The organism is Microbulbifer halophilus, assembly GCF_026183675.1.
Lineage (GTDB): Bacteria > Pseudomonadota > Gammaproteobacteria > Pseudomonadales > Cellvibrionaceae > Microbulbifer > Microbulbifer halophilus.
In genome coordinates, this window is record NZ_JAPIVK010000009.1 from 1 (window position 1) to 41886 (window position 41886).

Consider the following 41886-nt stretch of genomic DNA (forward strand, 5'->3'; position numbering starts at 1 on the left):
GCTGGCCTCTCTCTTACCAATTGCACTTATTATCCGAAACCGCGAGGGTTCTTCTTGATCTTTTCGACAAACGCCCACAATGGCTCTCCACCGCCACCACCACTTATGTCTTCAGCGCGGACGGTATACTTCCATATCCCGTCTGACCGGCCCGATATTGTAACGGAAGTAGCAGTGGCCTCTGGGGTTATTGTTCTTTGATAGACACCATTCTTATACTCTTTCACCTCCGGACCGAAGTAACCACTATCCCAAGAAACGGTAAATGTGCCATCAGGGTCATAGGAGGGAGATAACACGCTGGCATATGCAGCATTAGCAATCGGCAACAATGCCATCACGGCAACAACAAAGAATTTCCTAAACCGCATCACCCGCCTCGACGAATCTTCTTATAATTGGAGTAGAAAAGCTGCCTCCTCTGGCCCTTAAAAATTGCGGTCAAACAGAAAGTAAGAGAAGAGCAGAATCCATCCGGAAGTAAATTTCGCACCAGAGTTTAACTGCACTTAAACATTGACGAAAAGCTCAACGTCATTACATGCAATTACAGCCATCCCTAAACTGCATGAACTGCCGTATAGGTCAGATTGACGCATTGCGTAGAATGCAGACAACAGGCTACAAAAGGAAAGATCGAGCATTATTTGCCCGGAAATATACATTTCGGGCTAAGGCCTGCTCTACGAGCTGCACACCAGAGACCGAGCAACATTCAACATCCGGTTGGCAAACCCCCACTCGTTATCAAACCAGATCAACACCTTCACCAGATTGCCGCCGGCCACACGGGTCTGGCTGGCATCCACAATGCCGGAGCGGGGATCGTGGTTGAAATCGCAGGAGGCGAGGGGTTCCTCGGTATAGCCAAGCACACCGGAAAACTCGCTTTCGGCGGCAGATTTCAGCAGGGCGTTGACCTCGGCCTGGGTAACGGGTTTGTGTAGCTGCACGGACAGGTCAATGGCGGAAACATTGACGGTGGGCACGCGCATGGCCTGGGCTTCGAAGCGGCCGGCCAGGCTGGGGAGTATGCGTTCGATACCGCGGGCGAGGCCGGTGTCGACCGGGATGATCGAAGTCATCGCCGAGCGGGTTTTTCTGAGATCCGTGTGGTGGTAGGCATCGCTTACCGGCTGGTCGTTCATCGCCGAATGGATGGTGGTGATGACGCCGGCATCGATACCGAAGGTTTTGTCCAGCGCAGAGATGACCGGCACACTGCAGTTGGTGGTGCAGGAGGCGGCGGAGACGATGGTCTCACTGCCGGTGAGAGTTCTGTCGTTAACGCCGTAGACGATGGTGGCATCCACATCGCGGTTGGCGGGTTGGGAGAAGAGTACTTTTTTGGCGCCGGCTTTTAGGTGCAACTCGGCGCGTTCGCGCTCGGTGAAGCTGCCGGTGCATTCGAGCACTATGTCGACGTTTTCCTTGCGCCAGTTGAGGTCTTCGAGGTTTTCGTGGTGGGTGATGGTTATGGGGTCGTTGTTAACCACGAGGGTGTCCGAGCTGCCCTCTCCCCCGGCCCCTCTCCCAGAGGGAGAGGGGAGTGTGCCGGAGGGAGAGGGGGGCGGCGTAGATACTTCACCGGTAAATCTACCGTGGACGGAGTCGTACTTGGTCAGGTGGGCGATGGTGGCGCAGTCGGCCAGTTCGTTGATCGCGACTATCTGCAATTGATCGCGGGCGCCGCCTTCGTAGAGGGCGCGGAGGACGGAGCGGCCGATGCGGCCGTAGCCGTTGATGGCGAGGCGGACAGTCATCGGTTGGTAGCCAACTTCGGCATAGGAATTAAACTCCGGGGACACTGGATCCCGGCCTGCGCCGGGATGACGACATTGCAGTCGTCATGCCGGCACAAAGCCTGTACCAGACTTGATTCGGTATCGGCATCCAGAGTGGCTGGATGTTATTTCAGCAGCTTTTCTACAGTCTCTGCCACATTGTCGGCGGTGAAGCCGAAGTACTTCATCAGCTCGCCGCCGGGGGCGGATTCGCCGAAGGTGTTCATGCCGACGATATCGCCGTCGAAGCCGACGAACTTGTACCAGTAGTCCCTGTGGCCGGCCTCGACCGCGACGCGGGTGCGCACGCTCGACGGCAGCACGGACTCGCGGTAGGACTCGTCCTGCTCCATAAAGGCTTCGGCACAGGGCATGGAAACCACGCGGATCTTTTTGTCGGCCAGCTGTTCCTTCGCCGCCATGGCCAGTTCCACTTCGGAACCGGTGGCGATGATGATGGCTTCCGGGGCACCCTCGCAGTCCGCCAGTACATAGCCGCCCTTTTCGATCTGTGCCAGTTGGGCTTGGTCGCGTTTCTGCGGCGCCAGGCCCTGGCGACTGAAGACCAGTGCGCTGGGGCCGTCGCCGCGGCTGACGGCCATTTTCCAGCTCACTGCGGATTCGGTGGTGTCGCAGGGCCGCCAGGTATGCAGGTTGGGCGTGGCGCGCAGGGCGGTGAGCTGCTCCACCGCCTGGTGGGTGGGGCCGTCTTCGCCCAGGCCGATGGAGTCGTGGGTGTAGACAAAGATCACCCGCTGCTTCATCAGCGAGGCCATGCGCACGGCATTGCGGGCGTACTCCATGAACATCAGGAAGGTCGCGCCGTAGGGCACGAAGCCGCCGTGCAGGGCAATGCCGTTCATGATGGCGCTCATGCCGAACTCCCGCACGCCGTAGTAGACGTAGTTGCCCGAGGCATCGTCGGCAGTCACGGTTTTCGAGTCGGACCAGATGGTGAGGTTGGAGCCGGCCAGGTCGGCGGAGCCGCCGAGGAATTCCGGCAGCAGCGGGCCTAGGGCGTTGAGGGTGTTCTGGCTGGCCTTGCGCGAGGCTAGCTTCTCGGCTTTATCCTGGCACTCCCGGATGTACTCGTCGGCTTTCACCGGGAAGTCCGCCGGCAGCTCGCCGCTGACACGGCGCTCGAACTCGTCCGCCAGTTCCGGGAAGGCCTCGCGATAGTCGGCGAAGATATCCTTCCACTCGTCTTCCTGGGCCTCGCCCTTGCCGCGCGCATCCCAGCCTGCGTAGATATCCTCGGGGATCTCGAAGGGCGCGTGGGGCCAGTTGATGGTTTCGCGCACCAGCGCGACTTCTTCCTCGCCCAGCGCCGCGCCGTGGCACTCTTCGCGGCCCTGCTTGTTGGGGGAACCGAAACCGATCACGGTCTTGCAGCAGATGATGGTGGGTTTATCGGTCTCCGCGCGGGCTTCTTCGATGGCTTTCTTGACCGCCGCGGAATCGTGGCCGTCTACATTGGGGACCACATGCCAGCCGTAGGATTCGAAGCGCTTGGGGGTATCGTCGGTAAACCAGCCCCGCACCTCGCCGTCGATGGAGATGCCGTTGTCGTCGTAGAAGGCGATCAGCTTGCCCAGGCCCAGGGTGCCGGCCAGGGAGCAGGCTTCGTGAGAGACGCCCTCCATCAGGCAGCCGTCGCCCATGAAGGTGTAGGTGTGGTGATCCACCAGCTCGTAGCCGGGGCGGTTGAACTGGGCCGCCAGAACTTTTTCCGCCAGCGCCATACCCACGGCGTTGGTGAGCCCCTGGCCCAGCGGTCCGGTGGTGGTCTCGACGCCCGGCGCGTAGCCGTACTCCGGGTGGCCCGGGGTTTTGGAGTGGAGCTGGCGGAAGCTCTTCAGCTCCTCCATCGGCAGTTCGTAACCGGACAGGTGCAGCAGCGAGTAGAGCAGCATGGAACCGTGGCCGTTGGACAGCACGAAGCGGTCGCGGTCGGCCCAGTCCGGGTTGGCCGGGTTGTGCTTGAGATAGTCGTTCCACAGGACTTCGGCGATATCCGCCATGCCCATGGGGGCGCCGGGGTGGCCGCTCTTGGCTTTCTGCACGGCATCCATGGACAGGGCGCGAACGGCATTGGCCAGTTCGGTGCGGGAAGGGTTGCTGGAACTCATAGGGCTCGGCTCTCTGGTCGGTTCGTGCGGCACCGGGCACTGGCCCGGGCCGCGGCGGCTAAAAAGGAGGCGTATTCTCCCGCAATCCGCCGCGGGGCGCAAAGGCGACGGGCCGTTGCGGCGAATTTCGGGCCAATAATGGTATCGCTACCATTCAGCACATCAAGACAGCAACCTGCATCAAGATTTCTTTATGCACCTATATCAAAAAACTTTGATACAGAGGGCAGCCAGTGCTAAACTCGCCGCCATGCTTCAATCCCAGCCCGCTCCGGATACCGCCGACAACGCAGACGGCGACGCCATCGCGCAACTGGCCGCGCGCCTGAAGGCGGCCGGCGATCCGCTGCGACTGGAGATATTGCGCCTGCTGAGCCAGGACTCCTACAGCGTGTTGGAGCTGTGCCGCATCTTCGATCTGCGCCAGCCGGCCCTGTCCCATCACCTGAAAGTGCTGGCGCAGGCGGGACTGGTCAACAAGCGCCGCGAGGGCAACAACCTCTTCTACCGGCGCAGCAGCCACGACGACCGCCTGCAGCCACTGTTCGCCAGCCTGGACTGGCTGCCGCTGGCCCCCGAGCGCGCGGCAAAGGTGGAGCAGGTGGCCCGGGAACGCGCCGAGGCCTCGCGACGCTTCTTCGCCGACTACGGCAACCGCTTCCGCGAACAGCAGGAGCTGATCGCCGGCTACGAGGTCTACGGCCCACAGGTGGCGCAACTGCTCAAAGCCGGCGGCGCGGCGCTGGAGGTGGGCCCCGGCGAGGGCGAGTTTCTCGCCGAACTGGCCGGGTGCTTCCGGCAGGTCACCGCGCTGGACCTGTCCGCAACCATGCTGGCGCGGGCCCGGCAGTTTGCCGGCGAGCGGAAGCTGGGGAATATCGAATTCGTCTGCGGCGATACCCGCGAGGCGGCCGCGCGACCGGACAGCGCCGACAGCATCGTGGTGAATATGGTGCTGCACCACACCCCGGAGCCGGCACAGATATTCCGCGACCTGCAGGCGGCGCTGAAAAGCGGCGGCCAGCTGCTGGTGGCAGAACTGCAGGACCACAAACAGGACTGGGCCCGCGAGGCCTGCGGCGATCTGTGGCTGGGCTTTGCGCCGGAACAGCTCGCCGGCTGGGCGCAGGACGCGGGCCTGCAGAACGGGCGCAGTGTCTACAGTGCGCTGCGCAATGGATTCCAGATCCAGATACGGGAATTCCTGAAACCCTGACCGGCCCCTGCAGGCTCCTACAGAGCAGAATTTTTTATTTTTGCCACAGGCAAAAACAAGGAGACTCTCACATGAGTGAATACAGACTGTTTACCTCGGAGTCCGTGTCCGAAGGTCATCCGGACAAAATCGCCGACCAGATTTCCGATGCAGTTCTGGACGCGCTGCTGGCGCGGGACAAGCAGGCACGCGTGGCCTGCGAGACGCTGGTGAAAACCGGTATCGCCGTGATTGCCGGCGAGATCTCCACCAGCGCCTGGGTGGACCTGGAAGACCTGGTGCGCGAGGTGATCCTGGATATCGGCTATACGTCTTCGGATGTCGGCTACGACGGCGATACTTGCGGCGTGATCAACGTGATCGGCAAGCAGTCCGTGGATATCGCCCAGGGGGTCGACCGCAGCAAGCCGGAAGACCAGGGCGCCGGCGACCAGGGCCTGATGTTCGGCTACGCCACCGACGAGACCCCCACCTTCATGCCGGCCCCCGTCTACTACGCCCACCGCCTGGTGGAGCGCCAGGCGGAAGCGCGCAAGTCCGGCCTGCTGCCGTGGCTGCGCCCGGACGCCAAGAGCCAGATTACCTTCCGCTACGACGACGACGGCCGCCCCTGCGCCATCGACGCGGTGGTACTGTCCACCCAGCACAACCCGGACGTCAGCCAGGAAGACCTGCGCGAGGCGGTGCTGGAACTGATCGTGCACCATGTACTGCCGGAAGAGTGGCTGCACGAGGACACCCAGTACCATATCAACCCCACCGGCAAGTTCGTGATCGGCGGTCCGGTCGGCGACTGCGGCCTCACCGGGCGCAAGATCATCGTCGACACCTACGGCGGCTCCGCGCGCCACGGCGGCGGCGCCTTCTCCGGCAAGGACCCCTCCAAGGTGGATCGCTCCGCCGCCTACGCCGGCCGCTACGTAGCAAAAAACATCGTCGCCGCCGGCCTCGCCAAGCGCTGCGAAATCCAGGTTTCCTACGCCATCGGCGTGGCCGAACCGACTTCGGTCTCCATCAATACTTTCGGTACTGGCAAGGTGAGCGAAGACAAACTGATCGAACTGGTGCGCGAGCACTTCGACCTGCGCCCCCACGCCATCTCCAGGGCGCTGGACCTGCTGCACCCGATGTACCAGCTCACCGCCGCCTACGGCCACTTCGGTCGCGAGCCGTTCGAACACAGCTACGAGTGGGTCGACGGTAACGGCGAAACGCATACAGAGACCTTTACCGCGTTTCCGTGGGAAAAAACCGACAAGGCGGAAATCCTGCGTTCGCACGCCGGAATTTAATCGCCGAACCCGAAAAATTGTGCAGTAGGGTGCGCCGTGCGCACCGATAGAAGCAACGGTGCGCACGGCGCACCCTACCGAGAATAGAGGTAAGGACATGAACCAGATGAGCACCGAATTCAAAGACTTCAAAGTCGCCGACATCGCACTGGCCGACTGGGGCCGCCGCGAGATCGAGATCGCCGAGGGCGAGATGCCGGCGCTGATGACCCTGCGGGAAAAGTACCGGGCCGAGCAGCCGCTGGCCGGCGCGCGCATCATGGGCTGTATCCACATGACCATCCAGACCGCAGTGCTGATCGAGACACTGGTGGCGCTGGGCGCGGAAGTGCGCTGGTCCTCGTGCAATATTTTCTCCACCCAGGATCACGCCGCCGCGGCCATCGCCGCCAGCGGTATTCCGGTGTTCGCCTGGAAGGGGGAAACCGAGGAAGAATACGAGTGGTGCCTGGAGCGCACCGTGGGCGCGGACGTGGCCGGCTGGCAGCCGAACCTGATCCTCGACGACGGCGGCGACCTGACCGAACTGCTGCACCGCAAATACCCGGAAATCCTCGACAACTGCCACGGCATCAGTGAGGAGACCACTACCGGCGTACACCGCCTGCAGGACATGCTGCGCGAGGGCACGCTGAAAGTGCCGGCCATCAACGTCAACGACGCCGTCACCAAGAGCAAGAACGACAACAAGTACGGCTGTCGCCACAGCCTCAACGACGCCATCAAGCGCGGCACCGACCACCTGCTGTCCGGCAAGAAGGCGCTGGTAATCGGCTACGGCGACGTGGGGAAGGGCTCCGCCGCTTCCCTGCGCCAGGAAGGCATGATCGTGAAAGTCTCCGAGGTGGACCCCATCTGCGCCATGCAGGCCTGCATGGATGGCTTCGAGCTGGTGTCTCCTTATAGAGACGGCGTCAATACCGGCACCGACGAAGGTGTGAATAAAGAACTGCTGGCGAATACCGACCTGATCGTCACCACCACCGGGAACACCACCGTCTGCGACGCGCCCATGCTGAAGGCGCTGAAGAGCGGCGCCGTGGTGTGCAATATCGGCCACTTCGACAACGAGATCGACACCGCCTTTATGCGCGAAAACTGGCAGTGGCAGGAAGTGAAACCGCAGGTGCACAAGATCGTGCGCAACGCGGCCGACAACGATCACCTGCTGCTGCTGTCCGAGGGCCGCCTGGTCAACCTGGGCAACGCCACCGGCCACCCCAGCCGCATCATGGACGGCTCTTTCGCCAACCAGGTGCTGGCCCAGATCCACCTGTTCAATGAAAAATTTGCCGAGCTGCCAGCGGACCAGAAGGTGCCGGCACTGTACGTGAAAGTGCTGCCGAAACACCTGGACGAGGAAGTGGCCCGCTATATGGTGCAGGGCTTCGGCGGCGTGATTACGCGCATGACCGAAGACCAGGCCGGCTATATCGGCGTTTCCGTGGACGGGCCCTACAAGCCGGAAAGTTACAAGTATTAATCAACCTCGGCGCTGGATGGCGGTACCGAATCATGTCCGGCACGGGCGCTGCGCCGGCATGGCGCATTCGACTATCGTCATCCCGGACTTGATCCGGGATCCAGATCACCGAGGGGCTGGAAGTGAGTACAATGACCGACACCCCCAGAATCAGCTTTGAATTCTTCCCGCCCAAAACCCCCGAGGGCCGGGAAAAACTGTACAAGACCCGCGAAACGCTGCAGGCGTTCGAGCCGGAGTTTTTCTCCGTCACCTATGGCGCCGGCGGCACTACCCGCGACACCACCGCCAATATCGTCACCGATATGCGCGGCGACGGTATCTCCATCGCACCGCACCTGTCGTTCGGCGGCGATAACGAGGACACGGTTCTCGAATTGCTGAATCGCTATAAAGAGGCCGGGGTAAACCGTATCGTCGCCCTGCGCGGCGATATGCCATCGGGCATGGGCGCCGTGGCGCAATTGGTGTACGCCAACGAACTGGTGGCCTTTATCCGCCGCCACACAGACGACCAGTTCCACCTGGAAGTGGCCGCCTATCCGGAAATCCACCCGGAGTCCGAAAGCTACGACGACGATATCTTCTACCTGAAGGGCAAGTTCGAGGCCGGCGCCGACAGCGCGCTGACCCAGTACTTCTACAACCCGGATGCGTATTTCTATTTTATCGACCAGTGCCAGAAGGCCGACATCGATGCGCCCATCGTGCCGGGCATTATGCCGATCACCAATTTCGCCAACCTGGCGCGCTTCTCGCGCAACTGCGGCGCGGAGATCCCGCGCTGGCTGCGCCAGCGGATGGAAAGCTTCCGCGATCCGGAAGATATCAAGAAACTGGGGCTGGAAGTGGTCACCGACCTTTGCAAAACCCTGCTCGAGGGCGGTGCGCCGGGGCTGCATTTCTACACCATGAACCAGGTGAGCCCTACCGCGGATATTCTGCGGGCGCTGGATATTCCGGAGGCTTGATTCTCCCCCTTTTCAACCCGCCCCGTGAAAATACGTAGATTGGAGTGAACTCCGCGAAGTCCAACACACTGTGTCGGACTTCGTCTCATTCACCCCGATCTACAGTTGGAGCTGGTCGAGGCGCTTTTGCAGGAATTTCTTTTCCGGTCCCTGCTGCGCCAGCTCCATCGCCCGTCGGTAGGCGGCCTCCGCCTCTCCATACCTTTCCATACGCCGCAACAGATCCGCGCGGGCCGCGTGGGCCAGGTGGTAGTCGCCGAGTTCGCCGTTCTCCAGAATGGCTTCCACCAGCTCCAGCCCCGCGGCGGGCCCATCGCGCATGGCCACCGCCACGGCGCGGTTCAACTCAATCACCGGCGACGGCGCCAGGCGCCGCAACACGCCGTAGAGGCCGACAATTTCCGTCCAGTCGGTTTCCGCGGCGCTGGGTGCCTCGGCGTGAATGGCGGCGATGGCCGCCTGCAGGGCGTAGGGACCGAAACCGCGGGAACGCAGGGCGCTTTCCACCAGCTCCACGCCCTCGGCGATCATCTGCCGGTCCCACAGGGTCCGGTCCTGGTCTTCCAGCAATACCAGGTCGCCGGTGTCGTCGGTGCGGGCCCGACGGCGGGATTCGTTCAGCAGCATCAGGGCCAGCAATCCCTGCACTTCGGGGTTCGGCAGCAGTTGATTGAGCAGCCGCCCCAGGCGGATGGCCTCGCGGCTCAGGTCGGCGCGCACCAGGGTTTCGCCACTGGAAGCGGAGTAACCTTCGTTGAACACCAGGTAGATGACGGGGAGCACGCCGTCGAGGCGTTCGGGCAGGTCGCGCCGGCCGGGGACCTGGTAGGGAATACCGGCGCTGCGGATCTTCTTTTTGGCCCGCACGATGCGCTGGGCCAGGGTGGCACTGCTGCTGAGAAAGGCGCTGGCGATTTCCTCGGTGGTGAGGCCGCAGACTTCCCGCAGTGTCAGCGCCACCCGTGCGTCCATCGACAGGGAGGGGTGGCAGCAGGTAAAAACCAGGCGCAAATGGTCGTCGCCGACGCGGTCGTCGGCCCAGTCGGCGGGGTCGCCACCCCCCTCGTCCAGCTCGCGGGCTATTTCGTCGACGGCGGATTCGTGGCGCCTGCGCCGGCGTATCACGTCGATGGCCTTGAAGCGGCCAGTGGAAACCAGCCAGGCGCGCGGGCTGTCCGGTATGCCTTCTTCCGGCCACTGTTTCAGTGCGGCGGCGAAAGCCTCGTGCAACGCTTCCTCCGCCAGCTCGAAATCCCCGATCAACCGGATCAATGTCGCCAGTACGCGGCGGGATTCATCCCGGTAGGTTTCCTCCAGCCGCCGCTGTACGGTTTCACTGTTCAGCACCGCCATTCTTCGCTCTCGCTGACGAAAAGGTGACCTCAATTCAAACACCGATTGGCAAAAGAATACAGGGAAAGACGGCGCTAACCCGGGTTTATCCGGCGATCACTTGTCGCAGTTGACCATCCACGGAATACCGAAGCGATCACTGAACACGGCGAAGCGTTTCGCCCAGAAGGTTTCCTCCATCGGCATCCTCACGGTGCCGCCCTCCGACAGCGCCTCGTAGATGCGCTCCGCCTCTTCCGGGGTATCGACGCCGATGGTGATATTGATCCCCTGGGGAATATCGTAGTTTTGCGGCGAGGCGTCGGAGGCCATGATGATCTGCTCGCCGACTTTAAGCTGCGCGTGCATGATCTTGTCCTTGAGGCCGGGGGAACAGTCGACATCGTCTGGCGCCTCGGCAAAAGTAGACATGAAAACAATCTCGCCACCCAGTACTTCGGCATAGAATTCGAAAGCCTCTTTGCACTGGCCATCGAAATTGAGATAGGGGCTGATGTGCATGGTTGTTGTTTCCTGTTTCGTGGATGTTCCAAATTGTCCCCTCTCCCCGGGGAGAGGGGAGCAACACAAGGGTTACACCTGAAGTTCGCGCACGGGTCGCACTTCCACACTGCCCACACGCGCGGCGGGGATGTCGGCGGCGATCTCCAGTGCCTCGTCCAGGTTGTGGGCATCCACCAGATAGAAACCGGCCAGTTGCTCCTTGGTCTCGGCAAAGGGACCGTCGGTGATCGTCATCTCGCCGCCGCGCATGCGCACGGTGGTGGCCGTATCCACCGGCTGCAGCGCTTCCGCCGCCAGCATGCGGCCGCTGCCGGCCACGGACTCCGCATAGGCCTGACACTCGCTGTCCCCGGGGCTGTCCGGCTGCGAGTGCAGCCTGTCCTCGTCACTGTACACCAGGCAGAGGTATTTCATGGTCGTATCTCCATTGACAGGTTTGGCGCCGGGGACCACCTTCGCGTCCAGGCGGCGCAGAATGGCCACCTCTCCGTCGCGCAACAGTTCACCGGCAAGCCACTGTATCGCCCGGTTCAGATCGCGCGAGACAACCCCATCACAGCTTGCAGTGCAGGCGGTACGGGCGGATGGTTATCGATCGATGGTAGCGGATAAACCAGGCAGAGGTATCTCAACGGACCCCCGATTCAGCCGTGCGTCACCGGGTAGTCGCGCGGGGAGGAGGAAAATCTACAGCCAGTAAAAATCAAATACCAGAAAACAGTGATCAGGCATCAGTTTTGGCTATCAAGCTTAAGAAGAGGATTGACTCCCCATTCCACCTTTCTGATATTCAATTCTTGTTTTTTGGTATTTGTCTGCTGTATCTCGAAATTGAGTACACGGATGACCAGCCGGCGGTTCTGCTTCTGGCCAGCGGGGGTACCGTTGTCCGCGATGGGTCGGGTGTCGCCGAATCCCTCGGCGGTGATGCGCTGGGCGTCGATGCCGCGCTCGATCAGGAAGCGGCGTACCCAGTCCGCGCGCCACTGGGATAGCTTCAGGTTTTTTTCCGCCTCGCCGGCGTTGTCGGTATGGCCCTCGATGGCGACACGCAGGCCCGGGAAATCCCGCATGATGACCAGTAGCGCCTCGATCTCGGCGAGCGTGTCCATGCGCGGTGCAAAACCGCCCGGCTTGAACTTTACCTGCAGGACAAACTCGCCATTGTTCTCGTGCGGCTTGCCGCGCAGGTAGCGCACCATTTCGTCGGCGAAGGGAGCGGCACTGCGCGCGATCTTCTCGTCCTCGCCGGTCACTATTTCGGTGAGCGGATCCAGGGTGTATTTCTTGTGTGGATCGTGGCAGCCCCCCAGGGCAAGGGCACCGGCGAACAGCAGGCCGATGGCCAGGGGCAGACAGGAAGAGCGGCACAGGCTCTCCATACGCGGTACTCCCGGTTAAGCTGGCGTCGGACTCATTGTAGTGTCCGCGCTACCATCCCCAAATCGAGTTGGCGGGAACGCCGGGATCCACCTCAGAGATAATTCAACACCGCCATCGGGTCGTTGACCACCCACGCGCCCGCCTCTTCCAGTTGCGGAACACGCACCGGGTGATTGCTGTAGCCCACTACCGGCATACCCGCCGCCACCGCTGCCGTGACGCCGGCGATGGAATCCTCCACTACCAGGCAGTGCTGGGGCTCCACCCCCATGGACTGTGCGGCGTGCAGGAACAGGTCCGGATGGGGCTTGCCGCGGGAGACGTCGTCGGCGCTGTAGATACGGCCATCGAAGTATTCGAACAGGCCGGTCCTGTTCAGGGTCAATTGCATTTTTTCGTGGGAACCGGACGAGGCCACGCAGCTGCGCAGGTTGACCTGCAGCAGGTGATCGAGCAGCTCCTCGATACCGGTGATCGGCTGCAGTTCGCTGTGGAAGGCCTCGCGGATGCGGCGCTCGGTATTGCCGAAATAGGCATCCGGCAGCGGGCCGCCGTAGCGGGTCTCGATTTCCAGCAGGCAATCCCTGGCCGGGCGGCCACTGAACTGTTCGTCCAGTTCCTCGGCGGTGGTCTCCATACCGAGTTTGTTCATCTCTTCGGCCAGGATGCGACAGACGATGCTCTCGCTATCCACCAGCACGCCGTCGCAATCGAAAATCACCAGTTCAGTGGCAAACATGGACAGAAATTCCCTAACTCGCCGAAAGCAGTAGCAGGCCTAGCAGCACACCGACGGCGCCGCTGGCCCGCAGGAAATTTTCGTTACCGTGGACAATCTTCAACGCCAGTGCCTTGCTGCGCTCGAAGCCGATAAACAGCGTATAGGCCCCCACCAGCACCAGCAGCACTCCCAGGGCATTGAAGAGGATATTCCAGGCGCGGGTATCGGCAATCAACAACAGGATAAGGCCGATGATGATGCGGCCCCAAGCGGAAACCGCGTAGCCGGTTTCGTTCAGGCGCTCGGTGATATCGCGCGCGAGCTGGGGCTTGACGATGACGGCGATGGATATGGCCAGGATGGTCAGGGCCAGTAGCCAGAGGATGAGTTTTACCATTTTTCCTTCTCCCTGAAGTGGTTTAGGAGTGGGGGCCTCGAACGGCGCCCTCTCCCCCGGCCCCTCTCCCAATGGGAGAGGGGAGCTCTATAAGCAGAACTGGAACGAATCCTGGCTCTGAATTCTTTTCCGCCACGTACTGTTCCCTCAGAAATCTCCCCACTGATATTGCAGCACTGAAATAGCCGCCACCGGCGCCGTCTCGGTGCGCAGTACCCTGGGCCCCAGGCGCAGCGGCAGATAGTCCCGCTCGAGCGCCGCGTCGATTTCCGCTTCCGACAGGCCGCCCTCCGGGCCCACCAGCAGCAACGCCCTGTCCGGACGGCCGCGTTCGGCTTCCAGCCGGTGCAACTGCCTCTCGGTGCGGTGGTGCAGTACCAGCTTCAGTGTCTCGTCATCCCGGTCATCGAGAAACTTCGCCAGTTTCCGCGGCTCGGCGATTTCCGGCACCCGGTTGCGGGCGCACTGTTCGCAGGCGCTGATTGCCACCTGGCGCCAGTGGCCGAGTTTTTTCTGCAGCCGCTCGCCGCTCAGTTTTACCTCGCAGCGGGAAGTCCACAAGGGCTGTATGCGCTCTGCACCCAGTTCGGTGGCCTTCTGTATCACCCAGTCGAAGCGGTCGCCGCGGGAGATGCCGATGGCCAGGGTGAGCGCCAGCGGCGATTCACGGTTTTCCGGGAAAAACGCCAGTGCACGGGCGCGGGCGCGCTTGCCGGTCTCCACCAACTCCGCACTGTACTCTCCACCGCGGCCGTCGAACAGGACCAGCGGGCGGCCGGCGGACAGGCGCAGCACCTTGACCAGGTGGCGGGAGGCGGATTCGTCCAGTTGTACTTCGCTGCCTTCACACAGGGGGTCGGGGGAGTAGATACGCGGGATGCGCATGGGCGGAATTTCCTCGGGGATCGCGTACAAAAAAGCCGACGTCGAGTCGGCTTTGGCTCGTGAATATTTTAGGCAGGCTGCGTGTGGGGACGCAACGGGGGTGGGGGGCTGATCGGGCGCCCTCTCCCCCGGCCCCTCTCCCAATGGGAGAGGGGAGCTCGCCGTCAGGCTTTTTCCAGGGCAACCGGCAACTCTTCGTCTCCCTTGCGGCCTTTCATCTTCATCCGCAGAATTTCGATCACCTTGTACAGGTTGGGTACCAGGATCAGGGTCACGAAGGTGGCGCAGAGGACGCCGAAGGCCAGGCTCACCACCATCGGGATCAGGAACTGCGCCTGGATGGAACGCTCGAACATGATCGGCACCAGGCCCACGAAAGTGGTGATGGAGGTGAGGATGATCGGGCGGAAGCGGTCGCGACCCGCCTGTACCACCGCGTCCATCACCGCCATGCCCTCGGCGCGCAACTGGTTGATGCGGTCCATCAGTACCAGGTTGTCGTTCACTACCACGCCCGCGGCGGCCAGGAAGCCCAGCATGGACATGATGCTGATCTCGTAGCCCAGCAGCAGGTGACCGAGAATGGCGCCGAAGAAACCGAAGGGCACCGCGGTCATGATCAGCAGCGGTTGCGAGTAGGAGCGGAAAGCGATCGCCAGCAATCCGTAGATCGCAAACAGCGACAGCGCGAAGAAGGCGATGATGGCACTGTTGAACTCCTGCTCTTCCTGCATTTCACCGGCTGTCTTGAGGGTGAAGCCCGGGAACTGCTTCTCCCACTCCGGCACATATTCCTTCCGCAGTTGCTGCAGGATCTCGTGCGCCGAGGAGGTGCCCGGGGTCAGTTCTGCGGTGACCTGCGCCGTGCGCTCGCGGTCGTGGCGGCGGATGGTGGTGTAGCCGGGCACATAGACAGCATCGGCCACCGCACTGAACGGGATCTCGCCCTCGTTGGTGCGGATGCGAATGCGGTCCATCTGTTCTTCGCTGGCCCGCTCGGTTTCCGGATAGCGCACCATCACGCGCACATCCTCGCGGCCGCGGGGAATGCGCTGTACTTCCTCACCGTAGAACCCCTGGCGCACCTGTTTGGCCACACCCGCCAGGTCGATGCCCAGGTTGGTGGCGTGGGGCTTGAGCTGGATCTCGATATCCTGGCGCGCGCTGACCAGGTTGTCGCGCACATCGTAGACACCGGCGTAATTGTCCAATGCATCCTTGACCGCGTCGGCGGCCATGCGCAGCTCGTCCATATCCCCGGAGGCGGTGCTCAGGTTCAGGGACATTCCAGAGCCACCGTCGTTGATGGTGTGGTGGATGCGCATTTCCTCGACACTGGCCGGCAGCTCGCCGATCAGTTCGCGCCAGCGCAACGCCAGTTCCTCGGAGGTGACATCGCGCTCCTCGCCGTCGGTGAGCTGCATCAATACAGTGACACTGCCCCGCCACAGGAACACCATGGTGTTCTCGAAGAAAGGCCTACCGCCATTTTTCTCCAGCAGTTCCGGATCCTCGGCGAGTTTTTCTCCGGCGGTCTCGAATTTCTCCATCACCCGACGGGTTTCCCCGAAGGATTCCCCCGGCGCCATGGTGGTGTCCAGCTCCAGCATGTCTGACGGCACCTTGGGCGAAAAGGCGGAACCGATATAACCACCGCCGAAAATCGCGAAGGACAACAGCAGCGACATCAGGAAGATCATCACCGTCGTGCGACTGTTGGACAGGGATTTCTTCAGCAACGGCATATAGTATTTGTCGCCGGCTTTTTTCATGGCGCCGGCGAATTTGCCGCGCACCGTCTGCAGCTTGAGCCCCAATCCCGAGGTGGCGGTTTTCTCCGGCTTCATCTTCACCAGGTGCGCCGGCAGGATCAGCAGTGACTCGATCAGCGAGAAGACCAGGCACAGCAATACCACCACCGGCAGCGGCAGCATCATCTGCGAGGTGTTACCGGGCAGAAACAGCATGGGCAGGAAGAACACCATGGTGGAAACCACGGCGAAGAGTACCGGCGAGGATACCTGCTTGACGCCGGTCTCGGCTGCCTCCAGGCCGGTGAGGCCCCGATCGTGGGCAGCGTGCACCGCCTCGCCGACGATGATCGCATCGTCCACCACGATCCCCAGGATCAACAGGAAGGCGAACAGCGACAGCATGTTCAGTGTCACGCCGGTGACCGGCAGCAACCAGAAGGCGCCCATGAAAGCGGTGGCGATACCGATGGTCACCCAGATCGCCAGCGCCGGGCGCAGAAACAGCATCAGCAGCACGAACACCAGCACCAGGCCACCCAGGGCGTTGCCGGCCAGCAGTTCCATACGGCCTTCGTAGGATTTGGAGAAATCGAACCAGATTTCAAACTCCATCCCCGGCGGCAGCTGCTCGCGCGTCTCGGCCATGAATTCCTTGATATGGTCGGCGGTGGCCACCACGTCCAGCGGCTGGCCCTGCATCACCCGCAGGTTCATCGCCGGCTTGCCGTTGAAGCGGATTACCGAGCCCTCTTCCTCGAAACCGTCGTCGATATCGGCCACGTCGCCGAGCAGCAACTGGGTGCCGTCGGCGCGGCTGACCAGCGGGATACGGGCAAAATCGTCGCCAGTATAGGCCTGGCCGCGGGTCTGCACCTGGATATCGCCGCGGTCCGAGCGCACCAGGCCAGCGGGCAGGTCGATGGAGGAGCGGCGCACTGCGTCGGCGACATCGTCGAAGGTCAGGTTGTAGCGGCGCAGATCCACTTCCGAGACCTCGATCGAGACCTCGTCAGCGCGGTCGCCCCAGACATCCACTCGGCGCACGCCGGGCTGCAGTACCAGCTCATCGCGCAGTTTCAGCGCCGTGTCCTTCAACTGGTGCGGGCCCACCGGACCGCCGATGGCGATCATCATCATCTGCGGCGCCCACTCCTCCAGCTGGATCACTGGGCGCTCGATGCTCTCGGGGAAGGTGTTGATGGAGTCCACCTGCACCTTGACGTCGTTCAGCAGGCGCAGCTCGTCGTAGCCGTCCACCGATTCGATCCGGACCGAGCTGTGACTGCGGCGGGAGAAGGAATTCACCTCCTTGATGCCTTTCACCTCGGAGATGGCCTGCTCCACCCGCAGGGTGACCTGCTGCTCCACCTCCCTGGGGCCGGCACCGGGATAGCTGATTTCCACCCGCACGATACCCGGGTTGATGGCCGGAAACACCTCGCGGCCGATATGGGAAATACCGAAAATGCCGCCGACAAGGATCATGATCATCAGCAGGTTGGCGGCCTTGCTGTTGCGTACGAACCATCCGATAACGCCGTGCATGATCAGCCCTCTCCCTGCGCGGCGGCAGCGGAACCGGCATCGGTATCCGCAACCGGCCGGATGTCGTCAGCAGCCGCTTCGGTGTCGGGGGCCGATTGCGAATCCGGCTGGCTGTCGTCGCCAATCTGCAGTCCCCTGGGTTTCTCGTTCAGTGGATTGGGTGTCAGCACCATGCCCTCGCGGGAGTAGCCCAGGCTGGAAACCACCACCTGCTCGCCGCGGGCGATATCGCCGCGCACCCAGACGTCCTCTTCCACAGTCTGCAGCAGCTCCACCTCCTTGAAGTGCAGCTTGTTCTCCGCGTCCAGCACCAGCAGGTGATCGCCCTCGTGCAGGGCCTTGCGCGGCAGGATCGAGATCCCCTCCAGGGTCTTGCCGGCGATATCCACCTCCACGAACAGGCCATTGATCAGCGGCGCATCGCCGGCGTAGGGGTCCTTCACCTGGGCCACGGCGTAGACGAAGCGGCTGTTGGGATCGATGGCAGACTCGGTGCGCACCAGCCGGCCGCGCCACTGGCGCTGCTGGCCAGCCATCTGCGCGCGCAGGCGCACCGCCGGGCCGTTCTCGATCGCCTTGCCCAGCGGCAGCTCCAGTAGGGACAACTGATGATCCGTCAGTGGCAGGCGCACCTCGGCGATACCGGTACTGTGGACCGTGGCCAGGACTGTGCCGGGCGACACGTATTGACCCAGGTCGACAGAAGTCTCCACCACGCGGCCGGCGAAGGGCGCCGTCACGCGGGTGCGCTCCAGATCCAGCCTGGCCTGGTTGCGATCGGCGCGGGCCGCGGCCACCGTGGCCTCGGCGGCGGACAATTGCGGCTTGCGCAGGAAGAGGGCATTGGCCTCGTCGCTGCCCAAGTCGCGCCACTCGCGCTTGGCCTGTTTGGCGCGGCCCTGTTCCTGGGCGAGGGTGGAGCGGGCCTCGGCCAGCTGCGATTCGGCGCGGGTCAGCTGGTGGCGGTAGTCCGCCGCTTCTATCTGTACCAGCGCCTCGCCGTCATCGAAGAAACCGCCGGCCACGAAGGCATCGCTGACCTCCTGGATGCTGCCGCCGACCCGGGCCACCAGCTCGATCTCATGGCGCGCGCGCACCGAGCCCTGGCTGGGTACCAGCAGCGTTTGGCTGCCGGGATCCGCGTAGACCACATCGGCCACCGGCGGCACCGCCTTCTCGGCGACTTTTTCCTCAGGTTTTGGCTGAAAAGCCAACACTGCGCCTATAATCGCGACCCCAACGACAATAACGGCCACAAAAAGCTTATTTTTATTGGAAAATTTCACAAATGCCCTCGACCCGAACGGGAGAAAAATTGATCAAAATTTGGCTAGTAGCGCATTCTACTGGAGTTCGACAACGAGGGAAGCCTTTTCGGATGCAGGCCGTCGCAACTGAATGCAAGGCTGTCGCAAACCTTTCTCAGCGCGCCCGGCTCGCGCATAATGCGCCACCGAATTTGCCTTGCGGGAGCGCGTCCCGGGAACGCGGAGCTTTGCCCCTGGAACGCTGATGGCTCCAGCTCCGCGACGGGCCGCAGGCCCGCCCATCACGCTCCTGCGGATGAAAGACAGACCAAGCCCTGCAATACGGATGTAAAAACAAGATGTTGGATATCAACGTTCGAATCGCCGAAGAACTGAATGTAGGCTCACAGCAGGTAACCGCCGCAGTGGCCCTGCTGGACGAAGGTGCCACGGTGCCGTTTATCTCCCGCTACCGGAAAGAGGTAACCGGCGGCCTGGACGACACCCAGCTGCGCACCCTGGAAGACCGGCTGCGCTACCTGCGGGAGATGGAAGAGCGCCGCGCGACCATCCTCAAAAGCATCGACGAACAGGGCAAGCTGACCCCGGAACTGGCGCAGCAGATCAATGCCGCCGACACCAAGAACCGCCTGGAAGACCTCTACCTGCCCTACAAGCCCAAGCGCCGCACCAAGGGCCAGATCGCCATCGAGGCGGGCCTGGAGCCGCTGGCGGATGCGCTCTTCAACGACCCCACCCTGAACCCGGAAGAGCAGGCGCAGCCGTATATCAGCAGCGACAACGAAGACGCTTCCCTGCACGTCAAGGACACCAAGGCCGCGCTGGACGGGGCCAAGTTCATCCTCATGGAGCGCTTCGCCGAGGACGCCGAGCTGCTGGGCAAGCTGCGGGAATTCCTCATGCGCGACGGCCAGGTGAAATCCAGGCTGCTGGACGGCAAGGAACAGGAAGGCGCCAAGTTCCGCGACTACTTCGACTACGCCGAGGACTGGTCGAAAGTCCCCAGCCACCGCGCGCTGGCCATCTTCCGCGGCCGCAACGAGGGGATCCTCGCCATCAACCTGGGGCTCGAGGGCGACGAGGAACGCGCACCCAGCCAGGCCCACCCGTGCGAGCTGATGATCGCCAAGCACGTGGAGATTTCCGATCAGGGCCGCCCGGCGGACAAGTGGCTGAATGAAGTGGTGCGCTGGACCTGGCGTATCAAGCTGCTGACCAGCCTGGAAACCGACCTGCTGGGCGGGCTGCGCGAAAAAGCGGAGGAGGAGGCCATCAAGGTCTTCTCCCGCAACCTGAAGGACCTGCTGCTGGCGGCACCCGCCGGCCAGAAGGCCACCATCGGCCTGGACCCGGGCCTGCGCACCGGCGTCAAGGTAGCGGTGGTGGACGCCACCGGAAAGATGCTGGACCACACCGCCATCTTCCCCACCCCGCCGCAGAACCGCACGCGCGAATCCGCCGCGGTGATCGCCGCCCTGTGCGAAAAATACGATGTGGGCCTGATCGCCATCGGCAACGGCACCGCCAGCCGCGAGACCGACAAATTCGTCGGCGACACCATCAAGCAGTACAAGCTGTCCGCGCAGAAGGTAATGGTGAACGAGGCCGGCGCCTCGGTTTACTCGGCGTCCGAATCCGCTGCACGCGAATTCCCGGACCTGGACGTGACCATCCGCGGCGCCATCTCCATCGCCCGCCGACTGCAGGATCCGCTGGCGGAGCTGGTGAAGATCGAGCCCAAGTCCATCGGCGTGGGCCAGTACCAGCACGACGTATCCCAGACGCAACTGGCGCGCTCCCTGGACGCGGTGGTGGAGGACTGCGTCAACGGCGTCGGCGCCGAGCTGAATTCCGCCTCCGCGCCACTGCTGTCCCGCGTATCCGGCCTCAGTGCGTCCATCGCCAACAATATCGTCAGCTACCGCGACCAGAACGGCGCCTTCAGGGACCGCAAGCAATTGAAGGAAGTCTCGCGCCTGGGCCCCAAGGCCTTTGAACAGGCAGCCGGTTTCCTGCGCATCAACAACGGCGAAAACCCGCTGGACCGATCCGGCGTGCACCCGGAAGCCTATGTGGTGGTCAAGCGTATCGCGGAGAAGAACGGCCGCGAGATCAACAGCCTGATCGGCGACTCCGGCTTCCTGCGCAAGCTGAATCCGGCGGACTACACCGACGACAAGTTCGGCCTGCCCACGGTCACCGATATCATCGCCGAACTGGAAAAACCCGGTCGCGACCCGCGCCCGGAATTCCGCACCGCCCGATTCGAAGAGGGCGTAGAAGAAATCAAGGACCTGCGCCCGGCCATGGTGCTGGAAGGTACGGTCACCAACGTCACCAACTTCGGCGCCTTCGTGGATATCGGCGTACACCAGGACGGGCTGGTGCATATCTCCGCGCTGTCGGAGAAGTTCGTCAAGGATCCGCACGAGGTGGTCAAGGCCGGCGAGATCGTCAAGGTGAAGGTGATGGAAGTGGACGTGGCGCGCAAGCGTATCGGCCTGTCCATGCGCATGAGTGACGAACCCGGCGAACAGGGCAGCGGCGGCGTGAAAAAAGGCGGCCAGCAGGAGGGCAAGCGGGCCCAGCGCCACAACAACAAAAACCGCCAGCAGCAGGGCGGCGGACGCGGCAGCATGGGGGATATTCTGGCGGCGGCGATGAAAGGCAAGAAATAGTCTCGGACCGCGCGGTTGGAGTGGGCCCCGAGCCCTGTTCGTCGGCCTTCGCGGAGCTCACTCCAACCACGCCAGGATTGAAGCGGGCTCCGCGAACGCCGACAAAACAGGGGCTCCGGTTAGCACTGCGTAAGATGGGAAAAACGCAACGTACCCATCGATCGGGGTTGATGGGCACGTCGCTGCGCTCCTTTGCCCATCCTACGGAGAGAGTCCTCCTGCAAGCAGATTCCTACTCCATACGATAATTGTCCGGGATATAGCGGTAGTGGCCGCTTATCTCGTAGTTGAACAGCATATCCTCCAACTGCGGACCGGCACCGATATTGTGTACGACCAACGGATTCCCCGTTTCGGCGGAATGCCGGTCCGTGACTATACCGATATGCGGCAGGTTTCCCGGCAACATCCAGCTCACGATATCCCCCGGCCTGTAATCCTCGCCGCGTGCGGTAACCGCCAGCTCGGTTCCGTGGCGGGCGAAGAACGTCTGCAGGTTGGGGGCCCGGCGGTGGTCGATATTGCGGTCCGGAGCGGAAAGTCCCCAGATACGCTTCGACGGGTATGCGCCGAAGTTATCCGCCATATCCTCGTGTACCAGCACTTGCAGATCGGAGCCTATGGCCCGGTAGGAGCGGATAATCACATCGGTGCAGACACCCGTGTCTTCGGGAACATCGCCATTCGGGTAGGGGATGGCGACATAGGCGCCGTCATAGCGCACCTGCTGGCCTGTCCGGTAAAGCGCGGCATCAACCAGATCTTTGGTGAAAGTGTCGACGCCTCCGGCGTGTGCGGGCGGCTTTGCCAGTAGCAGGACCATAGCGATGATCCATACCAGAGATGCGGTGCAAATAGTGGGTGATATCATGGTGTCCAGCCGCGGCGGAAGAGGATAATCGGTTACTTATCCACCCTACACCAAGTCGCGAGAAAATCTATCGCTGCCCTTACGGACAGGGCAACCGGCGCGATCACCCCCTAGCCTGGATGCAGGTGCGCAGCGCCGGAATCCGGGTTTTGTGGTTTCGCCGCCCCGCCCGGATTCCGCTGCGCTCCATCCGGGCTAGGTGTTTTCCAGCGATGCGACCAGGCGCGCATCCTCCAGCGCCGCGGTGCGGTGTTTTGCCAGTTCCCGGTAATCCGGGTCCGTCACCATTTCCACAAATTTCTCGACCGACGGGTAGCGCACCAGCAGTATCTCGTCCCACTGCTCGTCCGGCGGGGCGATGACGCTGGCTTTGGCATTGCCATGCCAAACCAGCTTCGCCCCCACACCCTGCAGGTGCGCGACGGCTTTTTCGCCGTAGCGCCGGTAGGCCTCGCGGCCGCTGCAGGCTGGCTCGCCATTTTTGTAATCGGCCTGTTCGCGGAAGCGGAGCAGGTTCAGCATGACCACCGGCTGGCCCTGCGGCAACTCTTCCTGCAGCTCGGCAAACCGGTCGGGATTCGGGTCAATGGTTTTCACTCTGTTTTCTCCATCTGAATGGCCTGCAGCGCGCGGCGGATGGCCTCCGGAATCGGCACCGAGCGATTGGTCGCCCGCTCGACAAAGACGTGGGTAAAACTGCCGCACGCACAGGCGGACTCCTCGCCGCGCCGGAAAATACCCACCTGGTAGGTGACCGAGGAATTGCCCAGCCTGGCCACACGCAGCCCCGCCTCGATCTCCTGCGGATAGGCAACCGGTGCGCGGTAATCGCAACTGGAATTCACCACAAAACCCACTATCGGCGCACTGTGGATATCCAGGCCACCCTCCTCGATCAGGTAGCGGTTTACCGCGCTGTCGAAATACGAATAGTAGGTGACGTTGTTCACATGGCCGTAGATATCGTTGTCCATCCAGCGAGTGGTGATGGGATAGAAGACCCGGTAGTCGCTGCGCGCGATGGCGGTATTTTCTGACATGCGGTTTCTCTGCTCCGGTTAAAACGCGGCTGTGTATATCGCCGCGGCATCGGCTTCGGAAACCGGGCGCGGGTTGTTGACCAGCAGGCGCTGCTGCTCCATGGCGTCGGCGGCGAGCCGCTCGATAAAATTCTCCGGCACACCGCAATCCCGCAACCGATTCGGCAGGCGCACCGCTTCGATCAGCCCGTCGATCCAGGTAATCAGGTTTTCCACCACCTCGACATTGGCGCCCGGCACGAAATCGTCGCCCATGATGATCGGCGCCAGCTCCGCGTACAGCTCGGGGCAGGCCGGCGCGTTGAAGCGCAGTACGTGGGGCAACACCAGCGAATTGCTGAGGCCGTGGGGGATATGGAAATGCCCACCGAGGGGATAGGCCAGTGCGTGCACCGCCGCCACCGGCGCGTTGGCGAAGGCCTGGCCGGCCAGCAGTGCGCCCAGCAGCATATTGCCGCGGGCCTCGAGATTGTCGCCATGGTGCACGGCGGTGACGATATTGCGCGCCAGCAGTTGCAGCCCCTCTCGGGCCAGCATATCCGACAGCGGGTTTTTCTTTATCGCCGAGGTATAGGCCTCGATCGCGTGCACCATGGCATCCACGCCGGTGGCGGCGGTGACATGGGGCGGCAGGCCCAGGGTCAGCTTTGCGTCCAGCAGTGCGATATCCGGCTGCAGTACCGGCGACACCACGCCGGCCTTGGTGGTCTCGCCGGTGGTGACGATGGAAATGGGGGTAACCTCCGAGCCGGTACCGGCGGTGGTGGGCACCTGCACCAGCGGCAGTCGCGGCCCGCGGGCATTGCCGACACCGTAGAGCTGATCCAGGGACTGGTCGCAGTGCGGGTGCGCCAGCACCGCCACCAGCTTGGCCACATCCATGGAGCTGCCGCCGCCGAAGCCGATCACCAGCTCGGCCCCGGTCTCCCGCGCCGTGGCCACCGCCTTCAGCACAGTAGCGTCCGACGGGTCCGCCTCCACACCGTCGAAGAGCCCGATTTCCACGCCGGCGCTGCCGAAGCCGGACACCACCTCGTCCAGCAGCCCGGCATCCACAATGCCGGCGTCTGTCACCAGTACCACCGAGCGGGCCTCCCGCTCGGCGCAGATTTCACCCAGACGCGCCGCGGCGCCGGGTTCGTTGAGAATGGTATTGGTGGTGGAAAAGCTGAAGCTGCGCACGGTGTATTCCCCTTTTCGGTCGACCGCCAATGAATATCACTGCGGCCGGCGCGGGGCCATTACGTCCGAGTTCGGGTGCGTCGGGCCGGGGGGAAGCCCCACAATGCCCGACGGGCGACCCGCTGCGTCAAGAGAGGCGACTCAGTCCCCCGGGGGGTGTATGGTTGGTGACCAGGAGCCTTTGCGGCTCCGCCACAGGAACGATCATGACTGACACCCCCCTCGCCGGGAAACCCGGAAATACACCACAGGATCCACTCACCGACACGCCCCGCACAGACACCGCTGCCAGTTTCTCCCGCGGACCGGCGGCAACCGGCGACCGACTGACACTCGGAGTCCCCGCCACCTCGCGCAAACCCAGCGAACGCCGCCTGCCGATCCACCCGCGGCACCTGCAGCGCATCCCACCGGAGCTGAGGCAGAATATGCTGCTGGAGCGGGGCTACGGCATCCCTTTCGGCGTTTCCGATGCGCGCCTGGAGGCCCTGGTGGGAAGGGTGACGAGCCGCGGGCAACTGATCGCCGATTCCGATGTGGTCCTGCTTCCCAAACCACAGCTGCAAGACCTTGTGGAACTGCGGGATGGGCAGACCCTGTGGGGCTGGCCACACTGTGTCCAGGACAGCGACATCACCCAGCTCGCCATCGACAAGCAGCTGACACTGATCGCTTTCGAAGCGATGAACCACTGGGCCACGGACGGAGGGTTTGGCCTGCACGCCTTCCACAAAAACAACGAGCTGGCCGGCTATTGTTCCGTTCTCCACGCCCTGGCGTTGACCGGTTCAACCGGTGATTACGGCCCGCGGCTGAGCGCCGTGGTGATCGGCTTCGGCGCCACCGCCCGCGGAGCAGTGACCGCCCTCAACGCCCTGGGTATTCACGATGTCCAGGTGCTGACCAATCGAAAAGTGGCCGCGGTAGGGGCCCCCATCCACTCGGTGCGCATCGCCCAGTTCGATCACGATGACGAGGCGCCCTTTCTCAGCCAGGTCATTACCGAGCGCGGACCGGTGCCACTGGCCCCCTTTCTGGCCGACAGCGACATCGTGGTCAATTGCACACTTCAGGACCCGAACAACCCGCTGATGTACCTGAACAGCGAGGATCTCGCCATCTTCCGGCCGGGCAGCCTGATAGTCGATGTCTCCTGTGATCGGGGCATGGGTTTCAGTTGGGCGCGCCCCACAACCTTTACCGAGCCGATGTTCACTGTGGGCGAGCATATCGACTACTACGCCGTGGACCACAGCCCCTCTTACCTGTGGAACGCATCCACCTGGGAGATCAGCGAGGCGCTGCTGCCGTTCCTCGAGACCATCCTCTCGGGGAAATCCGCCTGGGATGAAAACGAGACCCTCTCCCGCGCTATCGAAATCCGCAACGGCCGCATCCGCAACCCGGCGATACTGAAGTTCCAGCGGCGAACAGCAAACTATCCGCACGCCCGGGCGCCGGGGGATGCCCGTTACACCGAGTCTCTGTAAAGGGCGGCGCGGAGCCGCTGCATTATCGACACAGGCGCGTAATCAGGCGTGAAACGGCGTCTGGCGTCCCGGCAGTCTGCAACTCCGGGCGCTCACCGAAAATTTCCGACGATTTGTGCCCGGAAAGCCAGATCGTATGCAGCAGGAGATAAATCATTGCCAGCGACAGAAACTCCAGGAATACCGTGCCGATGGTGACCCGGTCAATATACTCCACAGGCAGCAGAACATAGGGCAAAATCGAACCGCCAATGACCACCGGAATCACATATCGCAATCTCGCGGCTGCAAAAATATCGCTCATAGTTCCCCCCGATTCCCCACTGCGCGGCAGCCTCTTCGCGTAGGGTGCGCCGTGCGCACCGGCCCCTCTCCCTAACCCTCTCCCGGTGGGAGAGGGGACTGCGCGCGGCGACGGTTATTCCGATCCCGTTTTCTCCACTTCCGCCCGGGCCATCCGGTGTCCCCTGTCGGCCGCTCGGGAAAACAGTGTCGCGGCGATGGACGGGTCGCGCTCCACGCCCTCGCCGCTGCGAAAGAGCCTGCCCAATTGGTAGAGGCATTCAGGCACTTCCACCTTCGCACACATCATGTACCAGAGCGCCGTCATGGTCGGGTCGGAATCCGGCAGGCGCTGCTGGCGATGCAGTTTTGCCATGCCCATCTGGGCGCCGGGCATCATTGCACTGTGCATGTAGTGCCGCTCGGCTTCGGCAAAATCCCGCCGCCCCAGCAGGCCGCTCTGGAGAAAGCTGCCCTGCATCGAGTGGGCGGCGCGGGAGTTGACCGCCAGGGCGGCGTCGAGGAATTGCCGCGCCAGCGCCCGCTGTTCCTCTCTGTAATTGGCCATTTCGGAAAACACGCGATTCGCGTACAGAAGGCGCGCCGGGGTATAACCCTGCTCGGCGAGATCCCGCAGCGGCGGCATGACTTTTTCCGCATCCGCCAACCACAGGTCGCCCTCCTGCCGACCGAGCAACGCAAGCTGCGCTTCCCGATTGCCCTGCGCAGCGGCTTTGCGGAGATATTCCAGCTTCACCTGCGCATCCACTACCAGCCTGTCACCGGCATAGTATCGGGCAAATTCCAGGTCCGCCTGCCCCGGCGCCAGCCTCTGGCGGGCGGCCTGCAGGAACTGCTCCCCCAGCGCCTCGCTGGCCTCGACGCCGATCCCTTCCCGGTAGAGATAGGCCAGCATGGACATGGCCCCGGCGTGCCCTTTCTCCGCCGCGGACAGCATAAAGTCCACACAGTCTCCCGACGGGAAGTCAGCCGGATCCTCGCTCACCAGGCAGAGGCGGCCGAGACGGTATTCCGCAATCTGGCTGCCGTGGGCGGCGGCCCGCGTATAGAAGGATACGGCCTTTTGCCGGTTGCCCCGGCGTTCGTGGTAGTGCCCCATGCCGATCATGGCGGCGGTACTGTTTTCCGACAGGGGTTTCAGCAGGCGGGTGATATAGAGGTTGTCGAGCCCGGCGAAGGGATAGTCGACCTCGAGAATGCTGTGGATGGCGCGCTGGCTGTCGAAGTGGATATGGCGCTGCTCACCGCCCTGCGGGTCTTCCACCTGCGCCACATAGTAGAGTCCCATACCGTCCCGGACCGGCAGCAGGTAGGTATCCAGCACCCGGTAGCCCGCCAGGTCGAGTATGTCCTCGGCCTGGTCGAGTATGCCGATTTCATAGGCGGTATCGGTACTTTTTCCATCGCCACTGCCTAGCACGCCGCGCAGGATATACTGTACCGCGCGCGCCTGGCGGTCGGCCTTTTCGGTCTCTCCCCGCTGTTCGTAGCAGTCCTGCGCCGCCAGGTGGGGCTCCAGTTCGAAGAAGTTGCGATTCGCCCACCGCTCCCAGTCGATCGAGGTACACCGGTCGACCCCCTCGGGCAGTGCCGCGATGGCCCGGCGGTAGCGGTTGCGGTCGGCGACCGCGGTATGGATTTTGGAGCTCTGCAGATAGGCCGCCCAGAAATCCGCATAGGGCACCGCGTCCGGATTTTCATAGATGCGCTCCGCCAGCGACGCCAGTTGCGCGTCGGCGCCGGCGAAGGCTTCCACATCCATGACCGGTGCGGGGACGGTATCGGCGGAATCCCGCGGCTCGAAAGCGGGTTCCTCGACCGGCATTTCCGGGGTTTCCATCGCCGGCAGGTCGAGGGTCCTGGGTTTGCTGGCGCAACCGGCAATGGCGACGGCCAGCGACAGCGGCACAATCCAGTTTTTCACTGTGCACCTCCCGCGGGTGCCCGCCCCTCGAGCAGATCGCGCGCCAGGTTGCGCGCGCGGCTGCGGCGCTCCTCCCCGGAAACCGCCACCGGCGAAAGCCACATGACGTAACTGAGGTCATCCTCGATGCGATCAATCTGGTCCAGGTACTCAGGGAAATCCGTCGCGGGTACGGATTTGCGCCGGGACCGGTAGTCGTACTGCACGGTGATTTTATTATCGCCCTTGGTTACGTCCCAGGAGAACTCAAACCAGGGGTTGCGGATCTCCTCCTCGCTGCCCGTTTCGGACCAGCGGATATCCCCCGCTTTCTGCGATATTATTTCCAGAGTCTGCTCTATCTGCAGCTCCCCCGGCAGGCGAAATGGATGGCGGCGCTGGCGCGAGTTGGGCAGGCGCACCGTGTCCACCACATTGGAAGCCACCAGCTCCAGCATGTTTTTGCCGCTGCTATTGTCGCCAACGCTGCCCAGGCGATATTTTTCCTTCAGCACCAGCGTATTGCCATTTTCGCCGTCGATGACCTCCACCGGTTCCAGCACTTCCACGTCGGAGAAATAGCGTGAGTAGTGCTGGAGGAATTCCTCCTCCAGAGTGTCCCGGTCGCGGTAGCCGGTGTAGGAGCGCATTTCCTCGGCGCGCCAGCCGGTGTAGCGGCTGGTGACTTCCAGGGTCGCGGTCTTGCGGCTGTCGTCCAGGATCAGGGTATCCTTCACCGCCACCCGCGCCTGGCGCTGGCTCTGTACCGGCGCTTCGATCGGGGTGAGCTCACCGCGCTCGCCGTCCACCACCAGTGCCCAGTTGAAATCCGGCAGCGACATTTCCTCCAGGGCACCGCTCTGGCTGTTGTCGGTGGGATCTACCCAGTAGCGCTTGCCGTCCAGCGTAAAGGTAGTGATAACGTGGTCAAAATTGCCCGGCGAGGGCAGCCGCTCGTCCAGGTGGAGATTGTTCACGGAAGAAACCAGCGCCGGTCTCGCCTCGATCCCCAACCGGCGCAGCGCGGCCACCAGCAGCACGGTTTTGTCCTTGCAGTCGCCGAAACGGCGATCGAAGGTTTCAGCCGGCGCCGACGGGCGGTGGGAATTGACACCGTGTTCGATACCGAAGTAGCGGATATTGCTCTGTATCCACTGGGCGACCGCCGCGGCCTTCTGCGCCGGATCGCCCTCCATCTCCGCCAGCATATCGGCAAACTCCCGCGGCAGTGCGCCGGGCTCCCGGTAGAGCGCATCGGCCCAGGCATTCACCTGGCGCCAGTCCCGGTACTGGCTGTACTGCAGTGTCGGGAAGGGCGAGAGCCATTCGGGAATGCCGTCTTCCGTCCGCACCGGTTCCGGCCGCTGCAGGTCGACAGAGTAGCGCCGCCTGTCGCCCTCGCTTCGCTGCCGGACTTCAATCCCGGGCCTGTCCTGCCCGCCGGAAACGCGCAGTTGCAGCGGCTGCTCCGCGGGACTCAGCACACCGATATAGAGCCGCTCGACGGGGACGCCCCAGGCCAGCAGTTCGCGCCCGAAAAACTTGTCGCCCAGTACCGGGTTGGAGCCGCGCAGTGTGTAACTGTACTCGACGGTGTCACCGGCCCGCAGGTCGTCCAGCAACAGCATGGCCGTCCAGCGTTCGGCGTAGAGACCCTGATCCAGCTCGTCTTCCTGCTGGAACAGTTTGATATCCGCCGTTTCCAGGCGATCGAGACGGCGACCATCGCGGAGCACGGTGATATCGTGGATCACCAGCTCCTCGTAGGCGGGGGCAAAGCCCAGGGTGATACTGGAGATCTGCTGCAGCCCCTGCTGATTCAGCGGCTGCATCGCCACCCGATAAAACCACTCCTTCCTTTCCGCCGTCAGATTGACCTGGGTATCCACCAGCCGATAACGGATGCTGTCGCCAACGGGATCGCCGTCGCTCTCGGGCAACTCTACCGGCTGCAGCCACTGCGGGCGCGGCGCCACCGAGTAATCCGCGGCCGCAACACGCGGCGCCTGCAGCAATACAAGTACCGCAGACAGGGCAAAAAGTATGCGGAGCGGTAGCGGGAAAGGAAAGGCCCCCAAGCGGGGATGGAAGCGGGACGTCATATTATTGCCTTTATGCGGAGGGTGTCATACGCATCCCATCATAAAGTCTGCCTTCCCCGGGTGCCATGTCTACCCGGGCGAATCCGGGCAGGTTACGCGCGACAGCCCATCCTGGCGTCGTCGATGGACAGTTCATTGAAAACACCCACTTTAATATCAATTGTTGTCAGAACACCGGCCATCCCGACCACACGGAATAGCCGTACCAGATAGCATTCACAAGGACTGGGCATCCGTGCCTGTATTCCAGCGGATGCCACCCGTATCGCTCTTCGTCCACTTCGCCTTGCACTGAATATACATTATATATACACTTCATATAAATTCTTCAAAGAGTATCGACGATGGGTATCGTCAAAATATCCGACGAACTGCACGATGAGATCCGCCGGGCCAGCTCGGCGATGGCGCGCTCGATCAATTCGCAGGCGGAATTCTGGATCCGCCTGGGCATGCTGGCCGAAATGAATCCGGACCTGCACTACGACGACCTGCGCAAGCAGCTGCTGCGCGCCGAACCGCCCACGCTGGCGGAGATGGTCCGTGAATAGCGCACCGATAAAAACGCCGGCCGAGCAGGCGCTGATGCGCAATGCCGGCCAACTGCTGAGCCGGGTGTTCGGTATGCTGGACGATTTTGTCGGCCCCGGCGTGTCGACGATGGAAATCAACAACCGGGTCGAGCGCTTTATCGTCGACGAGCTGCACTCCCGCCCCGCCAGCAAGGGGCAGTACGACTACCCCTATGTCCTGAACACCTCTGTCAACGAGGTGGTGTGCCACGGTATGCCCAGAGTGTCGCAGCGGCTGAAGAATGGCGATATCGTCAATCTGGATATCACCCTGGAGAACGGCGGTTTTATCGCGGACTCCAGCAAGATGTATCTGGTGGGCAGGGTATCGCCGGCGGCGCGGCGGCTGGTGCAGATCACTTACGACGCCATGTGGCGTGGTATCGAGACCGTGCGCCCGGGCGCGCGGCTCGGCGATATCGGCAGCGCCATCCAGCGCTGTGCGGAGGGCGCCGGCTACAGCGTGGTGCGGGAGTACTGCGGCCACGGCATCGGCCGCGACATGCACGAGGAGCCGCAGGTGTTGCACTTCGGCCGGCCCGGTACCGGGCCGGTACTGCGCGAGGGCATGACCTTTACCATCGAACCGATGATCAACCAGGGCAGCCGCAAAACCAAGCTCAAGAAAGACGGCTGGACGGTGATCACCCGCGACAAAAAGCTGTCCGCCCAGTGGGAGCACACGGTACTGGTGACCGCCGGCGGCTGCGAAGTGTTGACCCTGCGGCCCGAGGAAACGGGCCGCTAAGCGGCCGGCTTGTCGGCATCTGCCCGTCCGCTGTTTTCTCCCCCATCCCGTTTGCGCTCACCGGTAAACGCCCACACGATCAGCGCCAACCAGGCCACCCAGGAAACGATGGCCGGAATATTGGCGACAAAGATCCTGCCCAGGTGACGGCGGTTGCGAAACAGCGCGATAATCGCCGGCAAAAACCAGATCGCGAAAAAGAAAAGCACAAACAGTGCGCCTTTCAGCAGGCCCAGGCTCTGAATGGCGGTGGTGAAGTCCGCCCACATCTGGCCGAGATCGGTCAACATTATCGATATCCTCAATGAATCATGACAGGAGCGAACACAGTTTTCGCGGGGTCGCCGGCGTCTGTGCCACACGCAACAGCGGATAGTGCGCGGGGCTGTCCGACTCGTCGCGGACATCCCGCAGGCCGGCCAGCAACAGCAGCAGAATGCCGATCAGAAGCAGGTTTCCCAGTAGATTGTTCCAGTGCATTTTTCCTCTCCCGACCTGTGTTCACTGACTACAGTCACTGCCGGGAAGACTTTCTTACACAAAGCTGACATTCTGCTTCTGCAGTTCCTTGAACAACCGCAGCTGACGCGCACTGCCCAGCCAGGCAAACAGGCTCCAGCCGCCGAGCACCAGGGTCGCCGCACCGACCACCAGCAATGCGCGCCCGGAATCGGCTGTAAACAGCGGCTCCAGCCAGCCAATTTGCGACAGCAGTTCCCACAACAGGAAGATCGCCAGCTCAACGGCGTACAGCAGCCAGGCAAAGCGGATGGCATTGCGCTTGCGCTGGATCCGCAACAGCGCCAGATCGATATAGGCACTGGTTGATTCCTCCGGCGGGCACCAGAGGTCGCGGCGGTTGGCGATGGAAAAGCTCAACGCCCAGCCCACCAGCACCAGGGCCACCAGTGCCCAGAAGATATCCGCCGGAGCCCAGTCGCGGGCAGCGAAGGTGATTGCGTAGGCACAGAGCCCCACTGCCACCAGCCATTCCAGCGCAGCGCCGATGCGCAGACGCCGTTCCTGCCACTGCACCCGGCGGCGGATTGCCGCCGGTATCGGTGTCTCGACGGGCTGCTCACACCAGAGTTCTTGCAGGGTCTGCCAGTCCCGCTCGGTGGTGTCATTCACGATGATCTCTCCCGCCCAGCCGGTCGCTGAGCCTTTGCCGCGCCCGGTTCAGACGCACGGCCACATTGGATTCGCTGATACCCAGCACTTCGGAGATTTCCGCATAGCTGAGCCCCTCCAGGCGCAGGGTCAGGGTCTGGCGCAGGCCCAGGGGCAGCCGCTGCACGGCGGCCAGCAGGCGCTCGGAATCCCGCTGCGACGCCAGCCGCTGGGCGGGGCCGGGAGAGGAATCCACCAGCTGTTCCATCTCCTCGGCGGCGGCCCCGTCCGGTCGCCGGCGCGCCAGGGTGGTGACACTGCGGTTGTGGGCGATACGGAAGACGAAGGTCTTCAGGCTGGCGTCGCCGCGAAAGGATGGCAGTGCGCGCCAGATTGCCAGCCAGATATCCTGCAGCAGATCTTCGCGCTCGGCCCGGCTGCGCACATAGCTGCCGGCGACGCGGGCGATGCCGGCGCCGTGATCGCTCACTAACTGCTGAAACAACTGATCCCCTGCGCTCACGCGGATTCCCCCTGTTATCGGGCCCTACAGTATCGGCGGGTGCGGAAAACTTACAGGAAATTTCGGCGCAGACGGATCGCAGCGGAAAAGGGCTCCCCGCCTCGACACCACAATCATCCTTCCCTTGACTAGACTGTCGCCTCTCAAGCAAACCTCGATCCCGCGAAGGCAAAAACCATGAAAATACTCTACAAGGCAGTGGCCACCGCTACCGGCGGTCGCGACGGCAAGGCCGAGTCATCGGACGGCCAACTGGAAGTGAAACTGGCGGTGCCGGAGGCAATGGGCGGTCCCGGCGGCGCCACCAATCCGGAACAACTGTTCGCGGCGGGTTATTCCGCCTGTTTTATCGGCGCGATGAAGAAGGTCGCAGGCAGTGACAAAGTAACCGTGCCGGACGACGCCAGCGTCCGCGGCGAAGTGGGCATAGGGCCCAGCGGGGAAGGCTTCGGCCTGGATATCGACCTGTACGTGACCCTGCCGGGGCTGGAGCGGCAACAGGCGGAGGGCCTCGTGGCCAAAGCGCACCGCGTCTGCCCCTATTCCAACGCCACCCGCAACAATGTGGATGTGCGTTTGCACGTGGATACCTGAAACCGAAACCGGCCGGTCGCGGGCAAAACCGGACCCGCCGCCGGCGCCCCGCAGAATCGAGCAATTATTTCGCAGATCCCGGTTAACCGGAATTCCCGCCCTTCCCCCAGAATCCATACCCGGCCGGGATAGCTCATGGCCGAAACCCCGGCTGATCGATCCGCTCCCGACGGCCCCTGCCGGGTCCCGACCTTCTGTCCAGCCTTCAGATCGACCACACCAGAAGTAACCGATGCAAAGCAGTTTTTCCGCCAGCAAGAATTCATCTCCCGACAACGCTTTCGCCCGGCGAAAGGCAAGCCGAACGCTGATTGGGCTTCTGCTGCTGGGGATAACCTGTTTTGTCGCGCTCTCGGTTTCCGACGCAAAGGCGGACAGCGCGGAGCCTGATTCCTCCCTGCAGGCTGTCACGCTGCGCATCGACAACGACCTTTTTGCCGGCAGTGACCGCGGCTATTCCAACGGCGTCGAGGTGGGCTTCCTGTCGCAGACCGTCGACCACTTTCGGGATCGGCGACTGTCGGCGGGTTACCGCCTGCTGAATCGCGCCACCACCTGGCTGCAGCCGCGGGGATTTTCCGCCTACAACATGGCGGTCAGTGTGGGGCACGGCATCTTCACTCCCGGCGACTGGCGACAGGAGGAACTGGTCGAGGACGACAGGCCCTACGCCGGCCTGCTGGTTTTCGGGGCCGACTATAACGGGCGACGCGGCAATCGCATGCGGACCACCGGTATCGACCTGGGTATCGTCGGTCCCTCGGCGCAGGCGGAACCGCTGCAGAAGGCGGTCCACAGCCTGGCGGGTTCCGAGCGTTTTCGCGGCTGGGACAACCAGCTATCGGACGAGGTGGTATTCCGTATCCGGTCTCAGTGGCTGCGGCGCTACCGCCTGTCCCCGAGTCCGCGGGAAAACTGGCAGTCCGACCTGATACTGCACGGCGGCGGCAGTATCGGCAATCTGGAGACATCCGCCAATGCCGGTGTAGAGTGGCGATTCGGCCCGCAGCTACCGGACAACTTCGGCAGTGCGCCGCTGCTGCCCGTCGCCCTCAACAGCGCGCCACAGCGATCCCGTGGTTATTCTCCAAAGTGGCAGGTGCACGGTTTTGTCATCGCGGATCTGCGCCTGGTGGCGCACCGCATCACCTTCGAGGGCAATACCTGGAAGGACAGCCACAGCGTCGACCGCAAGCCTTTCGTCGCCGACCTGGGCCTGGGTATCGCGGCCACTTACGGCAAGTGGCAACTGGCTTTTGCGCGCTATCTGCGTTCGCGGAAGTTCAGCGGGCAATCAAAGCTCCCGCAACTCGGCAGCCTGACGGTCAGGCGCAATTTTTAAGACTCAAGTTTCGGGGCTCTTCGCAATTCGGAGAACAGAATGATATCCCACATCTCGTTAACGCTACGAGCGAAGGGCATTATGGGCAGTGGTCATCAGCATTAACAGGGATCCAAGCGCAAAAAGCCAGACGCCGGCAACAGCATACTGTGAGAATTCCGGTAAAAACAGAATACTGCCCGACAGAAATGCAATGCTGCTAACCACTCCCAACAGATTATGAAATTTATCGATCATTGGTTTCCCCTGAAAATACCAGACTGCTCACCCAGTATCCCGAATAGAATCCTGCAATCAACATTCGTAAATTTTGATTTAACCGGAGGGCCTCCGGCTTACCGCTACCGAATATCAGGCTGAAAACCCAGGCTGACCGACACTCGGTTCCAGCTGTTGATTTCCAGAATAACGGCCATTAGCTCTAAAAGATCGCGCTCACCAAATTCCCGCAGGCATTGCTGGTATATTTCGTCGGTGACACCACCCTCTGCTATGCGAGTAATGGACTCTGCCAGGGCCAGCGCCGATCTTTCGCGCCCGGAGAAGCAGTTCGCCTCGCGCCAGGCGGACAGAACGTCCAGCCGTGCCTGTTGCTCGCCAACTTCGCGCAATTCCTGAGAGTGCATATGCAGGCAGAAACAGCATGCGTTGATTTGCGATACTCGCAGCCTCACCAGAGTACAGAGTCTTTTTTCCAGAGTAGATTGTTGATCGGTCTTACCCAGGGCCAGCAGGCTACTGGTGATCCGGGGACCGAGTTCATAGAAAGCCTGTCGTGCCAAACGCTCACTCATACTGATTACCCACAGCCGATTTACATTGCCATGCAGTGTAGGGGTGGACAGACGCTATTTATTGTAAATCTGCGACACCTTGCGCTTTCGGTAGGAGCCAGGCGTCTCCAGCGTATAGCGCCGGAATGCTCGCGTGAAGTGCGCCTGGTCGAAGAAGCCGCAATCCTGGGCAACATCCCCGATCGACGCCGGGGTGTGTATCAAGCCATAACGCGCCCGATACATGCGGCCGAACTGGATCAGTTCGGCCGGACTGACTCCTATTTGACGCCGCAGTTTTCTCTCCAGGGTTCTGCGGTTCATACCCAGCTGTTCACAGAGCTGCGGTACGGAGTTCATAAGTTTTGACTGTGCAACGATTCCCTGAATGGTGCGCATATCCCGCTCCTGCGCATCTAGCTTTTGCAGCCGATGGGTTAGCCAGCTCCGGATCCCCGCAACACGCCCGGACATAGTCAGCGGGTAGATTCTGTCCATAAGCGACATAAAGCTGCGGTACCAGGCGGGTTGCAGATCCCCACCCAACACATACTGCCGATCGCCGAACATCTGCGGATCCAGGTCGAGCAGGTAGAAGCTGCCGGACGGGTTGAAGCGAACACCGATCAGTTGCTGGTTACTGCGAAAGACCTCGACCTTGGTGACCCGGTTGGACGTAAAGGTAATTACCGGCTGGCCTGCGGAGAGATCGATGGTGAGGCTGCTGCCGGCATCGGGGTACAGCTTCTCCCGCGCTGCGGTGCCGACGCCGCCTTGGCCACCCAGAATCCAGTAGCACTGGATCCAGGGCCTCAGGCGAGGCTCCGGAAAAAATGTCTGGACGTGCAGTGCCTTAAAGCTGTCTGCTGGAATCAATTCCGCCATCCCTACGCTATCAGGTCACCCCGTTGGCAATCTGGAAGCCGATCCGCGCCGCCGTGCGCGCGGCGTGGTCCTCGATATCGAAATAGGGATTGAACTCGGCCATATCGGCCAGGCAGACCTTGCCGGTTTCCAGTACTGTGTCGAGCAATGGCTCGAACAGTTCCAGCGGTACGCCGCGGCCGGATGGCGCACTGACCGCCGGCATCACCGCGGCCGGGAAGACGTCGAAGCAGACGGTCAGGTAGACGAAATCGACCCCCTGGATAAAGCGCAGTATGCGTTCCTGCACCCGCTGCAGATGCCAACTGGTGATTTCGCGATCGCGGATCACTTCCGCCCCCAGTTCGTCGGCGCGATGGTAGAGCGCCGGGGTATTGGCGTTGTCGGCGGCGCCGACGCAGAGGTAGTTGAAGGGGCGGCCGTTGATCTCGCACTGTTCGGCGATCTGGTAGAAGGGCGTTCCCGAGGAACCCTTGGGGCTGGGGATACGCAGGTCCAGGTGGGCGTCGAAGTTGATGATGCCGAGGGTCTTGTCCCGGTGTTCCTCGCGCATCCAGCGGGCGATACCCTGGTAGCTGCCGAAGGCGATCTCGTGGCCGCCCCCCAGCACCAGCGGGAAGTGGCCGCCGCTCAGCAGCTCGGTGATACGCGCACCGAGCAGGGCCTGGGCGGATTCCAGGTCCTCCTTTTCCACTTTCACGTTGCCGGCGTCGTACAGCGGCGCGTCGAAGGTGGCGGGCAGGCCGGCCATGGCCAGGCGAAGGATACGCGGCCCCTTGGCGGCGCCGATACGGCCCTTGTTACGGCGCACGCCCTCGTCGGAGGCGAAACCCAGAATTGCCAGGCCCGGCGGATTGTCCAGTTGCAGCGGCGAAATACGCTGGTGCCAGCGCTCGCCGGCGGGGCCGTCCTCGCTGTCGGTGCGGCCGCTCCACAGGCGCATATCAGCCAGCTGTAACATCTCTACCTCCCAGGAAAACCTGTGCGGGTTGCAGTGCGCCCAGTTCGTAGGCCAGTTGGTCCGGCGTATCCATCGGCCACAGCGCCATATCGGCGCGCAGTCCCGGACGCAATACGCCGCGGGAGCAGCAGAGTCCCAGCGCGCGGGCGGCGGAGCGGGTCACGCCGGCCAGGGCCTCCGCCGGGGTGAGGCCGAACAGGTTGCAGCCCATGTTCATCATCAGCCGCAGCGAGGCGATCGGGCAGCTGCCCGGGTTCAGGTCGGTGGACAGCGCCATGGACACGCCGGCAGCCCGCAGCTTTTCCACCGGCGGTACGCGGGTTTCCTTCAGGGTGTAGAAGGCGCCGGGCAGCAGTACCGCCACAGTGCCGCTGTCGGCCATCAGCGCCACGTCCTCGTCAGTGATGTATTCGATATGATCGGCCGAAAGCGCGCTGGATTTCGCCGCCATGGCCGTGGCGCCGGTGCGGGCGAGCTGCTCCGCGTGCACCTTTACCGGCAGGTCGAGCTTTTTCGCGGCGTCGATCACCCGCTGGCACTGCTCGACGGAGAAGGCGATCTTTTCGCAGAACATGTCCACGGCGTCGGCGAGCTGTTCCCTCGCCACCGCCGGCAGAATCTGTTCGCACACCAGGTCGATATATTCGTCCGCGCGGCCATCGTATTCCGGCGGCAGGGCGTGGGCGGCCAGGCAGGTGGTGACGATATCCACCGGGTGGTGCTGGGCCAGGCGGCGCGCGGTGCTCAGTTGCTTCAGCTCGGTATCCAGTTCCAGGCCGTAGCCGGATTTCACCTCGATGGTGGTGGCGCCCTCGGACATCAGCGCCCGCAGGCGCGGCTCGGCGCCGCGGTAGAGCTGTTCGGCGCTGGCGGCGCGGGTGGCGCGCACGGTGGAGAGAATCCCGCCGCCGGCGCGGGCCACATCCTCGTAGCTCTCGCCGCCCAGGCGGCGGGCAAACTCGCCGGCGCGGTGGCCGCCGTAGACCAGGTGGGTGTGGCAGTCGATCAGGCCTGGCGTCAGCCACTGGCCCTCGCCGTCCAGGGTCCTGTCGGCGGCGGTGTCCGGCAGTTCCCTGCGCGGCCCCAGCCACACGATCCTGCCGCCGGTCACCGCCACCGCGGCATCCTCCACGGCGCCGTAGCCACCGGCAATGGAGGGATCCATGGTGGCGGCGTGGATATTGGTAATCAGCAGATCGCAGCGTTCTGTCATAGACCTTCTTTCCCGGCGCCCGCGCGAGATCCGGCGGCGCGGTTTTCCTCATCTGTAACCATAGTCGCTCGCCTTTATGGACGAGCGGTTTTCAACCCGGCGGCCGACCGGGCCTTGACACCAATCGGGCCGGCCACCATAGTAACAACAATCTTGTATATACAACCATATACAAGCTCGAACAGCACTCTACCGAAGTCCATGAATACTGCAAGAGAGCCCGATAAAGAGCCCTCAGCCAGGGGGAAAGAGCCCTCAGCCGGAGCTAAAGAACCTCCGGCACAGGCCAACGAGCCCCGCTACGCCGCCATCAAGCGCCATATCCGCGCGCAGGTGGAAACCGGTGCATGGCCGGTGCACTTCCGCGTGCCGTCGGAAAACGACCTGGCGCGGGGATTCGATGTCAGCCGCATGACTGCCCGCCGGGCGCTGACCGAGCTGACCGACGAGGGCGTACTGATGCGCTCCCAGGGGCTGGGCACCTTCGTCGCCGAACCGGTGCCGGCGGGCTCGCTGCTGGAAGTGCGCAATATCGCCGACGAGGTCTCGGCCCGCGGCCACAGCTACAGCAATCGCATCCTGCAGCTGCGCGAGACCACCGCCTCCGCCGACGTGGCCCGGGCCCTGAACATGCCGGAGGGCGCAGTGGTATTTCACTCGATCATCGTCCACCGGGACAACGGGCTGCCGATCCAGTGGGAGGAGCGATTTACCAATCCGGCGCTGGTACCGGACTACCTGCAGCAGGACTTCAGCGCCACCACCCCCAACGCCTACCTGTCCCGCGTGGCACCGCTGACCGAGGCGGACACTACCGTTGAGGCGATTGCCGCCGACACCGAGACGGGCACGGCACTGGAGGTGGAGCCCGGCAGCGCCTGCCTGCAGATCTGGCGGCGCACCAAGAGCCGCGCCGGCACCGTGAGTTTTGCCCGGCTGGTACACCCGGGCAACCGCTACCGGCTGGGTGCGCAACTGAGATTTTAAATCCCGCTAGCGTCATTCCGGTACCGGATCGAGTCCGGCATGACGAAACGACCCGGAATCCAGGCTGTCGGGTCACGTCGCTGGATCCCGGGTCGAGCCCGGGATGACGAAACAATTACCGAGATTCGCGAGGCAACCATGACCGACAAACGCCACGACCCCAACCGCCAAATCGCCGCCCCCACCGGCAGCCAACTGAACGCCAGGAGCTGGCTCACCGAAGCGCCGCTGCGCATGCTGATGAACAACCTGCACCCGGACGTGGCCGAGCGCCCGGAAGACCTGGTGGTCTACGGCGGTATCGGCCGCGCCGCGCGGGACTGGGAATGCTACGACAAAATCGTCGAGGTACTGAAACGCCTCGAGGACGACGAAACCCTGCTGGTGCAATCCGGCAAACCGGTGGGCGTGTTCAGGACCCACGCCGACGCGCCGCGGGTACTGATCGCCAACTCCAACCTGGTGCCCCACTGGGCCAACTGGGAACACTTCAACGAGCTGGATAAAAAGGGCCTGGCCATGTACGGCCAGATGACCGCCGGCTCCTGGATCTACATCGGCTCCCAGGGCATCGTGCAGGGCACCTACGAAACCTTCGCCGCGGTGGCGCGCCAGCACTTCGACGGCGAGGCCAGGGGCAAATGGATCCTCACCGGCGGTCTCGGCGGTATGGGCGGCGCCCAGCCGCTGGCGGCCACCATGGCCGGCTTCTGCATGATCGCCGTGGAGTGCGACGAGACCCGTATCGATTTCCGCCTGCGCACCGGCTACCTGGACAAAAAAGCCACCAGCCTCGACGAGGCGCTGGAAATCATCCACGCGGCGATGGAAAAGGGCGAAGCGATTTCCGTGGGCCTGCTCGGCAACGCCGCGGATATTTTCCCGGAACTGGTGGAGCGCAATATCACCCCGGATTCCGTCACCGACCAGACTTCCGCCCACGATCCGCTGAACGGCTACCTGCCGAAAGGCTGGAGCATGGAGTACGCCGCCGAGATGCGCCAGAAGGATGAAGCCGCGGTAGTGAAGGCGGCCAAGCAGTCCATGGCCGTGCAGGTACAGGCGATGCTGGACCTGCAAAAAAGTGGTGCCGCCACCCTCGACTACGGCAACAACATCCGCCAGATGGCACTGGAAGAAGGCGTGGAAAACGCCTTCGATTTCCCCGGCTTCGTGCCCGCCTATATCCGCCCGCTCTTCTGCCAGGGCGTAGGCCCCTTCCGCTGGGCGGCGCTGTCCGGCAACCCGGAGGATATCTACAAGACCGACGCCAAGGTGAAGGAGCTGATCCCGGACGACCCGCAACTGCACAACTGGCTGGATATGGCCCGCGAGCGCATCCACTTCCAGGGCCTGCCGGCGCGCATCTGCTGGGTGGGCCTGAAAGACCGCGCGCGCCTGGCGCTGGCATTCAACGAGATGGTCGCCAGCGGCGAGCTGGAAGCGCCGGTGGTGATCGGCCGCGACCACCTCGACAGCGGCTCCGTGGCCAGTCCCAACCGCGAAACCGAATCCATGCGGGACGGCAGCGACGCCGTCTCCGACTGGCCGCTGCTCAACGCCCTGCTGAACACCGCCTCCGGCGCCACCTGGGTCTCGATCCACCACGGCGGCGGCGTCGGCATGGGCTTTTCCCAGCACGCCGGTGTGGTGATCGTCTGCGACGGTACCGAAGCCGCGCGCAAGCGCATCGAGCGCGTACTCTGGAACGACCCGGCCACCGGCGTCATGCGCCACGCGGACGCGGGTTACGACATCGCGAAAGACTGTGCGAGGGAGCAGGGGCTGGATTTGCCGATGCTCGGAGACTGATCCGGCTGCCCTCTCCCAAGCCCCGTGGCCACTGTCCCCCTCTCCCTCCGGGAGAGGGGCTAGGGGAGAGGGCTACCGCCGGGAACGCCGAGCCCCAGCTCGGCAAGCGGGC

General features: G+C 62.9%; 39 protein-coding genes. 12 read left to right on the top strand and 27 right to left on the bottom strand.

Features of this window, described 5'->3' with window-relative positions; translation table 11 throughout:
- Positions 1 to 683: 683 nt before the first annotated feature.
- A complete protein-coding gene (locus tag OQE62_RS06220; RefSeq protein ID WP_265721140.1) occupies positions 684 to 1763 on the bottom strand; it encodes a type I glyceraldehyde-3-phosphate dehydrogenase in 1080 nt (359 codons plus the stop codon).
- Positions 1764 to 1909: 146 nt separating this feature from the next.
- On the bottom strand, positions 1910 to 3913 hold the full coding sequence (tkt, locus tag OQE62_RS06225) for a transketolase (protein ID WP_265721141.1): 2004 nt from the start codon (positions 3911 to 3913) through the stop codon (positions 1910 to 1912).
- Positions 3914 to 4163: 250 nt separating this feature from the next.
- On the opposite strand from tkt, the gene OQE62_RS06230 reads away from it, so the two are divergent.
- From OQE62_RS06230 to metF, 4 genes are all read left to right on the top strand, one after another.
- Positions 4164 to 5129, top strand: a complete 966-nt coding sequence (locus OQE62_RS06230; RefSeq protein ID WP_265721142.1) for a metalloregulator ArsR/SmtB family transcription factor — start codon at positions 4164 to 4166, stop codon at positions 5127 to 5129.
- Between the two features lie 71 nt (positions 5130 to 5200).
- A complete protein-coding gene (metK, locus tag OQE62_RS06235) occupies positions 5201 to 6421 on the top strand; it encodes a methionine adenosyltransferase (protein ID WP_265721143.1) in 1221 nt (406 codons plus the stop codon).
- Between the two features lie 97 nt (positions 6422 to 6518).
- Entirely contained in the window at positions 6519 to 7904 is a 1386-nt protein-coding gene (gene ahcY / locus OQE62_RS06240) for an adenosylhomocysteinase (RefSeq protein WP_265721144.1), read from the top strand.
- Between the two features lie 131 nt (positions 7905 to 8035).
- On the top strand, positions 8036 to 8875 hold the full coding sequence (gene metF / locus OQE62_RS06245) for a methylenetetrahydrofolate reductase [NAD(P)H] (protein ID WP_265721145.1): 840 nt from the start codon (positions 8036 to 8038) through the stop codon (positions 8873 to 8875).
- A 99-nt stretch (positions 8876 to 8974) separates the two neighbouring features.
- Here metF and OQE62_RS06250 read toward each other — a convergent pair whose 3' ends face one another.
- The 9 genes from OQE62_RS06250 to OQE62_RS06290 all read right to left on the bottom strand — a co-directional run bounded on the left by OQE62_RS06250 (position 8975) and on the right by OQE62_RS06290 (position 18634).
- Positions 8975 to 10228 carry an RNA polymerase sigma factor gene (locus OQE62_RS06250; protein ID WP_265721146.1) on the bottom strand — a complete coding sequence of 418 codons (1254 nt, stop codon included), beginning with the start codon at positions 10226 to 10228 and terminating at the stop codon, positions 8975 to 8977.
- Between the two features lie 96 nt (positions 10229 to 10324).
- Positions 10325 to 10729 (bottom strand): VOC family protein, encoded by a 405-nt coding sequence (locus OQE62_RS06255; RefSeq protein ID WP_265721147.1) that lies wholly within the window; start codon positions 10727 to 10729, stop codon positions 10325 to 10327.
- 72 nt (positions 10730 to 10801) lie between these two features.
- Positions 10802 to 11230, bottom strand: coding sequence for a YciI family protein (locus OQE62_RS06260; protein WP_265721148.1), 429 nt, complete (start codon positions 11228 to 11230; stop codon positions 10802 to 10804).
- A gap of 233 nt (positions 11231 to 11463) precedes the next feature.
- Positions 11464 to 12114 (bottom strand): OmpA family protein, encoded by a 651-nt coding sequence (locus OQE62_RS06265; RefSeq protein ID WP_265721149.1) that lies wholly within the window; start codon positions 12112 to 12114, stop codon positions 11464 to 11466.
- A gap of 92 nt (positions 12115 to 12206) precedes the next feature.
- A complete protein-coding gene (locus tag OQE62_RS06270) occupies positions 12207 to 12854 on the bottom strand; it encodes an HAD family hydrolase (protein WP_265721150.1) in 648 nt (215 codons plus the stop codon).
- A gap of 13 nt (positions 12855 to 12867) precedes the next feature.
- Positions 12868 to 13233 (bottom strand): hypothetical protein, encoded by a 366-nt coding sequence (locus OQE62_RS06275; RefSeq protein ID WP_265721151.1) that lies wholly within the window; start codon positions 13231 to 13233, stop codon positions 12868 to 12870.
- 147 nt (positions 13234 to 13380) lie between these two features.
- Complete coding sequence (locus OQE62_RS06280) at positions 13381 to 14118, bottom strand: 16S rRNA (uracil(1498)-N(3))-methyltransferase (protein WP_265721152.1); 738 nt, start codon at positions 14116 to 14118, stop codon at positions 13381 to 13383.
- Between the two features lie 164 nt (positions 14119 to 14282).
- Positions 14283 to 17417: an efflux RND transporter permease subunit gene (locus tag OQE62_RS06285; protein WP_265721153.1), complete on the bottom strand. Its 3135-nt coding sequence runs from the start codon at positions 17415 to 17417 to the stop codon at positions 14283 to 14285.
- Positions 17418 to 17419: 2 nt separating this feature from the next.
- The gene (locus OQE62_RS06290; protein WP_265721154.1) at positions 17420 to 18634 is read right to left on the bottom strand and encodes an efflux RND transporter periplasmic adaptor subunit; all 1215 of its coding nucleotides are present in this window, start codon (positions 18632 to 18634) and stop codon (positions 17420 to 17422) included.
- Positions 18635 to 19023: 389 nt separating this feature from the next.
- On the opposite strand from OQE62_RS06290, the gene OQE62_RS06295 reads away from it, so the two are divergent.
- Positions 19024 to 21363 carry a Tex family protein gene (locus OQE62_RS06295; protein ID WP_265721155.1) on the top strand — a complete coding sequence of 780 codons (2340 nt, stop codon included), beginning with the start codon at positions 19024 to 19026 and terminating at the stop codon, positions 21361 to 21363.
- A 232-nt stretch (positions 21364 to 21595) separates the two neighbouring features.
- Here the strand turns inward: OQE62_RS06295 and OQE62_RS06300 are convergent, their stop codons facing one another.
- The 4 genes from OQE62_RS06300 to OQE62_RS06315 form a co-directional block, all read right to left on the bottom strand.
- Positions 21596 to 22186, bottom strand: a complete 591-nt coding sequence (locus OQE62_RS06300) for a DUF1287 domain-containing protein (RefSeq protein ID WP_265721156.1) — start codon at positions 22184 to 22186, stop codon at positions 21596 to 21598.
- A 243-nt stretch (positions 22187 to 22429) separates the two neighbouring features.
- Complete coding sequence (locus OQE62_RS06305) at positions 22430 to 22831, bottom strand: DUF1330 domain-containing protein (protein ID WP_265721157.1); 402 nt, start codon at positions 22829 to 22831, stop codon at positions 22430 to 22432.
- On the bottom strand, positions 22828 to 23274 hold the full coding sequence (locus OQE62_RS06310) for an acyl-CoA thioesterase (protein WP_265721158.1): 447 nt from the start codon (positions 23272 to 23274) through the stop codon (positions 22828 to 22830). Before OQE62_RS06310 ends, OQE62_RS06305 begins: the two co-directional genes overlap by 4 nt.
- A gap of 18 nt (positions 23275 to 23292) precedes the next feature.
- Positions 23293 to 24486 carry an iron-containing alcohol dehydrogenase gene (locus OQE62_RS06315; protein ID WP_322746563.1) on the bottom strand — a complete coding sequence of 398 codons (1194 nt, stop codon included), beginning with the start codon at positions 24484 to 24486 and terminating at the stop codon, positions 23293 to 23295.
- Between the two features lie 176 nt (positions 24487 to 24662).
- On the opposite strand from OQE62_RS06315, the gene OQE62_RS06320 reads away from it, so the two are divergent.
- Positions 24663 to 25946: a N(5)-(carboxyethyl)ornithine synthase gene (locus OQE62_RS06320; protein ID WP_265721159.1), complete on the top strand. Its 1284-nt coding sequence runs from the start codon at positions 24663 to 24665 to the stop codon at positions 25944 to 25946.
- Positions 25947 to 25968: 22 nt separating this feature from the next.
- Here OQE62_RS06320 and OQE62_RS06325 read toward each other — a convergent pair whose 3' ends face one another.
- From OQE62_RS06325 to OQE62_RS06335, 3 genes are all read right to left on the bottom strand, one after another.
- A complete protein-coding gene (locus OQE62_RS06325) occupies positions 25969 to 26250 on the bottom strand; it encodes a hypothetical protein (protein WP_265721160.1) in 282 nt (93 codons plus the stop codon).
- A gap of 114 nt (positions 26251 to 26364) precedes the next feature.
- The gene (locus OQE62_RS06330; protein WP_265721161.1) at positions 26365 to 28173 is read right to left on the bottom strand and encodes a hypothetical protein; all 1809 of its coding nucleotides are present in this window, start codon (positions 28171 to 28173) and stop codon (positions 26365 to 26367) included.
- Entirely contained in the window at positions 28170 to 30254 is a 2085-nt protein-coding gene (locus OQE62_RS06335) for a DUF3857 domain-containing transglutaminase family protein (protein ID WP_265721162.1), read from the bottom strand. The genes OQE62_RS06330 and OQE62_RS06335 overlap by 4 nt, the downstream gene beginning before the upstream one ends.
- 344 nt (positions 30255 to 30598) lie before the next feature.
- Between OQE62_RS06335 and OQE62_RS06340 the strand changes: the two genes are divergently transcribed.
- Both OQE62_RS06340 and map read left to right on the top strand, forming a co-directional pair.
- A complete protein-coding gene (locus OQE62_RS06340; protein WP_265721163.1) occupies positions 30599 to 30805 on the top strand; it encodes a ParD-like family protein in 207 nt (68 codons plus the stop codon).
- Positions 30798 to 31574, top strand: a complete 777-nt coding sequence (gene map / locus OQE62_RS06345) for a type I methionyl aminopeptidase (RefSeq protein WP_265721164.1) — start codon at positions 30798 to 30800, stop codon at positions 31572 to 31574. Before OQE62_RS06340 ends, map begins: the two co-directional genes overlap by 8 nt.
- Here the strand turns inward: map and OQE62_RS06350 are convergent.
- From OQE62_RS06350 to OQE62_RS06365, 4 genes are read right to left on the bottom strand one after another with little or no spacing between them, the layout of a single operon-like run.
- A complete protein-coding gene (locus OQE62_RS06350) occupies positions 31571 to 31864 on the bottom strand; it encodes a superinfection immunity protein (RefSeq protein ID WP_265721165.1) in 294 nt (97 codons plus the stop codon). The genes map and OQE62_RS06350 overlap by 4 nt on opposite strands.
- Before the next feature lie 19 nt (positions 31865 to 31883).
- Complete coding sequence (locus OQE62_RS06355) at positions 31884 to 32054, bottom strand: hypothetical protein (protein ID WP_265721166.1); 171 nt, start codon at positions 32052 to 32054, stop codon at positions 31884 to 31886.
- A 54-nt stretch (positions 32055 to 32108) separates the two neighbouring features.
- Positions 32109 to 32705, bottom strand: a complete 597-nt coding sequence (locus OQE62_RS06360; RefSeq protein WP_265721167.1) for a zinc ribbon domain-containing protein — start codon at positions 32703 to 32705, stop codon at positions 32109 to 32111.
- The gene (locus tag OQE62_RS06365) at positions 32698 to 33189 is read right to left on the bottom strand and encodes an RNA polymerase sigma factor (RefSeq protein ID WP_265721168.1); all 492 of its coding nucleotides are present in this window, start codon (positions 33187 to 33189) and stop codon (positions 32698 to 32700) included. Before OQE62_RS06365 ends, OQE62_RS06360 begins: the two co-directional genes overlap by 8 nt.
- Positions 33190 to 33384: 195 nt before the next feature.
- On the opposite strand from OQE62_RS06365, the gene OQE62_RS06370 reads away from it, so the two are divergent.
- A complete protein-coding gene (locus OQE62_RS06370) occupies positions 33385 to 33801 on the top strand; it encodes an organic hydroperoxide resistance protein (RefSeq protein WP_265721169.1) in 417 nt (138 codons plus the stop codon).
- 232 nt (positions 33802 to 34033) lie between these two features.
- On the top strand, positions 34034 to 35143 hold the full coding sequence (locus OQE62_RS06375) for a lipid A deacylase LpxR family protein (RefSeq protein ID WP_265721170.1): 1110 nt from the start codon (positions 34034 to 34036) through the stop codon (positions 35141 to 35143).
- A 63-nt stretch (positions 35144 to 35206) separates the two neighbouring features.
- Here the strand turns inward: OQE62_RS06375 and OQE62_RS06380 are convergent, their stop codons facing one another.
- The 5 genes from OQE62_RS06380 to hutI form a co-directional block, all read right to left on the bottom strand.
- A complete protein-coding gene (locus OQE62_RS06380) occupies positions 35207 to 35380 on the bottom strand; it encodes a YrhK family protein (protein WP_265721171.1) in 174 nt (57 codons plus the stop codon).
- A 104-nt stretch (positions 35381 to 35484) separates the two neighbouring features.
- On the bottom strand, positions 35485 to 35937 hold the full coding sequence (locus tag OQE62_RS06385; protein WP_265721172.1) for a carboxymuconolactone decarboxylase family protein: 453 nt from the start codon (positions 35935 to 35937) through the stop codon (positions 35485 to 35487).
- A 54-nt stretch (positions 35938 to 35991) separates the two neighbouring features.
- A complete protein-coding gene (locus OQE62_RS06390; RefSeq protein ID WP_265721173.1) occupies positions 35992 to 36801 on the bottom strand; it encodes a helix-turn-helix transcriptional regulator in 810 nt (269 codons plus the stop codon).
- Positions 36802 to 36811: 10 nt separating this feature from the next.
- Positions 36812 to 37762 carry a formimidoylglutamase gene (gene hutG, locus OQE62_RS06395; protein ID WP_265721174.1) on the bottom strand — a complete coding sequence of 317 codons (951 nt, stop codon included), beginning with the start codon at positions 37760 to 37762 and terminating at the stop codon, positions 36812 to 36814.
- Positions 37746 to 38975 (bottom strand): imidazolonepropionase, encoded by a 1230-nt coding sequence (hutI, locus tag OQE62_RS06400; RefSeq protein ID WP_265721175.1) that lies wholly within the window; start codon positions 38973 to 38975, stop codon positions 37746 to 37748. Before hutI ends, hutG begins: the two co-directional genes overlap by 17 nt.
- Before the next feature lie 201 nt (positions 38976 to 39176).
- Between hutI and hutC the strand changes: the two genes are divergently transcribed.
- Positions 39177 to 39962: a histidine utilization repressor gene (gene hutC, locus OQE62_RS06405; RefSeq protein WP_265721176.1), complete on the top strand. Its 786-nt coding sequence runs from the start codon at positions 39177 to 39179 to the stop codon at positions 39960 to 39962.
- Positions 39963 to 40100: 138 nt separating this feature from the next.
- On the top strand, positions 40101 to 41774 hold the full coding sequence (gene hutU, locus OQE62_RS06410) for a urocanate hydratase (RefSeq protein ID WP_265721177.1): 1674 nt from the start codon (positions 40101 to 40103) through the stop codon (positions 41772 to 41774).
- The last annotated feature ends 112 nt before the right edge of the window (positions 41775 to 41886 follow it).

What these genes read in the sequence shown, in the direction of transcription:
- OQE62_RS06220 (WP_265721140.1), bottom strand. Translation starts at nt 1,763, where the DNA reads ATGACTGTCCGCCTCGCCATCAACGGCTACGGCCGCATCGGCCGCTCC.
- tkt (WP_265721141.1), bottom strand. Translation starts at nt 3,913, where the DNA reads ATGAGTTCCAGCAACCCTTCCCGCACCGAACTGGCCAATGCCGTTCGC.
- OQE62_RS06230 (WP_265721142.1), top strand. Translation starts at nt 4,164, where the DNA reads ATGCTTCAATCCCAGCCCGCTCCGGATACCGCCGACAACGCAGACGGC.
- metK (WP_265721143.1), top strand. Translation starts at nt 5,201, where the DNA reads ATGAGTGAATACAGACTGTTTACCTCGGAGTCCGTGTCCGAAGGTCAT.
- ahcY (WP_265721144.1), top strand. Translation starts at nt 6,519, where the DNA reads ATGAACCAGATGAGCACCGAATTCAAAGACTTCAAAGTCGCCGACATC.
- metF (WP_265721145.1), top strand. Translation starts at nt 8,036, where the DNA reads ATGACCGACACCCCCAGAATCAGCTTTGAATTCTTCCCGCCCAAAACC.
- OQE62_RS06250 (WP_265721146.1), bottom strand. Translation starts at nt 10,228, where the DNA reads ATGGCGGTGCTGAACAGTGAAACCGTACAGCGGCGGCTGGAGGAAACC.
- OQE62_RS06255 (WP_265721147.1), bottom strand. Translation starts at nt 10,729, where the DNA reads ATGCACATCAGCCCCTATCTCAATTTCGATGGCCAGTGCAAAGAGGCT.
- OQE62_RS06265 (WP_265721149.1), bottom strand. Translation starts at nt 12,114, where the DNA reads ATGGAGAGCCTGTGCCGCTCTTCCTGTCTGCCCCTGGCCATCGGCCTG.
- OQE62_RS06270 (WP_265721150.1), bottom strand. Translation starts at nt 12,854, where the DNA reads ATGTTTGCCACTGAACTGGTGATTTTCGATTGCGACGGCGTGCTGGTG.
- OQE62_RS06275 (WP_265721151.1), bottom strand. Translation starts at nt 13,233, where the DNA reads ATGGTAAAACTCATCCTCTGGCTACTGGCCCTGACCATCCTGGCCATA.
- OQE62_RS06280 (WP_265721152.1), bottom strand. Translation starts at nt 14,118, where the DNA reads ATGCGCATCCCGCGTATCTACTCCCCCGACCCCCTGTGTGAAGGCAGC.
- OQE62_RS06285 (WP_265721153.1), bottom strand. Translation starts at nt 17,417, where the DNA reads ATGCACGGCGTTATCGGATGGTTCGTACGCAACAGCAAGGCCGCCAAC.
- OQE62_RS06295 (WP_265721155.1), top strand. Translation starts at nt 19,024, where the DNA reads ATGTTGGATATCAACGTTCGAATCGCCGAAGAACTGAATGTAGGCTCA.
- OQE62_RS06300 (WP_265721156.1), bottom strand. Translation starts at nt 22,186, where the DNA reads ATGGTCCTGCTACTGGCAAAGCCGCCCGCACACGCCGGAGGCGTCGAC.
- OQE62_RS06310 (WP_265721158.1), bottom strand. Translation starts at nt 23,274, where the DNA reads ATGTCAGAAAATACCGCCATCGCGCGCAGCGACTACCGGGTCTTCTAT.
- OQE62_RS06320 (WP_265721159.1), top strand. Translation starts at nt 24,663, where the DNA reads ATGACTGACACCCCCCTCGCCGGGAAACCCGGAAATACACCACAGGAT.
- OQE62_RS06325 (WP_265721160.1), bottom strand. Translation starts at nt 26,250, where the DNA reads ATGAGCGATATTTTTGCAGCCGCGAGATTGCGATATGTGATTCCGGTG.
- OQE62_RS06335 (WP_265721162.1), bottom strand. Translation starts at nt 30,254, where the DNA reads ATGACGTCCCGCTTCCATCCCCGCTTGGGGGCCTTTCCTTTCCCGCTA.
- OQE62_RS06340 (WP_265721163.1), top strand. Translation starts at nt 30,599, where the DNA reads ATGGGTATCGTCAAAATATCCGACGAACTGCACGATGAGATCCGCCGG.
- OQE62_RS06350 (WP_265721165.1), bottom strand. Translation starts at nt 31,864, where the DNA reads ATGTTGACCGATCTCGGCCAGATGTGGGCGGACTTCACCACCGCCATT.
- OQE62_RS06355 (WP_265721166.1), bottom strand. Translation starts at nt 32,054, where the DNA reads ATGCACTGGAACAATCTACTGGGAAACCTGCTTCTGATCGGCATTCTG.
- OQE62_RS06370 (WP_265721169.1), top strand. Translation starts at nt 33,385, where the DNA reads ATGAAAATACTCTACAAGGCAGTGGCCACCGCTACCGGCGGTCGCGAC.
- OQE62_RS06375 (WP_265721170.1), top strand. Translation starts at nt 34,034, where the DNA reads ATGCAAAGCAGTTTTTCCGCCAGCAAGAATTCATCTCCCGACAACGCT.
- OQE62_RS06380 (WP_265721171.1), bottom strand. Translation starts at nt 35,380, where the DNA reads ATGATCGATAAATTTCATAATCTGTTGGGAGTGGTTAGCAGCATTGCA.
- OQE62_RS06385 (WP_265721172.1), bottom strand. Translation starts at nt 35,937, where the DNA reads ATGAGTGAGCGTTTGGCACGACAGGCTTTCTATGAACTCGGTCCCCGG.
- OQE62_RS06390 (WP_265721173.1), bottom strand. Translation starts at nt 36,801, where the DNA reads ATGGCGGAATTGATTCCAGCAGACAGCTTTAAGGCACTGCACGTCCAG.
- hutG (WP_265721174.1), bottom strand. Translation starts at nt 37,762, where the DNA reads ATGTTACAGCTGGCTGATATGCGCCTGTGGAGCGGCCGCACCGACAGC.
- hutI (WP_265721175.1), bottom strand. Translation starts at nt 38,975, where the DNA reads ATGACAGAACGCTGCGATCTGCTGATTACCAATATCCACGCCGCCACC.
- hutC (WP_265721176.1), top strand. Translation starts at nt 39,177, where the DNA reads ATGAATACTGCAAGAGAGCCCGATAAAGAGCCCTCAGCCAGGGGGAAA.
- hutU (WP_265721177.1), top strand. Translation starts at nt 40,101, where the DNA reads ATGACCGACAAACGCCACGACCCCAACCGCCAAATCGCCGCCCCCACC.